This is a genomic window from Acidovorax carolinensis (assembly GCF_002157145.1).
Lineage (GTDB): Bacteria > Pseudomonadota > Gammaproteobacteria > Burkholderiales > Burkholderiaceae_C > Acidovorax > Acidovorax carolinensis.
On sequence record NZ_CP021361.1, the window covers coordinates 3,676,586 to 3,731,549 of the forward strand.

61 protein-coding genes, 1 tRNA gene, 2 pseudogenes and 1 riboswitch (2 of these 65 cut by a window edge) are annotated in these 54,964 nt (G+C 64.3%); of the genes and pseudogenes, 24 read left to right on the forward strand and 40 right to left on the reverse strand.

Features of this window, described 5'->3' with window-relative positions:
* Positions 1–789 (forward strand): annotated as a pseudogene (gene priA, locus CBP34_RS17275) (replication restart helicase PriA) (it extends 1,346 nt beyond the left edge of the window).
* Positions 790–911: 122 nt separating this feature from the next.
* Here the strand turns inward: priA and CBP34_RS17280 are convergent.
* Positions 912–1,523: a DVUA0089 family protein gene (locus tag CBP34_RS17280; protein WP_157896509.1), complete on the reverse strand. Its 612-nt coding sequence runs from the start codon at positions 1,521–1,523 to the stop codon at positions 912–914.
* 769 nt (positions 1,524–2,292) lie between these two features.
* Between CBP34_RS17280 and CBP34_RS17285 the strand changes: the two genes are divergently transcribed.
* A complete protein-coding gene (locus tag CBP34_RS17285) occupies positions 2,293–3,486 on the forward strand; it encodes a glycosyltransferase (protein ID WP_094098756.1) in 1,194 nt (397 codons plus the stop codon).
* 76 nt (positions 3,487–3,562) lie between these two features.
* Entirely contained in the window at positions 3,563–4,744 is a 1,182-nt protein-coding gene (locus CBP34_RS17290; protein ID WP_094098757.1) for a glycosyltransferase family 4 protein, read from the forward strand.
* Between the two features lie 77 nt (positions 4,745–4,821).
* Here the strand turns inward: CBP34_RS17290 and CBP34_RS17295 are convergent, their stop codons facing one another.
* Complete coding sequence (locus CBP34_RS17295; protein WP_094099248.1) at positions 4,822–5,775, reverse strand: AEC family transporter; 954 nt, start codon at positions 5,773–5,775, stop codon at positions 4,822–4,824.
* A 149-nt stretch (positions 5,776–5,924) separates the two neighbouring features.
* On the opposite strand from CBP34_RS17295, the gene CBP34_RS17300 reads away from it, so the two are divergent.
* From CBP34_RS17300 to CBP34_RS17315, 4 genes are all read left to right on the forward strand, one after another.
* Positions 5,925–8,006, forward strand: a complete 2,082-nt coding sequence (locus CBP34_RS17300) for an ATP-dependent helicase (protein WP_094098758.1) — start codon at positions 5,925–5,927, stop codon at positions 8,004–8,006.
* Between the two features lie 143 nt (positions 8,007–8,149).
* The gene (locus CBP34_RS17305) at positions 8,150–8,503 is read left to right on the forward strand and encodes a hypothetical protein (protein ID WP_236748451.1); all 354 of its coding nucleotides are present in this window, start codon (positions 8,150–8,152) and stop codon (positions 8,501–8,503) included.
* Positions 8,500–9,717 carry a phospholipase A gene (locus tag CBP34_RS17310; RefSeq protein WP_094098760.1) on the forward strand — a complete coding sequence of 406 codons (1,218 nt, stop codon included), beginning with the start codon at positions 8,500–8,502 and terminating at the stop codon, positions 9,715–9,717. The genes CBP34_RS17305 and CBP34_RS17310 overlap by 4 nt, the downstream gene beginning before the upstream one ends.
* A gap of 390 nt (positions 9,718–10,107) precedes the next feature.
* Positions 10,108–10,494, forward strand: coding sequence for a hypothetical protein (locus CBP34_RS17315; RefSeq protein WP_024813899.1), 387 nt, complete (start codon positions 10,108–10,110; stop codon positions 10,492–10,494).
* A gap of 74 nt (positions 10,495–10,568) precedes the next feature.
* Here CBP34_RS17315 and CBP34_RS17320 read toward each other — a convergent pair whose 3' ends face one another.
* Entirely contained in the window at positions 10,569–11,054 is a 486-nt protein-coding gene (locus CBP34_RS17320; RefSeq protein ID WP_094098761.1) for a universal stress protein, read from the reverse strand.
* A gap of 103 nt (positions 11,055–11,157) precedes the next feature.
* Between CBP34_RS17320 and tgt the strand changes: the two genes are divergently transcribed.
* A complete protein-coding gene (gene tgt, locus CBP34_RS17325; protein WP_086928240.1) occupies positions 11,158–12,330 on the forward strand; it encodes a tRNA guanosine(34) transglycosylase Tgt in 1,173 nt (390 codons plus the stop codon).
* A 116-nt stretch (positions 12,331–12,446) separates the two neighbouring features.
* The gene (locus tag CBP34_RS17330; RefSeq protein ID WP_236748452.1) at positions 12,447–12,920 is read left to right on the forward strand and encodes a hypothetical protein; all 474 of its coding nucleotides are present in this window, start codon (positions 12,447–12,449) and stop codon (positions 12,918–12,920) included.
* A 147-nt stretch (positions 12,921–13,067) separates the two neighbouring features.
* Here CBP34_RS17330 and CBP34_RS17335 read toward each other — a convergent pair whose 3' ends face one another.
* Both CBP34_RS17335 and CBP34_RS17340 read right to left on the reverse strand, forming a co-directional pair.
* Complete coding sequence (locus CBP34_RS17335) at positions 13,068–13,448, reverse strand: DUF3597 domain-containing protein (protein ID WP_094098762.1); 381 nt, start codon at positions 13,446–13,448, stop codon at positions 13,068–13,070.
* A gap of 79 nt (positions 13,449–13,527) precedes the next feature.
* Positions 13,528–14,610, reverse strand: coding sequence for a zinc ribbon domain-containing protein (locus tag CBP34_RS17340; protein ID WP_094098763.1), 1,083 nt, complete (start codon positions 14,608–14,610; stop codon positions 13,528–13,530).
* Positions 14,611–14,824: 214 nt separating this feature from the next.
* Here CBP34_RS17340 and CBP34_RS17345 point away from each other — a divergent pair, with 214 nt between their 5' ends.
* On the forward strand, positions 14,825–15,253 hold the full coding sequence (locus CBP34_RS17345; protein ID WP_094098764.1) for a hypothetical protein: 429 nt from the start codon (positions 14,825–14,827) through the stop codon (positions 15,251–15,253).
* Positions 15,254–15,326: 73 nt separating this feature from the next.
* The gene (locus CBP34_RS17350; protein WP_094099250.1) at positions 15,327–15,839 is read left to right on the forward strand and encodes a YMGG-like glycine zipper-containing protein; all 513 of its coding nucleotides are present in this window, start codon (positions 15,327–15,329) and stop codon (positions 15,837–15,839) included.
* Positions 15,840–15,845: 6 nt separating this feature from the next.
* Here the strand turns inward: CBP34_RS17350 and CBP34_RS17355 are convergent, their stop codons facing one another.
* On the reverse strand, positions 15,846–17,792 hold the full coding sequence (locus CBP34_RS17355) for an MFS transporter (RefSeq protein ID WP_094099251.1): 1,947 nt from the start codon (positions 17,790–17,792) through the stop codon (positions 15,846–15,848).
* Positions 17,793–17,847: 55 nt separating this feature from the next.
* Positions 17,848–18,729, reverse strand: coding sequence for a hypothetical protein (locus CBP34_RS17360; protein ID WP_086928244.1), 882 nt, complete (start codon positions 18,727–18,729; stop codon positions 17,848–17,850).
* Between the two features lie 118 nt (positions 18,730–18,847).
* On the opposite strand from CBP34_RS17360, the gene CBP34_RS17365 reads away from it, so the two are divergent.
* Entirely contained in the window at positions 18,848–19,579 is a 732-nt protein-coding gene (locus tag CBP34_RS17365; protein ID WP_086928245.1) for a helix-turn-helix domain-containing protein, read from the forward strand.
* Positions 19,580–19,815: 236 nt separating this feature from the next.
* Complete coding sequence (locus CBP34_RS17370; protein WP_086928246.1) at positions 19,816–20,268, forward strand: thrombospondin type 3 repeat-containing protein; 453 nt, start codon at positions 19,816–19,818, stop codon at positions 20,266–20,268.
* Between the two features lie 35 nt (positions 20,269–20,303).
* Here the strand turns inward: CBP34_RS17370 and CBP34_RS17375 are convergent, their stop codons facing one another.
* Positions 20,304–20,825 (reverse strand): fumarylacetoacetate hydrolase family protein, encoded by a 522-nt coding sequence (locus tag CBP34_RS17375; RefSeq protein ID WP_236748453.1) that lies wholly within the window; start codon positions 20,823–20,825, stop codon positions 20,304–20,306.
* Between the two features lie 21 nt (positions 20,826–20,846).
* Positions 20,847–21,086, reverse strand: coding sequence for a hypothetical protein (locus CBP34_RS20155; protein WP_236748454.1), 240 nt, complete (start codon positions 21,084–21,086; stop codon positions 20,847–20,849).
* A gap of 203 nt (positions 21,087–21,289) precedes the next feature.
* On the opposite strand from CBP34_RS20155, the gene CBP34_RS17380 reads away from it, so the two are divergent.
* The 4 genes from CBP34_RS17380 (at position 21,290) to CBP34_RS17395 (ending at position 26,622) form a co-directional block, all read left to right on the forward strand.
* On the forward strand, positions 21,290–22,297 hold the full coding sequence (locus CBP34_RS17380) for a Bug family tripartite tricarboxylate transporter substrate binding protein (RefSeq protein ID WP_086928247.1): 1,008 nt from the start codon (positions 21,290–21,292) through the stop codon (positions 22,295–22,297).
* A gap of 9 nt (positions 22,298–22,306) precedes the next feature.
* Complete coding sequence (locus tag CBP34_RS17385) at positions 22,307–23,827, forward strand: NAD(P)-binding domain-containing protein (protein ID WP_086928248.1); 1,521 nt, start codon at positions 22,307–22,309, stop codon at positions 23,825–23,827.
* Entirely contained in the window at positions 23,824–24,936 is a 1,113-nt protein-coding gene (locus tag CBP34_RS17390; protein ID WP_086928249.1) for a peroxidase-related enzyme, read from the forward strand. The genes CBP34_RS17385 and CBP34_RS17390 overlap by 4 nt, the downstream gene beginning before the upstream one ends.
* Positions 24,937–25,096: 160 nt before the next feature.
* Positions 25,097–25,205, forward strand: a riboswitch (glycine riboswitch).
* A gap of 94 nt (positions 25,206–25,299) precedes the next feature.
* A complete protein-coding gene (locus CBP34_RS17395; RefSeq protein WP_086928250.1) occupies positions 25,300–26,622 on the forward strand; it encodes a D-amino acid dehydrogenase in 1,323 nt (440 codons plus the stop codon).
* A gap of 61 nt (positions 26,623–26,683) precedes the next feature.
* Here CBP34_RS17395 and CBP34_RS17400 read toward each other — a convergent pair.
* The 6 genes and pseudogenes from CBP34_RS17400 to CBP34_RS17425 all read right to left on the reverse strand — a co-directional run bounded on the left by CBP34_RS17400 (position 26,684) and on the right by CBP34_RS17425 (position 32,783).
* Positions 26,684–27,978, reverse strand: a pseudogene (locus CBP34_RS17400) (FIST signal transduction protein).
* A 56-nt stretch (positions 27,979–28,034) separates the two neighbouring features.
* Positions 28,035–28,853: a PhaM family polyhydroxyalkanoate granule multifunctional regulatory protein gene (locus CBP34_RS17405; RefSeq protein ID WP_086928252.1), complete on the reverse strand. Its 819-nt coding sequence runs from the start codon at positions 28,851–28,853 to the stop codon at positions 28,035–28,037.
* 68 nt (positions 28,854–28,921) lie between these two features.
* A complete protein-coding gene (locus tag CBP34_RS17410) occupies positions 28,922–29,425 on the reverse strand; it encodes a copper chaperone PCu(A)C (protein ID WP_086928253.1) in 504 nt (167 codons plus the stop codon).
* A 38-nt stretch (positions 29,426–29,463) separates the two neighbouring features.
* A complete protein-coding gene (locus CBP34_RS17415) occupies positions 29,464–30,012 on the reverse strand; it encodes a YcnI family copper-binding membrane protein (RefSeq protein ID WP_086928254.1) in 549 nt (182 codons plus the stop codon).
* A gap of 27 nt (positions 30,013–30,039) precedes the next feature.
* The gene (locus CBP34_RS17420; protein WP_086928255.1) at positions 30,040–32,346 is read right to left on the reverse strand and encodes a TonB-dependent receptor; all 2,307 of its coding nucleotides are present in this window, start codon (positions 32,344–32,346) and stop codon (positions 30,040–30,042) included.
* Between the two features lie 80 nt (positions 32,347–32,426).
* Positions 32,427–32,783, reverse strand: coding sequence for a DUF2946 family protein (locus CBP34_RS17425; protein ID WP_418134688.1), 357 nt, complete (start codon positions 32,781–32,783; stop codon positions 32,427–32,429).
* Positions 32,784–32,921: 138 nt separating this feature from the next.
* Here CBP34_RS17425 and CBP34_RS17430 point away from each other — a divergent pair, with 138 nt between their 5' ends.
* From CBP34_RS17430 to CBP34_RS17450, 5 genes are all read left to right on the forward strand, one after another.
* Positions 32,922–33,569, forward strand: a complete 648-nt coding sequence (locus tag CBP34_RS17430; RefSeq protein WP_086928256.1) for a glutathione S-transferase — start codon at positions 32,922–32,924, stop codon at positions 33,567–33,569.
* Between the two features lie 152 nt (positions 33,570–33,721).
* Complete coding sequence (locus CBP34_RS17435; protein ID WP_086928257.1) at positions 33,722–34,093, forward strand: TraR/DksA family transcriptional regulator; 372 nt, start codon at positions 33,722–33,724, stop codon at positions 34,091–34,093.
* A gap of 251 nt (positions 34,094–34,344) precedes the next feature.
* On the forward strand, positions 34,345–34,512 hold the full coding sequence (locus tag CBP34_RS20160) for a hypothetical protein (protein WP_236748455.1): 168 nt from the start codon (positions 34,345–34,347) through the stop codon (positions 34,510–34,512).
* 59 nt (positions 34,513–34,571) lie between these two features.
* Entirely contained in the window at positions 34,572–34,985 is a 414-nt protein-coding gene (locus tag CBP34_RS17445; protein ID WP_086913510.1) for a VOC family protein, read from the forward strand.
* The gene (locus CBP34_RS17450) at positions 34,982–35,575 is read left to right on the forward strand and encodes a MarC family protein (RefSeq protein WP_086913511.1); all 594 of its coding nucleotides are present in this window, start codon (positions 34,982–34,984) and stop codon (positions 35,573–35,575) included. The genes CBP34_RS17445 and CBP34_RS17450 overlap by 4 nt, the downstream gene beginning before the upstream one ends.
* Positions 35,576–35,712: 137 nt before the next feature.
* Here CBP34_RS17450 and CBP34_RS17455 read toward each other — a convergent pair whose 3' ends face one another.
* Positions 35,713–36,183 (reverse strand): Rrf2 family transcriptional regulator, encoded by a 471-nt coding sequence (locus tag CBP34_RS17455; RefSeq protein WP_236748456.1) that lies wholly within the window; start codon positions 36,181–36,183, stop codon positions 35,713–35,715.
* A gap of 151 nt (positions 36,184–36,334) precedes the next feature.
* On the opposite strand from CBP34_RS17455, the gene nhaR reads away from it, so the two are divergent.
* Together nhaR and CBP34_RS17465 are read left to right on the forward strand one after the other, a co-directional pair.
* Positions 36,335–37,231: a transcriptional activator NhaR gene (gene nhaR, locus CBP34_RS17460; protein WP_094098765.1), complete on the forward strand. Its 897-nt coding sequence runs from the start codon at positions 36,335–36,337 to the stop codon at positions 37,229–37,231.
* Positions 37,232–37,507: 276 nt separating this feature from the next.
* A complete protein-coding gene (locus CBP34_RS17465) occupies positions 37,508–38,617 on the forward strand; it encodes an acyl-CoA dehydrogenase family protein (protein ID WP_418134689.1) in 1,110 nt (369 codons plus the stop codon).
* A gap of 137 nt (positions 38,618–38,754) precedes the next feature.
* Here CBP34_RS17465 and CBP34_RS17470 read toward each other — a convergent pair whose 3' ends face one another.
* The 24 genes from CBP34_RS17470 to CBP34_RS17585 form a co-directional block, all read right to left on the reverse strand.
* Entirely contained in the window at positions 38,755–39,360 is a 606-nt protein-coding gene (locus CBP34_RS17470; RefSeq protein ID WP_094098766.1) for a DUF2894 domain-containing protein, read from the reverse strand.
* A complete protein-coding gene (locus CBP34_RS17475) occupies positions 39,353–40,012 on the reverse strand; it encodes an OmpA family protein (RefSeq protein WP_086928262.1) in 660 nt (219 codons plus the stop codon). The genes CBP34_RS17470 and CBP34_RS17475 overlap by 8 nt, the downstream gene beginning before the upstream one ends.
* The gene (locus CBP34_RS17480) at positions 40,009–42,432 is read right to left on the reverse strand and encodes a DUF802 domain-containing protein (protein ID WP_094098767.1); all 2,424 of its coding nucleotides are present in this window, start codon (positions 42,430–42,432) and stop codon (positions 40,009–40,011) included. Before CBP34_RS17480 ends, CBP34_RS17475 begins: the two co-directional genes overlap by 4 nt.
* Positions 42,429–43,199, reverse strand: coding sequence for a DUF3348 family protein (locus CBP34_RS17485; RefSeq protein WP_086928264.1), 771 nt, complete (start codon positions 43,197–43,199; stop codon positions 42,429–42,431). Before CBP34_RS17485 ends, CBP34_RS17480 begins: the two co-directional genes overlap by 4 nt.
* Positions 43,200–43,530: 331 nt before the next feature.
* Positions 43,531–43,607 (reverse strand) — tRNA-Met (locus CBP34_RS17490).
* Positions 43,608–43,629: 22 nt separating this feature from the next.
* Positions 43,630–44,022, reverse strand: a complete 393-nt coding sequence (gene rplQ, locus CBP34_RS17495; protein WP_086928265.1) for a 50S ribosomal protein L17 — start codon at positions 44,020–44,022, stop codon at positions 43,630–43,632.
* A gap of 89 nt (positions 44,023–44,111) precedes the next feature.
* The gene (locus CBP34_RS17500) at positions 44,112–45,104 is read right to left on the reverse strand and encodes a DNA-directed RNA polymerase subunit alpha (RefSeq protein ID WP_005793666.1); all 993 of its coding nucleotides are present in this window, start codon (positions 45,102–45,104) and stop codon (positions 44,112–44,114) included.
* Between the two features lie 110 nt (positions 45,105–45,214).
* Positions 45,215–45,838: a 30S ribosomal protein S4 gene (gene rpsD, locus CBP34_RS17505; RefSeq protein ID WP_086928266.1), complete on the reverse strand. Its 624-nt coding sequence runs from the start codon at positions 45,836–45,838 to the stop codon at positions 45,215–45,217.
* 90 nt (positions 45,839–45,928) lie between these two features.
* Positions 45,929–46,333, reverse strand: a complete 405-nt coding sequence (rpsK, locus tag CBP34_RS17510; RefSeq protein ID WP_005793662.1) for a 30S ribosomal protein S11 — start codon at positions 46,331–46,333, stop codon at positions 45,929–45,931.
* 18 nt (positions 46,334–46,351) lie between these two features.
* Entirely contained in the window at positions 46,352–46,717 is a 366-nt protein-coding gene (rpsM, locus tag CBP34_RS17515) for a 30S ribosomal protein S13 (RefSeq protein WP_005793659.1), read from the reverse strand.
* A 23-nt stretch (positions 46,718–46,740) separates the two neighbouring features.
* Entirely contained in the window at positions 46,741–46,854 is a 114-nt protein-coding gene (gene rpmJ / locus CBP34_RS17520) for a 50S ribosomal protein L36 (RefSeq protein WP_005793651.1), read from the reverse strand.
* 146 nt (positions 46,855–47,000) lie between these two features.
* The gene (gene secY, locus CBP34_RS17525) at positions 47,001–48,320 is read right to left on the reverse strand and encodes a preprotein translocase subunit SecY (RefSeq protein WP_086928267.1); all 1,320 of its coding nucleotides are present in this window, start codon (positions 48,318–48,320) and stop codon (positions 47,001–47,003) included.
* Positions 48,321–48,344: 24 nt separating this feature from the next.
* Positions 48,345–48,776 carry a 50S ribosomal protein L15 gene (rplO, locus tag CBP34_RS17530; protein ID WP_086913545.1) on the reverse strand — a complete coding sequence of 144 codons (432 nt, stop codon included), beginning with the start codon at positions 48,774–48,776 and terminating at the stop codon, positions 48,345–48,347.
* Between the two features lie 10 nt (positions 48,777–48,786).
* Complete coding sequence (rpmD, locus tag CBP34_RS17535; RefSeq protein ID WP_007861725.1) at positions 48,787–48,969, reverse strand: 50S ribosomal protein L30; 183 nt, start codon at positions 48,967–48,969, stop codon at positions 48,787–48,789.
* 14 nt (positions 48,970–48,983) lie between these two features.
* On the reverse strand, positions 48,984–49,502 hold the full coding sequence (gene rpsE / locus CBP34_RS17540) for a 30S ribosomal protein S5 (RefSeq protein WP_035240898.1): 519 nt from the start codon (positions 49,500–49,502) through the stop codon (positions 48,984–48,986).
* Between the two features lie 17 nt (positions 49,503–49,519).
* A complete protein-coding gene (gene rplR / locus CBP34_RS17545; RefSeq protein WP_035240896.1) occupies positions 49,520–49,885 on the reverse strand; it encodes a 50S ribosomal protein L18 in 366 nt (121 codons plus the stop codon).
* An 11-nt stretch (positions 49,886–49,896) separates the two neighbouring features.
* Complete coding sequence (rplF, locus tag CBP34_RS17550; RefSeq protein ID WP_094098768.1) at positions 49,897–50,430, reverse strand: 50S ribosomal protein L6; 534 nt, start codon at positions 50,428–50,430, stop codon at positions 49,897–49,899.
* 25 nt (positions 50,431–50,455) lie between these two features.
* Entirely contained in the window at positions 50,456–50,851 is a 396-nt protein-coding gene (rpsH, locus tag CBP34_RS17555; RefSeq protein WP_086913549.1) for a 30S ribosomal protein S8, read from the reverse strand.
* A 20-nt stretch (positions 50,852–50,871) separates the two neighbouring features.
* Positions 50,872–51,177, reverse strand: a complete 306-nt coding sequence (gene rpsN, locus CBP34_RS17560; protein ID WP_007861712.1) for a 30S ribosomal protein S14 — start codon at positions 51,175–51,177, stop codon at positions 50,872–50,874.
* Positions 51,178–51,185: 8 nt separating this feature from the next.
* A complete protein-coding gene (rplE, locus tag CBP34_RS17565) occupies positions 51,186–51,725 on the reverse strand; it encodes a 50S ribosomal protein L5 (RefSeq protein WP_024813854.1) in 540 nt (179 codons plus the stop codon).
* Positions 51,726–51,734: 9 nt separating this feature from the next.
* The gene (gene rplX, locus CBP34_RS17570; protein ID WP_086913550.1) at positions 51,735–52,055 is read right to left on the reverse strand and encodes a 50S ribosomal protein L24; all 321 of its coding nucleotides are present in this window, start codon (positions 52,053–52,055) and stop codon (positions 51,735–51,737) included.
* Positions 52,056–52,064: 9 nt separating this feature from the next.
* Positions 52,065–52,433: a 50S ribosomal protein L14 gene (gene rplN / locus CBP34_RS17575; protein ID WP_007861702.1), complete on the reverse strand. Its 369-nt coding sequence runs from the start codon at positions 52,431–52,433 to the stop codon at positions 52,065–52,067.
* 194 nt (positions 52,434–52,627) lie between these two features.
* Positions 52,628–54,220, reverse strand: a complete 1,593-nt coding sequence (locus tag CBP34_RS17580) for a glycerol-3-phosphate dehydrogenase/oxidase (RefSeq protein ID WP_094099253.1) — start codon at positions 54,218–54,220, stop codon at positions 52,628–52,630.
* 185 nt (positions 54,221–54,405) lie between these two features.
* Positions 54,406–54,964, reverse strand: the 3' portion of a protein-coding gene (locus CBP34_RS17585) for an ABC transporter substrate-binding protein (RefSeq protein ID WP_094098769.1). 1,175 nt of this gene lie beyond the right edge of the window; only the last 559 of its 1,734 coding nucleotides appear in the window; the start codon falls outside the window, past its right edge; its stop codon occupies positions 54,406–54,408.

Genomic DNA, 54,964 nt, shown 5'->3' on the forward strand with positions numbered 1-54,964 from the left:
ACCGAGCAGCTCGAAGAACAACTGGGCGCCCTGCTGCGCAACGTGCAGCGCCCCGACGGCGACCCCGCCCGCATCGCACGCATCGACGCCGACACCACCAAGGCCAAGGGCGCGCTGGAGGAGCAACTGGCACAGGTGCACTCGGGCGAGGTGGATGTGCTGGTGGGCACGCAAATGATTGCCAAGGGCCATGACTTTCGCCGCATTACGCTGGTGGCCGCCGTGCAGCCCGACGGCGCCCTGTTCAGCAGCGACTTTCGCGCGCCCGAGCGGCTGTTTGCGCTGCTCATGCAGGCGGCCGGCCGCGCGGGCCGCGACGCCGCCTACATGGCCGCGCAGGGCACGCAATGCGAGATGTGGGTGCAGAGCTTTCACCCCCAGCACGCCGTGTTCGAGGCCCTGCGCACGCACAACTACGAGGCTTTTGCCGCCCAGCAACTCAAGGAGCGCGAAGAGGCCGCCATGCCACCCTTCTCATACCAGGCCCTGGTGCGGGCCGACGCGCGCACGCAGGAGGTGGCGCAGGGTTTTCTGAGTGCCGCCACCGCCGCGGCCCATGCAGCCGGCCTGCCGGGGATTGACCTGGTAACCCTGTTTCCCCCCGTGCCGCTCACCATCCAGCGCGTGGCCAATGTGGAGCGCGCCCAGATGCTCATGGAAAGCCCCAGCCGCGCCGCACTGCAGCGCTTTCTGGCCGCGTGGCAGCCGGTGCTGCAAACCACCCGCAGCCAGCCCGAGCACAAGGGCTTGATTCGCTGGCTGGTGGATGTGGATCCGCTGGCGATTTGAGGTCGCTTGAGGTGGCTTGAGGGGTTTTAGGGCCCCAGCGCTTGCGAATCAAGCGCCTAAAGCTATCAGAAATGAAGCACTCCGCAGAGTCGCCGGAGATTGCGCTCTGACCCTATCGTTGCTCAGCGCACATTCGAGCGGCGCGACGCCACGCCCAGACCGACCAGCGCCAGGCCCATCAAGGCCATCGTGCCTGGTTCTGGCACCTGGTTCGCCGACACATTCATCACATAGGTGGCGCTGGCGCCAAGCGCGCCGCCGCTCACGGCAAAAGCGTTCCCAAAGCTGCAACTGAAACGGCATACCCCGATGAAGTAGTTACCCGCAGCCACATTGAAGTTGACAATGGCGGCATCCAAAACAGAACCACCAGAGTCGTAGTTGTCGTCGTCGTTCGCCGCCAACAAAATGCCCGCAGCGTTCCACAGGCCAACTTCCATGTCCGTGTTGTCATTGTTGACTCTGTCGAAATCAATCGTGACGGGGCCACCGGATGTGCCAAAGGTGTAGAAGTCATACGCAGTCCTCAACCCGTTCGGCCGTGTGACCTCGACATGGGGCTGCGTGGTCGAGTTGGTCACGGTAGAAACAAAGTTGGTCGAAAACAGGCTTGCTCCAAGAACTTGCGCGGTGGCGGCACTGCCAGCGCCGATGGACGCCACAGGCAAGGCATGGGCGGAGAACCCGGCAACACTGATGGCAGCGGCAAGCGCTATTTTGGAGAAGATGGTCATGGGACTTCCTGTTTCTTCGGGAGGGGTAAATGGAGTCCCGTTGGTTCGTTCAGCACGATTGCCTTGGGTCCGCGACCTCATAAGCACATTTCGCGCCACAAACGAATTTTTTTGCTAGATTCGTTACAAATCAAATACTTACAAATGTTGCAGCGTGCGACCTCGATCCAGAAGGGCCGAGAGTGTAAAGCGGGCCGACACTGCGCCCGGAAGAACGGACCTGCTGTGGGCTGGACATATCGGTAAGGGCGCGCAGTCCCCATGTTGACCGCCGATGACGGCCATGGTTGTTGATCAGGTGCTGGTGGTGACAGGCTGCCAGCGGTGGGGCAGCAGCAGTTCCTGCACGCGGCCGGCCTTGTGCGTGGCAGCCGCGTCAGCACATCCTTGAGGTAGGCGTGGGGCCATGCCCGTTCATGCGGGTCGACTGGATCGGGCCCATGACGGCAACCGCAAGCGGGCCTGCGCGGAAGTTACCAGCGAAACTCCGTCAACCCTGGCACTCTACTTTTGCAGTCGCTATGGCTTGGGCTGTGTGCGACTTGCGTCCACGCCGAATCATTCCCAACTCGCTGATTGGTGGTCAGATTGCAGCTTTGGATCACCGGGCCGGAAGTCCGTTTTGGGCCGGCACCGGCCTTTCGAGGCATTTCGCCGCATCCGCACGCAGCGGATGGCTTTCCACGGCAGTCGGGCGGCGCAGCCCGACTGCGCGAACCCAAGCCATTTACCGATGGCCTTTTTTCACAGACCGTCATAGAGTGCAACAATGCACGTCCCACCCTGTCATGTCACCCACCTTGTCTATCGGCTTGCCACCGGTGGCATGGAAAACGTGGTGGTGCAACTCATCCGGCACTTGCCGCGCACATCGTTTCGGCACACCGTCATAGCGCTCTGTGACATCGACCCCGAGTTTGCCCGCCGTCTTGACGGAACGGCGGTAGAACTGATCGCGCTCAACAAGCCGCCGGGGCAGCCCTATGCCCTGTATCCCACGGTCTATCGACTGTTGCGTCACCTGCGGCCCGACGTGCTGCACAGCTGCAACCTGGCAGCGCTGGAGTTCGTGCCCGTGGCGGCACTTGCGCAGGTTCCGCTGCGTGTGCATGTAGAGCACGGACTGGACTTGCTTGAAATCAATGGCAAAGCGGCGCGCTACCGCCTGCTCAGACGGCTCTACCGCCCGTTTGTGAACCAATATGTAGCCGTGTCGGTGGACCAGGCGCGCCAGTGTGCGCAGTTAGGAGCGGCAGCCGAGCGCGTGCATCTGATCCCCAATGGCGTGGACACACGCGTGTTTCGTCCGCGCACCAGCGGCGATCCCTTGCCAGTGGGCTTTCCGTTCCAGCGCGAACAGCACTGGGTCATTGGCACGGTGGGGCGCCAGGCGGATATCAAGAACCCCTTGCTGCTGGTGGACGCCTTTGTCCAGCTGGCGCATTCGGGCGCTCCCGGCTCGGAACGCCTCAGGCTGGCCATGGTCGGGGACGGGCCATTGCACCGCGAGATTGCGCAGCGCCTGCACAACGCAGGGTTGAGCGACCGCGCCTGGCTGCCGGGCGCGCGTTCGGACATTGCCGACATCCTGAGAGCCTTCGACTGTTTCGTCCTCCCTTCGCTTTCCGAAGCGACGTCTTGCGCCCTCCAGGAGGCCATGGCCACGGGCCTGGCCATTGTGGCCACCGACGTGGGCGGAAACGCGGACGTCCTGGACCAGGGCCGGTGCGGCAGCCTGGTGCCCTCGGGCGACGTCACCGCACTGGCGACCGAACTGCAGCGGCTTAGCCAATCGGGCCAACCGAACGCCCAGGCGCAAGAAGCGCTCACATCGGTGCAGCGCCGATACAGCCTTGAGACGGTGATCCAGCGCTATGGCGACCTCTTCCTGAACGCGCCCGCCCATGCCCCCCGTGACGCATGGGCGCAGCAGCCCGCACCCCCTCAAGACAGCTTGCATTGACCCCCATGCAAAGAAGCTGATTCACAAACCGTATCGCCCCCTCTTTGCGTCCGAACGTCACCATTTTTCTATCGCCATGAAAATACTTACGTTCTCTACCCTCTACCCCAATGCCGTCAAACAGCACCACGGGATCTTCACGGAAACTGCGCTGAAGAAGGTCATGGAGACGGGCACGATCGAAACGGTGGTGGTGGCCCCGGTGCCGTGGTTTCCGTTCAAGCACAAGATGTTCGGCGACTATGCAGGTTTTGCGAAAGTGCCCAAAGAGGAAATGCGCATGGGCGTGCGCGTGTTGCACCCCCGGTACTTTCTGCCCCCCAAGATGGGCATGCATGTTGCGCCGTTTCTGATGGCCCTGGCGTCCAGGCCCGCGATAGCCAGACTGATGGACGAAGGCTTCGATTTTGACGTCATCGATGCGCATTACTTTTACCCCGATGGGGTCGCAGCAACGCTGCTGGGGCGCTATTTCAACAAGCCGGTTGTCATCAGCGCCCTCGGAACCGACATCAACCTGATCCCCAAGTTTTACCTGCCGCGGAAAATGATCCTCTGGGCAGGAAAAAATGCTGCGGCCGTCGTGACGGTCTGTGAAGCGCTGAAGACTGAACTGAAAAAGATTGGCTTGGCGCGCGAAGACATCATGCCGCTGCGCAACGGTGTCGATCTGGAATTGTTCCAGCCAGTCGACAGGCTCGTCACGCGGTCAGAGCTGGGAATCAGCGGCTTTACCTTGCTGTCGGTGGGTTACCTGGTGGCACGCAAAGGGCATCACCGCGCCATTGCTGCGCTTCAGTTGATGCCCGACGTCACCCTTGCCATCGCAGGCGGCGGCCCCGACGAATACAAACTCAAAAAACTGGCCATGGATCTCGGTGTTCAGAACCGCGTCAAGTTTCTGGGTGTGCTGTCGCAAAAAGAGCTTTGCCGGTACTACGGTGCGTGCGACGCCCTGGTTTTGGCCTCGAGCCGGGAAGGCTGGGCCAACGTGCTCCTGGAGTCGATGGCATGCGGCACCCCCGTGGTCGCCAGCAACATATGGGGAACACCCGAGGTCATTACCTCACCAGAGGCCGGTGTGCTGATGCCCAGCAATACGCCGGCCGGCATTGCCCAGGCGGTGGCGCACCTGCGCAGCAACTACCCTTTGCACACAACCACCCGCGCCTATGCCGAACGATTCAGCTGGTCCGACACCACGGCGAAAAAAGTAGGGATCTACAGCCGCGTGCGCCAGCAATCAGCATCCGTGTAGTGAGTTTTTATAGGGCAGCCGGACTGGCAATCGCCCGTGTTTGACGACGCACGCCCCCGCCATCCACCCCATAGCACTCAGGTCAACAGCGCCACCGCCCCCGAAAAGCTCAAGAACGCCAGCGCCGTGGACACCAGAATGATGCGCGCGATGCGCCCGTTGTGGGCGCCGAAGCGCTCGGCCAGCAGCGACACATTGCTGGCGCTGGGCAGGGCGGCCAGCAGCACCAGCACCGTGAGCGCAAATGGCGCAAGCGGCACACCCACGGCGATGGCTGCCGTACCCACGGCCCACACCAGCAGCGGGTGCAACAGCAGTTTGGCCAGGGCAATGGGCACGTAGTCGCGCACCAGCACGCGTTCGTGCTGGTTCATCTGCGAGCGCGCCAGCACGGCACCGATGGTGAACAGCGCCACGGGCGAGGCGGCGTCGGCCAGCATGCCCACGGTCTTGTCGGCCGGGCCGGGCAGGGTGAACTGCAGTGCCGAGGCCAGCGCCCCCAGCGCAATCGACCAGGGCATGGGGTTGGTGGCCATGCCCCGCAAGGCACTCTTCAGCGCCACCGCCACGCCATGCGTGCCAGCGCCGTCCAGGCGCGACAGGGCAATGCACAGCGACGTGGTGATCACCATATCCAGCACGATGGTGAGGATGACTGGCCCCGCGCTCTGCGCACCCAGCAACGCCACCAACAGCGGCACACCCATGAAGCCGGTGTTGGGAAAGGCGGCCACCAGCGCGCCAAAGGCGGCGTCGTTCCAGCCGATGCGCGCATTGCGTGTGAGGGCCACCGTGCCGCCCACCATGACCAGTGCGCACAGCAGGTACACGCCGGCCACGGCCGGGTCGAGCAGCTGCCCGATGGGGGTGCTGGCGCCAAAGCGGTACAGCATGCAGGGCAGCGCAAAGTACAGCACGAAAGCGTTCAGGCCCGGAATGGCCGGTTGCGGCAACACGCCGCTGCGCGCGGCCAGGTAGCCGCAGAGCACGAGCGCGAAGAAAGGAAAGGTAACAACCAGAACAGACAGCACGGCGGGCATTCTCGCAGGCCGGGGCTGCGCGGGCGCCGCTTCGCCATGTGAAATTTTTTACGCCTGCGATGGGCGCAGCCGCTCGACCCGGCTCTGTATCATTGCGCGCTCTGTCGTCCCCCGCTTCGCGCTCTCGCTCCCTCCTCCCCATGTCCGCCGGTCTCAACCTCGCCCAGCTCCAGGCTGTCCATTACACCGACGGTGCCTGCCTGGTGCTGGCCGGTGCCGGCTCGGGCAAGACGCGGGTGATCACGCACAAGATCGCACACATGATCGAGCGCGGCATGGAGCCCAAGCGCATCGCCGCCATCACCTTCACCAACAAGGCCGCCGCCGAAATGCGCGAGCGCGCCAAGGGCCTGATCGGGCGCCGTGCCAAGGATGTGCTGGTGTGCACCTTCCACGCCCTGGGCGTGCGCATGGTGCGCGAAGACGGCGCGGTGCTAGGCCTCAAACCCCAGTTCAGCATCATGGATGCCGATGACGTGGCCGGCATTTTGAAAGACGCAGCCGGCGGCACCACCGACCTGGCCACGGCGCGCCAGTGGCAGTGGACCATCAGCAAGTGGAAGAACATGGGCCTGACCTCCGGGCAGGCGCTGGCCCAGGCGACGGATGACAATGAGCGCAGCATTGCCGTGGTGATGGCGCGCTACGAAGAGCGCCTGGCGGCCTACCAGAGCGTGGATTTTGACGACCTCATCGGCATGCCGCTCAAGCTGCTGCGCGACTTTCCCGAGGTGCGCGCCAAATGGCAGGCGGCCCTGGCCCATGTGCTGGTCGATGAATACCAGGACACCAATGCCACCCAGTACGAACTGCTCAAGCTGCTGGTGGGCGAGCGCGGCCACTTCACCGCCGTGGGCGACGATGACCAGTCCATCTATGGCTGGCGCGGCGCCACGCTCGACAACCTCAAGAAGCTGCCGCTGGACTACCCCGCGCTCAAGGTCATCAAGCTGGAGCAGAACTACCGCTCCACCAGCGCCATCCTGCGCGCGGCCAACAACGTGATCGGGCCCAACCCCAAGCTGTTTCCCAAGACGCTGTTCAGCGAACTGGGCGAGGGCGATCCGGTGCGCGTGGTCGATGCCGATACCGAAGAGCACGAGGCCGACCGCGCCGTGGCCCGCATCCAGAGCCTGCGCGCTGCCGCCAACCCGCCGCCTGCGTGGAAGGACTTCGCCATCCTGTACCGCGCCAACCACCAGGCCAAGCCGTTCGAGAAGGCGCTGCGCAGGGCGAACATTCCGTACAAGGTGTCGGGCGGCACCAGCTTTTTCGACCGCGCCGAAATCAAGGACCTGTGCGCCTGGTTTCGCCTGTGGATCAACAACGACGACGACCCGGCATTTTTGCGCGCCATCGGCAGCCCCAAACGTGGCATCGGCCACACCACGCTGGCCGCTTTAGGCGCGTTTGCCACGCAGCACAAGCAAAGCATGTTTGGCGCGCTGTTCAACGGCATGCTGCCCGCGGCCGTGCCCAAACGCGCGCTCGATGGCCTGCACGAGTTTGGCCGCTACATCAACGACCTGGAGCACCGCGCCCGCCACACGCATGGCGCCGAAGCTTCGCGCGCCTTTCTGGCCGACTGGCTCAAGGAAATCGGCTACGAGCAGCACCTGTACGACGGTGAAGACAGCGAAAAAGTGGCCGCCGCCCGCTGGACCAACGTGCTGGAGTTTTGCGACTGGATGGCCCAGCGCGCCGGCGGCCAGATCGACGACACCGCAGGCGCCGTGGTGGCCAAGGAGACCAAGAGCCTGCTGGAGGTGTCGCAGACCATTGCGCTGCTCTCCACCATCAGCGAGCGCGAGCAGGAGCAGGACATGGTCACGCTCTCCACGCTGCACGCCAGCAAGGGGCTGGAATGGCCGCATGTCATTTTGGTGGGCGTCACCGAGGGCATGCTGCCCTTCAAGCTCGACGACGACGAAGGCCGCCAGCTCAAGGTGGCCGACGACACCCTGCAGCGCCTGCAGGAAGAGCGCCGCCTCATGTATGTAGGCATCACCCGCGCCCAGCGCACGCTGGCCGTGAGCTGGACCAAAAAGCGCAAGAAGGGTCGCGAAATGGTGGCCGCGCGGCCCAGCCGCTTCATTGCCGAGATGGGCCTGGACAAGGCCACCACGCGCGAAGACCCGCGCGAAAAACTCAAGGCTCTGCGCGCCGAATTTGCCGCCAAGGCCCAGGCCGCCAGCGCCGCCAATGCGGCCCCCACGGCATGAAGCGACCGCCTGAAAGACCGATGCTTCAGCCCTCCATCCGGCCCACGATTGCTTTTATTTTGATAGCTATCAGCGCTTGTCCTACAAGCGTCATAGGCCAAAATGACCCAAAATCCACGGCAGCTTGCCCGGCGGCGGCCGACATGACGCACCAGCACCTGCAGGGCCGATGGCACGCCACGCTGCAGCCCGCCACACCCGGTGTGGTGCCCCAACCCGCCACGACGGCCGTGCTGCAACTGGGCCCCCATCCCGAGCTGGCCGAAAGTGTGCGCGGCACCCTACAGCGCGGCGAAACCCGTGCGCAACTGAGCGGCGATGTGGATGCAGGCGAGCTGACCCTGGAAGAATCAATCAACGGCACCAACATCAGCGCCACCTGGACAGGCCAGGTGGTCGACGGAAGTTGTGGCAAGGAAATACACGGAACATGGACCAACGCCCACCCCACCACCACCCTGCCTTTCATACTGCGCAAGCAGGCGGGCTGGCAATGAGCGCGCGCCATGGCGCCGCCCTGGCGCTGGCGCTGCTGGCACCGGCCGGCGCCGCCCTGGCCCAGCAGACGCCGGCCGCCGGCAACGCAACAACCACCTCGGCGCCCACCAGCGCCGACACCGCATGGCGCCGGTGCGCAGCCCTGGGCGACGACAACCAGGCACGCCTGGCCTGTTTCGACCAGTGGGCTGGCCAGCAGGCCTGGCAGGCGCCCGGGGCTTCGGCCAAAGCAGGTGCAGCGGGCGCAGCGGGTGCAGCCGTCCAGCAGGGCGCCGACGCCTCGGCGGTTGCGCTGCCGGTGGACACCCGGCTGCCGGCCACCCGCATCATCGATGTGTCGAGCACCGCAGGTTGCCGGGACACGCAGTACAGCGACATCTCGCGCTTTTGGGAGCTGGAATCGGGCAGTGACTGCGGCACGTTCAGCTTTCGCGGCTACCGGCCCATCACCGTGTCGGTGGTCGCATCGAGCAGCGTGAACCGCCAGCCCAGCTCGGACGCCGAGGGGCGAACCGCCACCGAAGCCACGCCCTACCGGCGCACCGAGAACCGCATCCAGCTGTCGGTGCGCACGAAAATCGCCCAGGGCATGCTTACCCGGGGCCACCCCACACTCAAGGATTCGCTGTGGTTTGGCTACACGCAGCAGTCGCACTGGCAGCTGTTCAGCTCCAATATATCGCGCCCCTTCCGCACCACGGATCACGAGCCCGAGGTGATTTACGTGTATCCCACCGATGCGCAACTGCCCTTTGGATGGCGCTGGCGCTACAGCGGCGCCGGGCTGGTGCACCAGTCCAACGGCCAGAGCAACCCCTTGTCGCGCAGCTGGAACCGCGTCTATCTCATGACTGGCATGGAGCTGGACAACCGCTGGAACGTGCGTGCACGCGTCTGGAAGCGTCTGTCCGAAAACAGCACCAACGACGACAACCCCCGCATCAGTGACTACATCGGCCGCGGCGAGGTGCAGGTGTTCTGGAACATGGACAAGGACAACACCCTGGGCGCCACGGTGCGCCACTCGCTGTCCAGCACCGGGCGCGGCTCGGCCCGGCTGGAATGGCTGCAAACCCTGGGCACCGGCCTGGGCGGCGGCAAAAGCAACCTGCGCCTGCACACCCAGCTGTTCAGCGGCTACGGCGACAGCATGATCGACTACAACCACAAGCGCACCGTGTTCAGCCTGGGGTTGAGCCTGGTGGATTTTTAGCGTACATCCCCCTGAGGCGCTTGCGCGCCTTCCCCCTTCTCTCGAATTGCTGCGCAATCCGGGAAGGGGGACGACGCCCTCGCTGCGGGGCGGCCCTTGCTCGGCGTCCCGCGCCTGGGGCGCGCCAGTATCGTGCGCCGCTGCCCCTTGCGCGCTGTGGAGAGTCCGGAGCAAAGGCCATCAGCGCACAAGGCCCCAAACTCACTCACAACTCGTTACGACATCGTCCTCAGGTTTTGCGCACTCCTGCCGACGCGCCGCCACAATGGCACGCGCACAGACGCCGGCATGGCCCCTGCGGAAGGCTCCCGAAAAGAGCTGTTTTCCCGCCCTTTACCCGCCTTTGCCTGCGCCGTGCGCCCTCGACAATGCCGCTAAAGAGGAACTCCCATGGACATGCAATACCAGCTCAAGGCAGGCAGCTACTACCTGTACGACATGCGTGACACCCCCAGCGCTGTCACGGGCGAGCGCCGGTTCAAGCTGAAAACCGACACGGTGGCGATTGCATTCGATGTGCACACAGGCGAGGTGCACCAGCACGGCAGCCCCACGCGCATCCAGTCGTGGGCCAACAACACGCGGCGGCGCCTGCGCGCAGCGGGCGCCCAAGATGTGGCCAACGACATCGTGGTGGTGTCGGGCCCGCTGCCGGTGGACGAGCTCAACAAATGCCTGTGGGTGAACGGCTATGTGCGGCGCATGTTCAAGCGCCTTGCCAGCCTGCCGCACGGCAAGCTGCAGCGCACGGCGGAACCGTTTCGCAAGGCCGCCTGAAGCCGCCCAAGCCTTTACTCTCCTCTCTTCCAACGCCAAGGGCCGCTGTCAGCGGCCCTTGGCGCATCTGCGGCTCAGGCTGCCACGTCTGCGGCACCTTGCTCCACATCGTCCTCCTGCTCCGGCACCTCGGGGTGCTTCACGATGGTCACCGGCACCGGGCTGGAATGCGCCAGCTCTTGCGACACCGATCCCAGCAACGCACTGCTGATGGCGCCCTGGCCGCGCGCACCGATGATGACCATGTCGCAGCCTGAGCTTTCGATGATGTCCACCAGCACATGCGCCGGGTCGCCCACGCCCACGGCGGTTTCGCAGCTCAAGCCGGCCGCCTGCAGCAGCACGCGGGCCGGGGCCATCAAGTGCTCACCCGCCTCCACGCTGGCAGCGGCGATCAGGTCGGGGTCGCGCGACACCACCAGTTCATACAGCGACGCGGGTTCTTGCACATTGGCCAGCACCACGCTGGCGCGCAGGCCGTCCTGCACCAGCCGCAGCACATGGTGCACGGCGTCGAGCGAGAGGGCCGAGCCATCCACGGCGATGAGTATCTTGATCATGGCAACAACTCCTTTTATTGAACGGTTCGAACCAGTGTAGCGGCGCGTTGGCAGCGCGCGGGCCAGCGGCAGGTAGATGGCCCCATCTGGGACAATCGCGCCCATGCTCCAGTTTGACCTTCTCACCACCGACCCCACCAGCCACGCCCGCCGTGGCACGCTCACGCTCAACCACGGCGTGGTGCAAACCCCCATCTTCATGCCCGTGGGCACCTACGGCACCGTCAAGGGCGTCATGCCGCAAAGCCTGCACGACATGGGCGCGCAGATCATCCTGGGCAACACCTTTCACCTGTGGATGCGCCCCGGCCAGGAGGTCATGCAAAGCTTTGGCGGCCTGCATGGCTTTGAAAAGTGGGACAAGCCCATCCTCACCGACTCTGGCGGTTTTCAGGTCTGGAGCCTGGGCGCCATGCGCAAGATCACCGAAGAGGGCGTGCACTTTGCGTCTCCCGTCAACGGCGACAAGCTGTTCATGTCGCCGGAGGTGAGCATGCAGATCCAGACCACGCTCAACTCCGACATCGTGATGCAGCTCGACGAGTGCACCCCCTATGAAACCAAGGGGCACCTGACCACCGAGCGCGAAGCACGCCAGTCGATGGAGATGAGCCTGCGCTGGGCCCAGCGCAGCAAGGACGAGTTTGCGCGGCTTGAAAACCCCAACGCCCTCTTTGGCATCGTGCAAGGCGGCATGTTTGAGAACCTGCGCGCCGAGTCGCTGGAGCGCCTGGTCGCCATGGACTTCCCCGGCTATGCCGTGGGCGGCGTGAGCGTGGGCGAGCCCAAGGACGAAATGCTGCGCATCATGGCGCACACGCCGCACCGGCTGCCCGCCCACAAGCCGCGCTACCTGATGGGCGTGGGCACGCCCGAAGACCTGGTCGAAGGCGTGGCGCAGGGCGTGGACATGTTCGACTGCGTCATGCCCACGCGCAATGCGCGCAACGGCACGCTGTTCACGCGCTTTGGCGACCTCAAAATCCGCAACGCCCGCCACAAGACCGACCACCAGCCGCTCGACACCACCTGCAGCTGCCACGCCTGCGCCGGCAGCGCGGGCGTGCCGTGGAGCGAAGGCGGGCGGGGTGGCTTCAGCCGCGCCTACCTGCACCACCTCGACCGCTGCGGCGAAATGCTGGGGCCCATGCTCACCACCATCCACAACCTGCACTACTACCTGAACCTCATGCGCGAGGTGCGCGAGGCGCTGGATGCGGGGCAGTTTGCGCAGTTCCGGGCGCAGTTCAAGGCAGACCGGGCGCGCGGGGTGTAACCATCAGGTGATGGTGTCGCCTTTCGCTATTTATTTGATAGCTACAAGCGCCTGTCACGCAAGCGCAAGGGGCCAAAACCATTCATAAACTGCTGCACCATCTGCTGCGCTGGCCCGTGCGTGCGCTGACCGGCCTGGGCAGCGGATTGCTGGCGTTGGCCATCCTGTTCGAGGAATGGGGCTGGGAGCCGCTGCAGCGGCTGCTGGCGCGCATTGGCCGCTGGCCCGGCCTGCGGTGGGTCGAGGCGCTGGTGCGCGGCCTGCCGCCCTGGGCAGCGGTGGCGGTGTTTCTCTTGCCCACGGCCCTGCTGCTGCCGGTCAAGCTGCTGGCCCTGTGGGCGGTGGGGCGCGGGCAGGTGCTGCTGGGCATGGCGGTGATCGTGCTGGCCAAGGTGGTGGGCACCGCCGTGGTGGCGCGGCTGTTCACGCTGACCCAGCCGGCGCTCATGCAACTGGGCTGGTTTGCCTTCACCTACGCCCACTGGATGCACTTGAAGCACACCGTGCTGTCGCGCGCGCGGGCATCGTGGGCCTGGCGCGTAGCGCGGGTCATCAAGCGCCAGTGGCAGCAGCGGTGGCGCAGGCGCTGACGCAGAAGCGAAAACCCCGCCCGCGCACAGCAATGCCATGGCGGTATGGGCCCAACGCTGGGTTTGCGTCACCAACACGGCAACCGAAAAAAAGGCACCTACCATGCGTGATGGCAGGTGCCCCTTCGGTCGCGACGGCGCCGCAGATCAGTCGCGCAGATCGGCCGGCAGCGTGCCGCCGTTGGCGGCGATGCTGCGCATCACCTGCTTGTGCAGCCAGATGTTCCAGGCGGCCGAGCCGGGTTCGTCGTTGCCGCTGTAAAGCAGTTCGCCAGCCAGCTCCTTGCGTGCGGCCAGGCTGCTATCGAGGCCCAGCAACTTGAGCAGGTCGACGATGGAGGTGCGCCAGTTCAGGCCACTCGCGCCGGGCATGGCGTCCAGAATGGGCGCCACGTCACCCAGCGGGATGGATGCCGGGGCCGCAGGGGCGGCCGGGGCGCCTGCGGCCGCCGGTGGCGCGGCCACGACGACTTCGGCCGCGTTGGCTGACGGGAAAATCTTGGAAAAAATCTTGGAGAAAAAGCCCATAAGTGCTCCCGGAGTGACGTTGAGGTTGCTGTGACACGCGGCACGCGGGGGCAAGCCCTGAGCGCCGCCTGCCTTTGTATCACGCGGACGTGGCAGGCGGGGTTGCAGGTGCAGGTGCGGTTGCTACGGGCTGGCTCGACGTGCCGCAGGCGTGGCAAAACCGGGCAAACGCGCTCTTGCGCGTGCTGCAGTGTCCGCATTGGTCAAACAGGCCGATGCCGCAGTGCGGGCAAAAATCGATCTTGTCGTTTTTCAGGTCAACCGGGCGCTCGCAGCCGGGGCACACACTTTTGGCCAGGCGCGCCAGGGCCACGTCGTAGCCCAGCTCTTTGCGGCGCTGCTGGTCGGGCAGCGACTCGGCCTGCTTTTGCCGCTCCAGGTAGCGGTTGAGCGCCACGATGGCGTAGCGCCCCACCAGCGCCGTGATGGCTATGCCCACCACATAGCGCACATAGCCGCCGTAGCTCGGCAAATAGGGAACCAGTTCGACGAAGAAGGCGAATAGCGCAAAGAAGATGAAGCCCCACACAAACGGCCACCAGGTGCCCTTGCGCTTCTTGACAAAAAGCCAGCCCGCAATGGCAAGCAGGGGCAGCGTGAGCGCCAGGCGATACAGGAACACGCGCAGCTCGACCTTGCGGCGCTCGGCGTTGAGCTTTTCATAGCCGGCGGCTTCGAGCTGGCCCAGGCGCGCCTGAGCGGCCGCTGCGGCCTGGCGGGCATCGAGCGCGGCCTGCTGCTGCGCCTCGACGGCCTGCTGGGTCGTGCGCTCGGACTGCTTGAGCGCATCGAGGGCCTGTGTGCGGGCCAGCACCTCGGGGTCGTGCTCGGCGCGCTGGGTCACGCTGCGCGTGGCCAGCCAGTTGTTGAAGGTTTCGCGCTCGGCCTGGCTTTCGCTGCGCGCCTTGCTGCGCTGCAGCTGGGCCTGCTCCAGCGCGGTCTGCGCCTCTTGCTCGGCCTGGCGGGCATCGCGCACCTGATTGCGCAGGGCCTGGGCTGCCGCCTTGTCGAGAAAGTCGTCCACCCGCAGCGGGGCTTCCACCTTGGGCAAGTCGCCCACGATGGTGCTGCCCAGGCCGATGAGAAAGCTGGCGAATACCAGTGCCACCAGCCACAGCCCCCGGCGGAACCATTTTTCGGAAAGTCGCAGTGATTTGCTCATGATTTTTTCTCTTTGGTTGCTATTTATTTAATAGCTGCTTGCGCTTGTAAATAAAGCGTTGCAGCCTGTTTGTACCATTATTCGACCCGCATGATGCCGGCCGGATCGACGCTTCGCATCCCTGGTCTTACACGCGCATCGCGGCAGCGTGGGGCGGAACTTTTCCCCATGCGCCGAGCCCCAACCATTTCCTACAGATCACCAGGGCGAAATCATGATGTGGCGAAATCTGCGGCCTATCGCGGTGGCATTGGCGGGCGTCACCGCGCTGGCGGCCAGCAGCATGGCCTGGGCCGACCGGGACGGGCGCGGCCATGGACACCGGGGGGGTGCGCGGGTCGGCATCGGCCTTTACCTGGGCCCGGGTTTCGGCTATCCCGCTTATCCCGTTTACCGCCCCGTCTACCCTTCTTACTACTACGCCGATCCTTACGGGTGGGCGCCGCCGGTGGTTGCAGTGCCGGCCGAGCCGCCCGTGTACATCGAGCGCGGCAGCGATGCCCCAGGCTACAGCGGGGGCGCCAACGGGCAGCCGCCACAGGGCTACTGGTACCGCTGCAACCAGCCGGATGGCTATTACCCGTATGTAACCCAGTGCCCTGGCGGGTGGCTGCAGGTGCCGGCCCAGCCACCGGCCAACTGACGCACATGCCGGCCACTGACTGCAATCGCCATCTCGCTTGGCCGTTGCCCCATCTCCTACCTGAGGAAGCATGATGAAAGCCCTTTCCCTCGCAACCGTGCCGCTGCTGGCACTGGCCTTGACCGGCTGCACGATGATGCCCACCGGCCCCAGCGTGACGGTGCTGCCCGGCAGCACCAAGAGCTTTGAGCAGTTCAGGTACGACGACGTCAACTGCCGCCAATACGCGCACATGCAGGTGGGTGGCTCCAACGATGCCATCAACCAGAACGCGGTCGGCAGCGCGGTGGTGGGCACGACCATCGGCGCCCTGGCGGGTGCCGCGCTGGGCGGCAACCACGAGGGTGCGGCGGTGGGCGCCGGCATGGGCCTGCTGATGGGCTCGTCGGTGGGCTCCAGCAATGCCCAGTCCGCCGGTTACGGCAGCCAGCGCGGCTACGACAGCGCCTACGTGCAATGCATGTACGCGCGCGGCCACCAGATTCCCGTGTACGGCCGCATGATGAGCAGTCCGGGCTCGCAAGGGCCGGGCTACGCCACGCCAATGGCGCCGCCACCGCCCCCGCCCGGCTACTGGCGCAGATAGCATCCTTCAGGCCCCCAGCAGGCGAGCCACCCGCTCGCGCAGCAGCGCGGGCTGCACCTCGCGCGATGCCAGTGGTTGGCCCACGTTCAGCCCCACACGGTTGAACATGCCGCGCCGCAGCGGCCGCACCATGGCAGTGCCGCGCTCGATGCGGCTGAAAAATGAGCCCCACAGGTTGGTCAGCGCCATCGGAATCACGGGCGCCTCGACACCCTCTTGCTGTGCGCGCTCGATGATCTTCATGATGCCGCCCCTGAACTCTTGCAGTTGCCCATCCTTGGTGATACCGCCTTCGGGAAAGATCGCCAGCAGATCGCCTTCGCGCAGCACCTGGGCCGCGCGCTCGAAGGCTTCGGCATACACGCGCGGGTCCTCCTTTTGCGGCGCAATCGGAATCGCCTTGGCCAGGCGGAACAATGCGCCCAGCACCGGCACCCGGAAAATGCGGTGGTCCATCACAAAGTAGATGGGGCGCGGGCTGGCGGCCATGAGCAGCACGGCATCGACAAAGCTCACATGGTTGCAGGCCAGGATGGCGGCGCCGCTGGTGGGCAGGTGCTCGTCGCCCCGCACCTTGAAGCGGTAGACACAGCGCGAGAGCACCCAGGCCACGAAGCGCAGCAGGTATTCGGGCACCAGCATGAAGATGTAGAACGCCACCACCGCGTTCGCAATGCCCGTGAACAAAAAGATCTGCGGCACGGTGAAGCCCGCGCCCAGCAACGCGCCCGCAATGACCGAGCTGCCGATCATGAACAGCGCGTTCAGGATGTTGTTGGCCGCGATGATGCGCGCACGGTGCGTCGGCTGGCTGCGCATCTGGATCAGTGCATACATGGGCACGCTGTACAGGCCGGCAAACAGGCTCAGCAGCGCCAGGTCGGCCATCACGCGCCAGTGTGCGGGCTGCGCCACAAAGGCGGCCAGGCCCATCACATCAGAAGGCGGCAGGCCGCGCGCGGCAAAGTAAAGGTCGATGGCAAACACACTCATGCCAATGGCGCCCAGCGGCACCAGGCCGATCTCGACATGGCGGCGCGAAAGCACCTCGCACAGCAGCGAGCCGGTGCCAATGCCGATGGAAAAAACCACCAGCAGCAGCGAGGCCACCTGCTCGTTGCCGTGCAGCACCTCTTTGGCAAAACTGGGGAACTGGCTGAGGAACACCGCGCCAAAAAACCACATCCAGCTGATGCCCAGCAGCGAGCGGAACACCACGATGTTCTGGTGCGCCAGCTTCAGGTTGCGCCAGGTCTCGGTAAAGGGGTTCCAGTTGATGGTGAGGTGCGGGTCGGTGGCGGGCACCGCAGGAATGAACTGCGCCACGGCCCGCCCGAGCAACGCCAGCACCACACAGGCCACGGCCACGGTGGTGTGGCCGCCAATCAATCCATTCTCGGGCAGCGCCACCAGCAGGCCACCGGCCACGTTGCCCAGCAGGATGGCCACGAAGGTGCCCATTTCCACCATGCCGTTGCCGCCCGTAAGCTCGCGCTCGCTGAGCACCTGCGGCATGTAGGCAAACTTGACCGGGCCAAACAGCGTGGAATGCACGCCCATCAAAAAGGTGCACAGCAGCAGCACCGGCACGTTGCCCGCGATGAACCCGCCCGCCGCCACCAGCATGATGGCGATCTCCAGGTTCTTCACGAAACGGATCATGCGCGTCTTGTCGAACTTGTCGGTCAGCTGCCCCGAGGTGGCCGAGAACAGCAGGAACGGCAGGATGAACAGCGCACCAATCACCAGCCCCGCCATGGCGGGCGGCAGCCACGACACGCTGAGCTGGTAGGTCACCATCACGGTGAAGGCGAACTTGAACAGGTTGTCGTTGGCCGCACCCGAGAACTGCGTCCAGAAGAACGGCGCAAAGCGGCGCTGGCGCAGCAGGGCGAACTGGTTGGGGTCCTCATGCGTTGGTGCAACGCGGGTGGAGGCGGTTTTGGGGTGCATGGGTTTTTTATCCTCGTTTTCGACGGGTGTGTTGTGTGTTGGTATGCCCCGCACATCAGGCGCGCGGCCCGCGTGCGGCACCCACGGCGTGGGCGCCATTCTGCCCAAACGCCGTGACGCGCCGCAGGTGCGCCGCACTGCTGTGGCGCAGCGCCGCAAGGGCCGCCAACACCTGCAACGCCGCACCGGCCGCCAGCACATGCTTGAGGCTGTGGCCCGACACCAGCTGCCCCGTGGCCTCGAACACCGGGTGGTCCGCCGCTTCGAAGAGCTTGGCCAGGGCATACAGCGCCATCACGGCGCCCAGGTGCAGCGCCAGTGCGCCATCGCGGCGCGGCAGACAGGCCAGGGCCAGCACCACCAGCACGCCACCCAACTGCACCACGGCCCAGGCCAGCAGGTTGCCGCTGTGCGACCACCACAGCACAGCCAGCGGCCCGACCAGCAACACGGCGCCTGCCGTCGCCGCACCGGCCCGCGCGCTCACGCGGCTGGCCGCAGCCAGCCCCAGCAGGCCGGCAAACGGCAACACCATGCACAGGCGGTCCCACAGCAGGCCCGCGTCCTGCGGCTTCCAGTGGTACAGCGCGGAGCCCGCGGCCGTGCACACCAGCCCCGCAAAGAAGAGGGTGGCCAGCGCGCGCGATGGGGCATCGAGCATGCCCGGCGCCACGCGCCGCAATGCCACCAGCCCCCACAGGCCCGCGATGGCAAACGGCAGGTTGCTCAGCACATCCAGCGCGCAGGGAATGCCCCACAGCGCCCGCTGGTCGGCCAACGCATGCTGGTGAGCGCTGGCAGGCAGCATTGGCCCGAACAGCGCCAGCGCCAGCAACGCGGCCATGCCGAGCAGCAGGCCGGCTTCAGCGCGGGACAGGTTCGGGCGCAGCGGGGGGCGCGGGGCGCGCGGGTCAGAGGGGTGTGCAGAGAGGGTCATGGTCGTTGCATCCGAGGGTGGTCGATGCCGCGCAGTGTGTTCAGTGCGCCGTCTTTTTCGGTCAAAAAGTTGCCTGAGCTGCCACCCAATCCACCGCAGGTATCAATAATTGATACCCATGAGCACCACCGCCGACCTCGTTGCCGCCCTCAAGAAGGAACTCAAAACCGCCCAGATGACCTACGCCGACCTGGCGCAAGCCCTGGGCATGGCCGAATCGAGCGTGAAGCGCATGCTGGCCAGGGGCGACATGCCGCTGTCGCGCATCGACGCCATCTGCCGCGCCCTGGCGCTGGACTTTGCCGACCTGGCCCGGCGCGTGGCCGATGCGCAGCCCTTGCTCAAAGAGCTGACGCAAGAGCAGGAAAAAGCCGTGGTGGCCGACAAAAAGCTGCTGCTGATGGCGATTTGCGTGCTGAGCCAGTGGACGCTGGAACAGGTGACCACCACCTACCGCCTGACCGAGGCCGAGGGCATCCAATACCTCGCGCAGCTCGACCGCATCGGCATCATCGAGCTGCGCCCGTTCAACCGCTACCGCCTCAAGCTCGCCAAGACCTTCCGCTGGCGCCCGCATGGCCCGGTGATGAACTACTTTCGCGAGCACGCCCTGCTCGACTACTTTGCGGGTGGCTTCGATGGCCCGGGCGAAGGCGTGCTGCTGGTGCACGGCGCCATCAGCCGCAGCCTGGCCCCGGCCTTCATGGAACGCATGCAGCGCGTGGCGCACGACTTTGCCCAGCAGCATCTGGCCGACCAGAAGCTGCCCGAAAGCGAACGCGAGGGCTACACGCTGCTGCTGGCCCTGCGCAGCTGGGAGTTTGAGGCGTTTGCGGGCATGCGGCGTTAACCAAAGTTGCTCGCCACCATTCATTCAATTTTGATAGCACATGGCGCATACCTGTAGGGCGCTACAGGCCAAAATGGCTTGAAAACTGCGCAGTCACCGGGTTGCAGGGTGCGTGCGTGCCGGCGCCCTGAAACACAACTTCACAACACTTCGCACAGCGCCTACATGCGCTTGACGCAGCGCCCCCACGATCAAGGCTCCCGGTTCCACACGGAATCACATCTGAGGAGAACACCATGGCACGCATTGCCCTCGCCGCCGCTTCCATCGCCCTGCTGTCGCTGAGCGCCCTCACGGCGGCGCACGCACAGGTCGGCGCCACCGTCGTCATCCAGTCGGGCAGCCCCCATTACCAGCGCCCCGCCCCGGTGATGGCGCAATACCAGGCCCCACCGCCCCCACGCTATGAAGCAGTGCCTCGCCACCGGCGCGGCATGGCCTGGGTGCCGGGCCATTGGGAATGGCGTGGCCACCGCCATGTGTGGATGCAGGGCTACTGGGTGAAAGCCCGCCCCGGCTACCACTACCGCGAACCCCGCTGGGTGGAGCATGACGGGCGCTGGGACATGCAGCGCGGCGGCTGGGACCGCGACCGGGATGGCGTGGCCAACCGCTACGACCGGGATCGCGATGGCGATGGCGTGCCCAACCGCCATGACCGCCAGCCCGACAACCCGCGCCGCAACTGACGCCAGCACCCGTCGCCCGCGCGTCGCGCTGCAGTTCAGCCCAGTTGAAGTTCGGCGCGGCCCAGGCCTGGAAAGTCGGCCACCACCACCGCGCCCGGCGCCACCAGCACGGTGCCGGTGCACGAGCCCGTGGTTACCCACTGGCCCGCGCGCAGCCCGCCCAGGCTGCGCGCGCCTTCGTTGGCCAGCCAGGCCAGCAGCCGCAACGGGTCGCCCGCCGGGTTGCCCCAAGCGGCGTGCTGCACGGCCACCGCACCGTTCACCGACAGGGTCACGCCTTGTGCCAGGGGCTGCACCGCAGCCACATCGGTCGTGCCCGAACCCACGATGAGTGCACCATGGCAGGCCTGATCGGCCAGGCGGCTCCACTCGCCCTGCTGCGCCCAGGCGGCATAGCGTGTGTCGCACACCTCGATGGCGGCACGCACCGAAACCGTGGCCGCCAGCACCTCGGCCGCGCTGTAGGGCGTGGCGCGCTCGGGCAGGTCAGCGCCCAGCTCGTACACCAGCTCGGCCTCGACCCCCATCACGGCAAAGCCGGCGGCAGGCAGGCGCACGGGCTGCCCGGCCGGCGCAATTCACACCGAGTCATGCGTGAGTGCCGCGCGCGCGGGCAGCGCCTGGGGCGACGCAGCGCCTACCTTCCAGCCCACGATCTCGCCACGCTCGCGCACCACGACGTCCTGCACGGCATAGGCCTGGGCCGCATCCATCGGGCGCAGCGCTGCGGGCAAATCCAGCGGCCGGGGCATGCGCCCCTGGCGCGCCATGGTGAGCAAGGCCGCGCTGGCAAAGGGATCGAAAGCGGTGTCGGGCATGGGGTTTCCTCTTCAAGCAATACGGCAGGGTGGCAACGATGGCCGTCGCCGGATTATGGGCAGCAGACCGGCGCAAGCCCCCGCGCACAGCGGTGTTGGCAGAGCCCGCGCGGCACAAACCATATATGCATATACGGCGGTGCACATGATGACTTTCCGACAATGGCGCATCCCACCCAACACCCCACCCTCAAGGATTTCCCATGCGTGCTTTGCTCTCCACCCGCTGGCTCCCCGCCGTTGCGCTCGCCTGCTCGTCCTGGCTGGCCGCCACAGGCGTTCAGGCGGCCGATCCCGTCGCCTGGCCCCAGCAACCGGTCACCTTGATCCTGGGCTTTCCGGCGGGCTCGGGCGTTGACGTGATAGCCCGCGCCGTGCAGGAGCCCCTGGCCCAGCGCCTGGGCCAGCCGGTGATCATTGATTACAAGTCGGGCGCCGCCGGCAACATCGCCAGCGAATACGTGGCCCGCGCCAAGCCCGATGGCTACACGCTGGCCTTCGGCACGGCGGCCACGCATGGCAGCAATGCGGCGCTCTACAAGAAACTGCCGTTCGATGTGGAAGACGACTTCGTGCCCGTGGCGCCGCTGATCGATGTCTCCAACGTGCTGACCATCAACCCCGCCGTCATCGACGTGAAGACGCTCAAGGAGTTCGTGGAACTGGTCAAGGCCAACCCGGGCAAGTACAACTTTGCCTCCACCGGCAACGGCGCCGGCACCCACATGGCCTTTGCCGAGTTCAATGCCCGCTTGGGCCTGAACATGGTGCATGTGCCCTACAAGGGCGGCCCCGAGGCCATTGCATCGGTGCTGCGCGGCGAAACCTGCTGCATCATGAACCAGGTGCAGACCGTGCTGGCGCACTACAAGGCCGACAAGGTGCGGCTGCTCGGCGTCACCACCGCCAAGCCGGTGAACGCGGTCAAGGAGGTGCCCACCATCGCCTCCAGCGGCCTGCCGGGCACCAAGGGTTTTGACAGCTCGATCTGGTTCGGCATCTTTGCGCCCAAGGGCACGGATGCAGCCATTGTGAAAAAGCTCAACACCGCCCTGCGCGAAGTGCTGGAACTGCCCGAGGTGCGCACGCGCTTCGAATCCAATGGCAACACCGTGCGCCTGGAAACGCCCGAGCAGTTTCGCAAGACGGTGCACACCGACCGCGCCAAGTGGACCCAGGTGGTGAAGGACGCCAAAATCAGCATCGACTGACGCGGCACCATGTCCACCACCCAATCGCACACACCCACCGGTCTGGCCGCGCTGGAGCAGCGCCTGGAGCACGACCTGCTCACGCTCAACTGGCGCGCCCGCGCCTGGGTTGCGCCGCGCAGCCACGCGGGCCAGCCGGTGCACGATGTGCTCATCATCGGCGCCGGGCAGGCAGGCCTGGCAGCCAGCATGGCGCTGGCGCAGCAGGGCATTGCCGCCGTGCTGCTCGACCGCGCAGCGCGCGACCTGGAAGGCCCCTGGGCCACCACCGCGCGCATGGAAACCCTGCGCTCACCCAAGGAGCTGACCGGCCCTGCCCTGGGCCTGCCCTCGCTCACCTTCCGTGCCTGGTTCGAGGCGCAATGGGGCGATGCGGCCTGGGAGGCACTGGACAAGATTCCGCGCCTGCAGTGGATGGACTACCTGCGCTGGTACCGCCGCGTCACGCAGGCCGATGTGCGCAACGGCCATGCCGTGACGGCCGTGCGCCCGCGCGGCGATGGCCAGGTCGAGGTGGATGTATCGGTTTCCGGCGCGCCCGGCACCACCTGGTTGGCCCGCCGCGTGGTGCTGGCCACGGGCCGCGACGGTCTGGGCGGCCCGCAGATTCCGGCCTTCATGCAGGGCGTGGAGCGCAGCCGCTGGGCGCATTCGTCCGACATGCTGGACTACGAGCGCCTGCGCGGCCTGCGCGTGGGTGTGATCGGCGTGGGCTCGTCGGCCATGGACAGCGCGGGCACGGCGCTGGAGTGCGGCGCCGCCAGCGTGGACCTGATCGCGCGGCGCAGCGAAATGCCACGCATCAACAAGTCCAAGGGCTCGGGCGTGCCCGGCCTCACCCAGGGCCATGCCGACCTGCCCGATGCCTGGAAATGGCGCATCCGCCACTACATCAATGCGCAGCAGGTGCCGCCGCCGCAAGGCAGCACGCTGCGCGTGTCGCGCCACCCCAACGCGTTCTTTCACTTCGACTGCGCCGTGCAGTCGGTGCGCGCACAGGGCGCGGGCCTGCAGGTGGCCACCACGCAAGGCGTTTTCGCGTTCGACTTCCTCATTCTGGCCACGGGCTTTGAGATCAACTGGGCGCGCAAGCCCGAATTCGCCGCCTTTGCGGGCCAGGTGCGCACCTGGGGCCAGCGCTACCAGCCGCCACTGGGCGATGAAGACCGCGAGCTGAGCGACTCGCCCGACCTGGGGCCGGTGTTCGAGTTCCAGCCCACCGCGCCCGGCGCCTGCCCGGGGCTGGAGCGCATCCACTGCTTTTGCTACCCGGCAGCGCTGTCGCACGGCACGGTGTCGGGCGACATCCCGGCCATCAGCGATGGCGCGCGCCGTCTGGCCACCGGTCTGGCCAGCCTGTTCTACCGCGACGATGTGGAACACCACTTTGCCACCCTGCAGGCCTACGCCGAGCCCGAACTGACGGGCGAGGAATGGACGCCCGCCCACACGCCCAGCCGCGTGCTGCCAGGCACCGGGCCCCACACCACCACCCCGGGTGCTGCAACCCACCCACAAGAAAACACATGACCACCGACACCATCGCCACCCTCATCCCGGCAACGGCGCATGTGCAGGCCGCGCGTGTGCAGCGCGCCAAGGCCATCACCGCCACACAGATTTGCGAAGACCTGCTGCTGACGCCCGCATTGCCGGACACCGGCCTGACTCTGGCCGAGCGCGTGGGCGTGGCGCAGGCCGTGGCGCGGGTCAGCGGCCTGCCCGCGCTGGCAGCGCACTACGCCGCCCGCGCGCAGCACCCTGCGGCACCCGCCGAGACTGCGCGCTGGCAAGCCATCGCGCACTTCACGCAGCTTCTGGCCACCAACCCCGCAGCGGCCGACCGCCAGGCCTTGCAGGCGCTGCAGCAGGCGGGCCTGCCCACGGGCGATGTGGTGCTGCTGGCGCAGCTGATCGGCTTTGCGGCCTACCAGGCCCGCGTGCTGGCCGGTGTGGGTGCGCTGGCGGCGCTGGGCGCAGCAGGCGGCGCACCCGCGCAAGCGGCCTCGCCTGCAGCGCCCGAGGCACCCTTCGTTCACCCGGCCAACCTGCCCGCCCCCGGCGAGCCGCTGCGCCTGAACGGCTACACCAGCGAAACCCTGGGCTGGAGCGCCTGGTTGCCCGTGCTGGACCCGGCCACCGCCACGCCCGAACAAAACGCCGTGCTGGACGCCAGCCACCCCAAGGCCCGCAGTTCGGACTTCTACCTGCTGCTGGCGCACCAGCCGCGCGTACTGGCCGAGCGCTCCGAGGCCTTCAACGCCATCATGTACGCGCCCGGCGGCCTGCCGCGGGCCGAGCGCGAGATCGCCACCACCGTGGTCTCGCGCATCAACGGCTGTGTGTACTGCGCGTCCGTCCACGCCCAGCGCTTTGAGCAACTGGCCAAGCGCAACGATGTGATTGCGCAGATCTTCACCGACCCCGACACCGCCGGCACCAACGCGCGCGAGCGCGCCATTGCGCACGCCAGCGCCGTCCTCACGCGCGCGCCCGGCGCCGTGGGAGCAGCGGATCTGGCGCCGCTGCGTGCAGCCGGCCTGTCCGACCTGGAGATCCTCGACACCGTGCACGCGGCGGCGCTTTTTGCCTGGGCCAACCGGCTGATGCTGAACCTCGGCGAAGCCGTGCATCCGTAACCCGGGTTCCATTAGCAGGGATCACCATCCATAAGCGCACCGCGGGCGCGGCAGCGGCGCGAGAATGACTCCCGCAGGAGAGCACGGCGGCCCGCAAGGGCGCCGCTGCACCGAAGGCGCAAACTCCCATACACGCTCAGGTCCCGTACTGCACCATTCATCAAAGCCGTCTGGAGAGCCGCCACCACCGTGGCGCACCGAAGGAGCAAACCGCGCGCCAGTTGGGCGGCGCGGTGAATCTCTCAGGTACCAAGGACAGGGGGAGCGGCAGCTTGGCGGACGCGCGCCATTCGATTGCTATTTAAAAAATAGCTATCAACGCACGTTCATTAAGCGCCAGAGCCCAGAAAGGCTTTAGAAATCATGCGCGTGATCGTTTTGGGCGCCGGCTTGCTCGGCGTGACTTCGGCTTATTTCCTGCAACAGCTTGGCCATGAGGTCACCGTCATCGACCGCCAGGGCGCGCCCGGCGCCGAAACCAGCTTTGCCAACGGCGGGCAGATTTCGGTGAGCCACGCCGAGCCCTGGGCCAACCCCAGCGCGCCGCTGAAGGTGCTGCAGTGGCTGGGCCAGGAAGATGCGCCACTGCTGTTTCGCATCCGCGCCGACATGCGCCAGTGGCTGTGGGGTCTGTCGTTCCTGCGCAACTGCACCCCGGCGCGCACGCGCCACAACATCGAGCAGATCGTGCGCCTGGGCACCTACAGCCGCGACACGTTGCAGCAGCTGCGCGCGGCCACCGGCATTGCATACGACCAGCGCACGCAGGGCATCCTGCACTTCTATACCAACGCCAAGGAGTTCGACGGCGCCCTGACCCCCGCGGAGCAGATGCGCGCGCTGGGCTGCGAGCGCCAGGTGATCAGCGCCGACGAAGCCGTGCGCATCGAGCCCGCCCTCGCCCACATCCGCCCGCAGCTGGCCGGCGCTACCTTTACGGCCGAAGACGAATCGGGTGATGCCAACCAGTTCACCCGCGAGCTGGCCAAGCTCTGCGAGGCAGCCGGCGTACAGTTCCGCATGGGGCACCACATCACGGCGCTGCGCGAGGTGGGTGATGCCATCGACCATGTAGAGGTGACCAACGCCGAGGGCCGCTTCGAGCGCGTGCGTGGCGATGCCTTCGTGCTGGCCATGGGCTCGTTCAGCCCGCTGCTGGCGCAGCCGCTGGGCATTCGCCTGCCCATCTATCCGGCCAAGGGCTATTCGGTGACCATGCCGGTCAAGGACGCCCGCATGGCGCACCAGGTGAGCCTGACGGACGACGAGTTCAAGCTCGTGTTCTCGCGCTACACCAGCGAGCGTGGCGGGGACCGTTTGCGCATCGCCGGTACGGCCGAACTCAACGGCTACGACCGCAACCTCAACCAGGTGCGCTGCGACGCCATCGTGCGCCGCGTGGAGCAGCTCTTCCCCGGCGCGGGCGACGCGAGCCAGGCCCAGTTCTGGACCGGCCTGCGCCCGGCCACGCCCAGCAACGTGCCGCTGATCGGCAAAACCAAAGTGGGCAACCTGTTCCTCAACACCGGCCACGGCACGCTGGGCTGGACACACGCCTGCGGCTCGGGTAAATCGATTGCGCGCATCGTGAGCGGCCTGGCGCCCGAGCTGGACTTTGCGTTCACCGGCATGCCGCGCCACACGCCATCCGGATTGCTGCCCGTCGCCAGCACGCACAAGGCCTGAACAGCAGGGCCCAGGCGGGCGCCGCCGCGCGGCCCGCCCCACGCCGCGCGGCCGCCTGCGTTCAGATGAACACCGTCAGCACGCCGGTATAGCCGTACAGGTGGTGGTGCGCGATTTCGCCGCCCGCGAAAAATCCCACCAAAGGCACATCACCCAGCGCATGCCGCACGATTTGCAGCTCGGCACTCGGCCCGCCAAAGTGCGGGCCGCCACGGCCGGAGCAGCTCACGTAGATGGCGCCCCGGATGGGCCGGGCCGGTGTGCTGCCGCCGGCAGCCCCACGCTACCAGGCGCCGGGCGCCGATCCCCCTGCGCTGCGCTGGCCAGCGGTGCCGGCTCCAGCGCTTCGGGCGACAGTTCTTCGCGGATTTCGGCGCAGATGCGCATCAGGTCGGCGCGGGCTGCAGCCACGTTGCGCTGGCAAAACGCCAGGTGCATGCCTGGCTCGACATGGTCGGCCAGCGCCACACCCCGGCGCGCGCCATCGAGACCCACGATATGGCGGACACGCGTGTCGGTACCAAAGTGGCCGGTGCGCTGCGCCCCCTGGGGCTGTTCGCCGGCATCCACCAGGCCCGCCAGCGTGGCCCGCACCTTGCGCAGCGCCGCCTGCGCATCGCCGTCCAGCGATACATCGAGCGTGGACAACAGCACGTCGAGCGCGGGTTCGCCATCGAGCTGCAGCACCACGTTCTCGTGCGCGGCGGTGACGGTGTGCAGGCGTCCCACCGGCTGGCATCCCTGCGTGACCCGTGACAGCAGCGCCACGCCGGGCCCAAATGCCACGCCCGACAGGCCACCGTCAAACACACCACCCGCCGCCCCGTGACCCGCGATGTTGCCATTGCCGCCCACGGCAAACTGCACGCTGGCACCGCGGCTGGCGCTGAGCCCGCCAAACAGGTAACCCGTGGTGGTGCGCGCGGCCATTTCCTCCAGTAGCTCCGCCAGTTCGGCGGTGTGGCCATCGGCGTGCACGAGTGCGGTGTAGGCCTCGAACCCACTGGCCGGGTTGCGCGGCAACGGTGCCACGCCCGAGAACACGCGGTACTGGTCGGCCGGGATGTCCAGCAGCATCAGCGACAGCGCGGGCTCGTCAAAATACTCGGCGTTGTTGGCCGATACGCCCACGCCCACGGTGCCGCTCCAGTCGGTCACTTCGGGCAGCTCGCCGCTCAGGTAGTCGAACAGCGCCTGCGCCTCGCCCGCGTAGTGGTCGGTGATGTAGAGCAGGCCCAGCGTGGGAGCGGACGCGTACTCGGGCAGCGCCATCTGGGCGCGCAACTGCGCCAGTACCAGAGCGGCGGCCATGCGCCATTGGGGGTGGGTGGCATGGCCGGTGGGAAATAGTTTCATGGTGTGATCTCACAGGCTGTGGCGGACGCAGGTTGCAGCACCGCCAGGCCAGACCCTCAGCCTGCTGGCTTGCGCGGTGCGCGGCGGACCGTGGCTTTCTTGGCGGCAGGCTTGGCCGCAGATTTGGTGGACGCCTTCTTGGCGGCAGGCTTTTTGGCAGCGGCTGTCTTGGCCGCGCCGGCGGCGGTGCGCTGAGCTCCCTGCACCGCCTGCATGCCCTTGGCGGCAAACTGGCTGGCCATGTCGGTAGCCGTCTTGATGGCCTCGGTGGCCATGGTCTTGGTGGTGTCGATGGCAGCGGTCTGCTTGGCGGCGTCTTTCAGCGCGTTGGCCGCGATCTGCTGGAACTGGCTGGTCAGCGCGCCCCACCATTGCATGGGGTCCACCACGCTGGCTTCGGGCGCCTTGGGGGCCTGGTCGCCGTCGGCCGCCGCGGGCTTGGCCGGTTCTGCGGGTTGCGGCGCAGCGGCAGCCGGCGCGGGGGTGGCTGGTGCGGTTGCCGCAGACCGGCCGGCAAAGCTTTCAGCCGCCTTGTCCAGGCTGCTCTTGACGGTGTCGGCCGCCTTGAGCTTGAAAGCGTTGGCCACGTCACCCATGCTGAAGTTCATGCCCTTGAGCGTGGCCAGCGTCATCTTCTGCACCTCCAGCGCCTGAACGGTGGCGGTCAGGGCGCGCGAGTTCTGCTCCAGCCAGAACTGCACGGCCTTGAGTTCGTCGATGCGCTTTTCCAGCTCTTCGACACTGAGGGTGGGCGCCACCCAGTTCGACAGGCTCGGCAACTGGGGAATGCTGCTGGAGGCCCCTTTGGCCAGGCTTTGCAGAAAGTCAAAGCCGGGGACGAATTTGCCGAAACCGAAGTTGGATGTGTCGCTCATGGCCGCTCCGCAAAAGGTGGATCACGCAGCTTACTCCAATGTCTTGCGTCCCGGGAAGCCCCCGGCGCTCAGTGTTTTTGCCCGTGCGCGGCGCCGTGGCCCATGTCTGCGGCCGCTGCGCCGGGCGCCTGCGTGCTCACCGGCAGTTGCAGCGGCAGCTGCGTTTCGGCGCCCTTGGCGTCCTGGAACACCAGGGTCAGGGGCACGCTAGAGCCCTTGGCCAGCGGCGCCTTCAGGTCCAGCAGCATGACGTGGTAGCCACCGGGCTTGAGCTCCACGGTCTTGCCGGCGGGCAGGTCAAGCCCCGGCACGGCGCGCATCTTCATGATGTCGCCTTCCATCTTCATCTCATGCACTTCGGCCACGCCTGCGGCGGGCGACTCGACGCGCACCAGGCGCGCGCCCTCCTTGGCCGTGAGGCGCATGAAGGCGCCCGTGGCCTTCTGGCCTTGCACGCTGGCGCGCGCCCAGGCGCCCTCCACCGCCACGGGGGCGGTGGCCTGGGCATGGGCCTGTCCGGCAAGCAGGGCAAGGGCGAAGAGTGCGGAACGGGTGATGCGGTGCAGTGTCATGGAGTTCTCCTGGGGTTAAAAAATGAACAAGTGAGGGATCAATGCGCGTGGCCGCCGGCCGCTGGCATCAGCTCCAGCACGGGTGCGGGAAATTTCAGGTCGTCCGGCTTGCGGCTGGCGCCAGGCAGCTCGGCCCAGTCCACCCGGCCTTGCTCGCAGACCTGCGCCACCGGCCAGTAGAGGACACCGGCCTGCGCGGGCAGGCGCGCCTGCAGCACAAATTCATCGTAAGGGGCGTTGGGCAGCGCATCGGCCGGGGTGTTGGCCGTCCAGCGGATGCGGCGCACTTCGTCGGTGATGCGCTTGCCGTGGTCGGTGCGCGGCGCGGCGAGCGCCTCGCGCTCGATGGCGATGGTCCACCCGGCCTTGGGCATGGGCTTGGCGCCCTGCACGCCGGACGGCAGGGTCACGGCGATCTCGCGCGTGGGCGACTCGCCACAGCCGTGGCCTACGCGGAACGTGGCCTTGTAGCCACTGCCCGCGTTGGCCACCTGGTACTCCAGCGTGACGTGGGCGTTTGCAGTATTAAACAGGCCGGTAGCGCTTGTCAATAAAGCGCAAACAGCTATTGTTTTGATAGTTTTCATGGCGATGTGGGGTGGTTGGTTGCCAGGTCAGGGGGCCCACTTCAGCTCGGCCATGTAGGTTCGCTGTGGGTAGGGGTGGAAATTCCAGAACTGGTAGTTGTTGAGGTTGTCGATGCCCACCGCCGCGCTGACCTGCTTGCTGATCTGGTAGCGCACGCGCACATCGGTGGTGAAGTAGCGGCTGGCGCCCTGGTAGGCAAAGCCATTGGGGTCGCTGTTGTCCAGCGTGCTGTACTGCTTGCCGCTGTAGCGCGCGCCCAGGGTGTAGGACCATGTGGCATCGGGCCGGTAGGTGGCCACGGCGCTGGCGCGCCACTCGGGGACGCGCGGCTGCCATCGGCCCACGCTGGCAGGGAACTTGTCGTTCGTCGTGATCCTGGAATGGGTCCAGGTCAGGCTGCTGCCCAGCTCCAGCCCGCGCACAAAGACGTTGGCGGCCAGGTAGGCCAGCTCGATGCCATGGGTGCGGATGGCGTCCACGTTCTGCACGTTGGTGACGTTGGGCGTGACGAGCACATTGGTCTGCGAATACAGCGCGTCCTTGGTGCGTTCGAAAAACGCAGTCAGGCGCAGCAGCCCATTGCCCATGTCCCGCTCGGCCGTCAGTTCGGTGGTCCAGCTCTTTTCGGGTTTCAGGTTCGGGTCGTTGTTGATGAGCGTGCCGCTGCCGCTGATGCCGCCCTGGTACAGCTCGGCCACGGTGGGCATGCGCACCGCGCGGCCGGTGGAGGCCTTGAGCACCCACAGTTCGCTGGCCTGGTAGGCCACGGCGGCCTTGGGCGAGAGGTAGGTTTCGTTGCGCTCGGGGTGGCTCAGCGTGGTGGTGGCGTTGCCGGTCTGGCCGTTGCTGGCGCTCCAGCGCTCGGCGCGGGCGCCGAGCGCGGCTTTCCACTTTGGCGCGAACTTCCAGGTGTCTTGCGCCCACAGGCCCAGTAGTTGTGTGTCGCCCTTGAAGGCCTGGTTGCGCGCTCCCGCCGCGCCGTTGATCCAGTTACTGGTGGCGTTCTCCACCGTGCGCAGCTGGTAGCTGTCGCGCTGCAGGCCAAAGTCCACGATGTGCGCGCCATTCACCCCATCCGGCCGCCAGGTGCCTTTGGCGGCCAGCGTGTTCCAGCCCGTGCCTTTGCTGTTGACTATGCGGCCCGCGTCGCCACTCAAAGCGGCGGGCATCGCCACCGTGGCGGCACGCAGGGTGTCGGTCTGGTAGTCGTACAGGCTGGCGGCCACCTCCCAGTCGAACACACCTAGTGTGTGGCTCTTGACCGAGAGCCCGTGCATGAAATGCGTGAGGTTCTCGTTGGACCCATTGAAATCGGTGGGCGCCAGAGCAAACGAGCGGCCGTTGATGTTCACCGTGCCGCCGTAGACCGCATTGCCATGGGCATCGCGCAGGTAGCTGGCGGGGCGCCCCTCGGATGCGTTGTGCCACCAGCCCAAGGTGTAGGCCGCGCGCAAGGTGGGCGAAAAGTCGTAAGCGAGCTTGGCCTTGATGTGGTCTTGCTGCGTGTGGTACTGCGTGGCCGTGCCCAACAGGTACCAGGGCTGGTTGCTGCGGTTGTTGCCCGGCACCGCGCCCGTGACTGGCGTGCCAGCGTTGCCCACGGTGCCGGCGGACACCAGGCGCGTGGGGAAAGTGAGCGGCTGGCCTTCGCTGTAGGTCTTATTGAAGTTGAGGAACCACGACAAGTCACCCTGCTTGTTGCCCACGGATGCACTCACCTGCTTGCCCCCGTAGGTGGCGTTGGTGTCGTACAGGTCAAACGGCTGGTGCTGGACGCTGACCTGCCCATGGGCTTCAAACTTGGTCGGCATGCGCGTGACGTAGTCCACCACTGCGCCCACCGAGTTGCCCGCGTACGCGGCCGAAAACGGGCCGTAGAGCACATCCACGCGCTCGATCTCTTCGGGCGTGACCAGCATCCAGCGCGGCGCGTTGGTGGGGCCGTTGCCCAGGTAGTTGCTCAGCAAAATGCCATCGGCAAACACCATGGAGCGCGCCGGGTTGCCCGTGCCCGAGGCGCGCGTGGACAACACGGCGTGGTTGTAGTCGCCGATGTAGCGCTTGCGCACCAGCAGGCTGGGCAGGTATTTGAGGGCGTCTTCGCTGTCGGTGGCGTTGATCGCATGCTCGATCTGCTCGCGCGTAACACCCTCGATGGTGGTGGGGATCTGCGTGGGCAGCGAGGTGGGCTGGCCGCCGCTGATGGTGACCACGCCCAACTCCTTGACGGGGGCGTTGGCGATGTCGGCGGTCTGGGCGTACGCGGAAACACCCGTGCAGAGTGCGAGGGGAAAGGCACTGGCCACGGCCAGCGCCCTGCGGCTTTTGCGCATGGGAACTCCTGAATTTCAAGCCAGAAAGGCCACTAGCGCTTATCCACAAAGCGCCAACAGCTATCAAACAAATAGCGAATTCAGGAGAATGCAGGCGGCCCGCGCGGTGGCAGCGGAGCGGCGGTGCGCGCAGCAATGTGCGCGGCAGGAATGGGGCGCAGGGCATGCGCAAGGGGGTGGACCACAGGCAGCTGGGCCAGCGACACGGGAGGCGGAGCGCCCACCTGCGCGCAAAGCGGGCAGTCCAGCGTGTGGCTGGGCATTTCCTTGGCGCCATCGTCGGTCTTGACCACCAGCTTGATGGCGCCCGAGCCCGAGCAGATCAGCTCCATGGCCTGCGGGTTGACCAGGGGCGACGCCACTGCCACGCCGATGGACAACACAAACCACGCCAGCACGAGGCGGGCAAGCCAGCGAAAGTGGCGAAGGGTTTGCATGGCGGTCGGCATGAAGGCGCTGATTGTAGGCCGCCATCCCGCCATGCCCTTGACCACCGTCATCTGCGCGACGGTGCTTTGCCCTGGCACCCTCTTACGATGTGCACTTTGCCAGCCCACAACAACGGAGACATCCCCATGCTGACACTCTGCGGCTTTTCAGCCAGCAACTACTACAACAAGGTCAAGCTCGCCCTGCTCGAAAAAGGCCTGCCTTTCACCGAAGAAACGGCCTGGGTGGGCGAGACCGACCCCAGCGCCACGCCGCTCGGAAAGGTGCCCTACCTGCGCACGCCCCAGGGCACGCTGTGCGAGTCGGCGGTGATGGTTGACTACATCGAAGCCGCCCATCCCCTGCCACCCTTGCTGCCAGCCGACCCGTTTGCCGCCGCCAAGGTGCGCGAGCTGATCACCTTTCTGGAACTGCACCTGGAGCTGGTGGCGCGCAACCTGTACCCCCAGGCCTTCTTTGGCGGCACGGTGAGCGAATCGACCCGCGAGAAGGTGGGCACGCAGCTGGAGAAGAACATCGCCGCCTTCGGTCAGCTGGCCCAATTCAGCCCCTATGTGGCGGGCGACAGCTTCACCCTGGCCGACTGCGCCGCCATCGTGCACCTGCCGCTCATCAGTTCGGCCACCAAAATCATTTATGGCCGCGACTTCCTGGCCAACCTGCCGGTGCGCGAGTACCTCACGCGCATGGGCGAGCGCCCCCATGTGCAGCGCGTGAACGCAGACCGCAAGGCCAGCACCGCCGAAATGCTGGCGCGCCGACCCAAGCGCTGAACGGGCGGCGTTCTGCCAAAGGGCCCATCGGAACCAAAGCCAGGGGCGGCCGGCAGGTACGGCCGCGCCACCACTCTTTGACTTTGGTCAACGCAGGGCCAACCCCTCGGGCGCAACATGAAAGTGTTCAATCAGCCCCAAGGAAACATCGCATGGACATGACCCAAGCCGCCCCCTTCCGCCAGCAACTGCTCGCACAGAAATCCGCACTGCTGGAACAGTTGGCCGAGCAGCGCGGTGGCGTCATCGGCCGGGCCGAGGCGGCCGCAGACCATTTTGGCCAGCCGGAAGATCCGCGCGCCCAACTGGCCACCGAACGCGAGCTGGAGTTTGCGCTGGACGAGCGTGAAACAGCCCATCTCGCCGCCGTCGACGCAGCTCTGGCACGCATTGAGGCCGGCACCTATGGCGAGTGCACGGACTGCGGCACCCACATTGCCGCAGCCCGGCTGCACGCCACCCCCGAGGCTGCGCGCTGCGTGCACTGCCAGGAAAAGGCCGAGCAACACCGCCGGGTGGCCTGAGCGATCTTTGTTTTTCCATATTTTCAACCCCAAGAAAGCCTTCTGATGAGCACTTTTCACGCCGTTGTCTGGTTGGACCAGTCTGAAGCCCACGTAGTGATGTTCGACCGCGAACATACCGAAGCCCAGCGCATCAAATCCCGCAGCCACCACAAGCACCAGGGCAAGGCAGAAGACCTGGGCCCGTTCTTTACCGATATCGCACAGGCGCTGTCGAACACGCGCGAAGTGCTGCTGGCAGGCCCGGCCTGGTGCGCAACCAGTTCCGCGACTGGTGCGCCAAGCACCATGCCGCCGTGGCCGACGCAGTGGTGGACTCGGTGGCCGCAGACCACCCCACGGACGCACAGCTGGTGGCGATGGCACGCCAGTACTTCAAGAAGTTTGACAACATGGCGGCCGATCCATCCATGGCCTGACCGCTGCGGGCTCCCATCGGCCTGCCCAGGCGGGGCCCTTGGCTGCTATCCTTTGTGGCATGCGCAGCCTCTTTCACCTCGCCTTTCACGTCACCGACCTGGATGCCGCCCGCCGCTTCTATGGCGGCGTGCTGGGATGCCAAGAAGGCCGAAGCACCGACACCTGGGTGGACTTCGACTTCTTCGGCCACCAGATCTCCTTGCACCTGGGCACGCCGTTTGCCAGTGCCCGCACCGGGCATGTGGGCGACCACCTGGTGCCCATGCCGCATTTCGGCGCCATTCTGGAGTTACCCGACTGGCAGGCGCTGGCTGCGCGCCTCAAGGCTGCGGGCACCGCCTTTGTGCTCGAGCCCCAGGTGCGCTTTGAAGGCCAGCCCGGCGAGCAGTGGACGATGTTCTTTCATGACCCGAGCGGCAACCCGATAGAGATCAAGGGCTTTCGCTCGCTGGACACGGTGTACGCGGCGTGAGCTACACCTTTGCGTCCGCCACCATCCTGCTGCTGCTGATCACCGATCCGCTGGGCAACATCCCCATCTTTGCCAACGCCCTGCGCGGCGTGGCGCCCGAGCGCCGGGCGCGGGTGATCCTGCGCGAGGTGCTGATCGCCTTTGCGCTGCTGTTGGTATTTCTGTTCTTTGGCGCGCAGTTTTTGCAGGTGATGAACCTGAGCGATCTGTCGCTGCAGATAGCGGGTGCGGTCGTGTTGTTTCTGATCGCGCTGCGCATGATCTTTCCGCCCGACTCCGGGCCTCAGACCGAACTGCCGGGTGAGCCGCTGATCGTGCCCCTGGCCATCCCCGCGCTGGCGGGCCCCTCGGCCATGGCCACCGTGATGCTGCTGGTTGCCCAGGCGCCCGAGCGGCGACTGGAATGGGTGGCCGCACTGTGCGTGACCATGGCGGTGTGCGCCGTGGTGCTGCTGCTGGCCGAACGCATCCAGCGCCTGGTAGGCGAGCGCGTGGTGATGGCTTTTGAGCGCCTGATGGGGCTGATCCTGGTTGCCATCTCGGTGGAGATGCTGATCCGCGGCATCAAGCAGCTCGCCCGGCAGTTGTAGGCCACACGCCCTGGGGCCGGCCTCTGGGCTTTCAGCCGGCAGGCGGCGACCAGGTCGCCGCACACAGTTTCATTTGCGGGCCAGGGCCGGCATGGCACCCAACGCAAAGACCGAATTGGGCACGCCAGCACGTGCCATCAGCGGCGCAGGACGGCGCGCCAGTTTTGCCCGCGCCACCACCGGCGACTCGACCCGCACGCCCGTGCCTGCTGCTCGGCCACGAGATCGCGCAGCGTAACGGACTGGAGGTATTCCAGCACCCGCGCATTGAACGCCGTCCAGAGCGATCCGGTCATGGACACCATCTGCGACGATACGTGCGCGGCTGGCGCGGCCTCCTCGCCAGGCTTGTGGTTTTCTACCGCCACCACGATGTCGGCTACAGACACCTGCTCGGGCTTGTGGGCCAGGGCATAACCGCCCCCGGGGCCGCGTGTGCTGTCAACCAGCCCGGCCCGCTTGAGGGCGCTGAAAAGCTGTTCGAGATAAGACAGCGATGTGCCCTGGCGAGCGCTGATCGTGGAAAGCGCAACGGGGCCTGTGTTCTGGCGCATTGCCAGATCGGTCATCGCAGAAACGGCCAGTTGGCCTCTGGTGGTAATTCGCATCTTCACTCCTTGTGAACATTGATACCTCCGAGCCCCGGAAAATCCCTGAGAGCTCGGTCCATCAAGCCAATGTAGCGGATCAAACACTTCGCGTATATTCGTTTTATTATTAAAAACATTGCGGTTTTTTCGAACCGTTGCGTACCCTCCGATGAACTTCAAGCATCTCAAATACTTCTGGACGGTGGCCAAGGCCGGCGGGATAGTACGCGCAGGCGAGCAGCTGCACACCACGCCCCAGACCCTGTCAGGACAAATCAAGCAGCTGGAGCAATGGCTGGGGCACGACCTCTTTCGCAAGCGCGGCCGGGGGCTGGAGCTGACCAGCGAAGGACGGGTTGCGCTGGGGTATGCCGAGCAGATATTTGCCCTGGGCGATGAGCTGGAAAAATCCGTGCGCCTGTCACGCGGTCAGGCCAAGCCGCTGGAATTTCGCGTGGGCATCGCCGATTCGGTGGCCAAGTCCGTCGCCTACCACTTGCTGGAACCCGCACTGGGCCTGCCGGATCGCGTGCACATGATCTGCCACGAAGGCAAGTTTCCGGAGCTGCTGGCGCAACTCACCCTGCACCGCCTGGATCTGGTGCTGGCCGACGAACCGGTGTCCCGCAAGGTGGGGGTGAAGGCCTTCAACCATGCACTCGGAACCAGCGCCATGAGTTTCTTCTGCGCCCCGTCGCTCGCGAAGCAGCTGCAAGGCCCCTTTCCCCAATGCCTGCACGGCGCACCCATGCTGATCCAGGGCCCGCTGTCTTCCGTGCGCCAGCAACTCGATCACTGGTTCAACAAATACCAGCTGCAGCCGCACATCGTGGGAGAGTTCGATGACAGCGCCCTCATGAATGCGTTCGGGCGCGAAGGACGCGGCGTGTTCACCTCGCCCAACGTACTGGAGGACGAAACCATGGTGCAGTTTGGCGTGGAGGTGGTGGGCCGGACGTCGGAGCTGGTGGAGGAATTTTTTGCCATCTCCGTCGAGCGCCGCATCACCCACCCCTGTGTTTCCGCCATCACGCGGGCGGCCAGGGCGGAGTTGTTTGCGTTATGAGTGCTGCCCCCAGTCGGCCCAGTAAGACTCTTTAGCCATCGCTGTGTCGGCAGGTGGCATCATTTGCGGCGCATATGGTGCCGTTGCATCCTTGGACCTCAATGCCATCATGGATGCCGCAGGCGAAGGCGCATCGGTCGTGGATGCCCTGGTGGAGCGAGCCAGTGCGCCCGGCGATATCCGATAAAAATTCGAAGGAAACAACCGCATGGACTTCAACCATTCCCCGAAATCCGGGAACTGCGCGACAGGACGCGCCAGTTCATTGCCGAGCAGGTGATTCCGCTCGAAAACGACGAACGCCAATCGTCCCACGGCCCCAGCGAGGCGCTGCGCCGCGAACTGGTCGCCCGCGCCCGCACCGCCGGCCTGCTCACGCCCCACGCCTCCCGCGAGATGGGCGGCCTGGGCCTGAGCCATGTGGCCAAGGCCGCGGTGTTCGAGGAGGCTGGTTACTCCTGGCTCGGCCCGACGGCGCTGAACATCCATGCGCCCGACGAAGGCAACATCCACCTCATGGAAGAAGTGGCAACGTTGGCGCACAAGGAGCGCTGGCTGCGCCCCCAGGTGGCCGGTCACATCCGCTCGTGTTTTGCCATGACCGAGCCCTCGCCCGGCGCGGGTGCCGACCCCTCCATGCTGGCCACCACGGCGGTACGCGACGGCGATGACTACCTCATCAATGGCCTCAAGTGGTTCATCACCGGTGCCGAGGGCGCGGACTACGCCATCGTGATGGCGCGCATGGAAGACGGCTCGGCCACCATGTTCCTGACCGACATGGACCGCCCCGGCATCACGCTCGAGCGCAGCATGGATGCCATGGACAGCTGCTTTACCGGTGGGCATGGCGTGCTGCGCTTTGACAACCTGCGCATCCCCGCCACCGACGTGCTGGGCGAGATCGGCAAGGGATTTCGTTACGCCCAGGTGCGCCTGGCCCCTGCACGCCTGACGCACTGCATGCGCTGGCTGGGCCAGGCACGCCGCGCCCACGATGCGGCCCTGGCCTACACACGCCGCCGCCAGGCCTTTGGCAAACCGCTGGCCGAACACGAAGGCGTGGGCTTCATGCTGGCAGACAACGACATGGACCTGCACACGGCCCGCCTGCACATCTGGCACACCGCATGGCTGTTGGACCAGGGTGAGAAATGCAACTTTGAATCGAGCCGCGCCAAGGTGGTGTGCTCGGAGGCCGAGTGGCGCGTGGTCGACCGCAGCGTGCAGATGCTCGGTGGTTCGGGGGTTACGTCTGAATCTCCCGTGATGCGCATCTTTACCGACATGCGGGCCTTTCGCATCTACGACGGCCCCAGCGAAGTGCACCGCTGGAGCATGGCGCGCAAGCTGGTGCACCTGGCAGAGAAGGCGGAGGCGGCGTAATGAGCCACGCCTTGAGTCATCACTTTTGGCACGGACTGGCATTTCCTATCCACACTGTGGCGCAACGTTGGCAGCCTGGATGTGGCAGTATTCGGCATACCCGATGAATCCGGGTAACAGTCAACCCGCCGGGAGGCTCATGGCCTGGGCCGACTCTTGCGCCCCGGTTTGGCCCTAGCGCTCACTGGCTTCGCGCTCGCCTGCTCCAGCCACAGCAGGGAATCCACCTGCGACAGAAAGCGCCGCAGGTAGTCGGGCGACAGGGACTGCATCAGGCTGAGCGATCGCAGCATGAGCCTGTGCGAATTGAGCGGGCCGGCGTTTTCGGGCCCGCGATCCAGGGCCTGTGCCACCTGCCGTTGCGCAGAAATCTTGGACCAGACCTCGCTGAACTGGCGCACGCTCTTCATGCCAGACAGGCTGGCACCGTCGCCCGCGCGCGCCAGGTCTGCATCGGCCTGTGCGCGCTCGCTCAGGTCACGGTTCAGTTGTACCAGCAGGGAGCTTGCCGCAGGGCTTGCAGGCCGAACCACCTGCGGGACCTCTTCCGAACTCGACCGGACTCGCTCCGCATAGGCCGCTACAGCGGCGCGCAGGCGGACGGCGAGCACCTGCCGCACAGCCGGTGGCTGGCCCGACAGGCGCCGGGCCAGCACCTCCAGGTAGCGAAAGCGCGCCGGATCGTGGCGGTCGGCGCCATCGGCCCGCAAGGACTCCAGCGTGGGCTCGCTCGGCTCACTCATTGCGGGCGGGCTTGGCATTGGAGGCCTTGGGCACCGGTGCCATTTCCACACGGCGGTTTTGTGCGCGGCCTTTTTCATCGGCGTTGTCGGCCACAGGCTGCTCGGCACCAAAGGCGGCGGCAAACACCTGCGATGAGGGCATGCCTTCGTCGATCAGGGCCCGTGCCACGGTGAGGGCCCGCTGGGCCGACAGCTCCAGGTTGTCCGCAAAACGCTGCTGGGGCCCTCGCAGCAGCGTGGTGTTGTCGGTGAAGCCGCTGACCATCAGCATTTCGTCGCGTTCGCGCAAGTACACCAGCAGGGGCTGCACCAGGCTCTTGAGGAGCTGGCGGCCTTCGGAGCGCAGTTCGTCGGAGCCGGTGGCAAAAAGCACGCTGCCGCTGATGCCGATGCGGCCGTTGTGCACGGTGACCCGGCCGCTGGCCAGGGGAATGGCCAGCGCTTTCTCCAGCGCCATGCGGCGCTGCTCTTCCATCTGGCGTTTTTCCACCTCCTGCTTGAGGCTGGCCACCAGGTCGATCTGTACCACGAGCACACCCACCAGAATCAACACAAACGCGCCCAGCAGGCCCGCCATGAGGTCGCCGAACACGGCCCACACGGGGGCCGTCTGCTCGGTAGCATCGTCCAGGGTGTCGTCCACGCCCATCACGCGGCAACTCCTTGTGCCGAGGCGGCCTTGCCATGCAGCCGACGCAGGTCTTCCACAATGCCCTGCTGTGCGCTGATGCTCAGGTCGATCACCTCACGGGCCTGGGCCACGTAGTAGGCAAGTTGCTCATCGCTACGGCTCATCGACTGGCTGATCGCACCTTCAATGCCCTGCAGGTTTTCCATGAGTTTTTCGTTGCTGGCGCTGAACAGGCCCACACCGTGGCTGAACGATTCACCCAGACTGGCCAGTTCCACCGCGCTGGCAGCCACATGCGCAGCCACTTCGTCCACCTTGCCGGCCTGTGCGCTGAGCGACTGGGCAAACTGCAGGCCCGCCTGCTCCAGAACCTGGGCGGCCGACCCCATCAGGGCGTCGATGGCGGCGCGCTGCTGCACGGCCGCTTCGTTCACCGACTGCAGCAGCGTGCGCACCTGCTCCATCATGTCCGTGCGTTCTGCCAGGGCGACGTTGTCGCGCTCGCTCAGGCGCGTCATTTCATGGCGCAGTTGGGTGATGACCTGGGCCGCCGCCTGAGGCACATCCGAAGCGGTCTGCAGCAGGCGCGTGAGCGGGGCCTCCAGGGCCGCACCGAGGGTGGCCAGGTGCTGCGCCACGGCAGCCTGCAGGGTATCAAGTCGGTCCACGGCCGCCTGGCCGCGCTGGGCCTCGGCATCACGCAAGGCCACGAGCTCGGTACGCCACACACCGGCGAGTTCGTCCATGCGCTGGCGCTGGGCTTGCACCCACTGTGCCTCGGCCTCCATGCGGGTGCGCAGCAGTGCGTCCGACTGGTCCAGCAACGTGGCAGCACCGCCCAGTGTGCGTGCCACCTGCTCGGTCATGCGTTCGGTGATTTGCGTGGCGGCGGTCTCCAGGGCCTGACATACGCCCTGCTGTTGCGCCACCGTCTGCGCGCCCACACGCTGCCATTCAGCGCTCAGCGTGCTGGCCATGGCTTCCATGGAGCGAGTCCAGTCTTCCTGGCGCTGTTGATCGGCCGCCGCCTGGGCGGTGTGCGATTGTGCGACGGTGTCCTGCAGCGTTGTCAGCAAGCTTTCGGAGCGCTGGTCAAACGCTTGCGCGGCCGTCTGCAGACTGTGGTCGAGCTGCTGAACTGCCCCCTCCAGGGCCTTGCCGACGCGCTGCTGCTGTTCCAGCATCTGCGTGCCTGCACGTTGCCACTCGGCGCCGAGTGTTCCGGCCATGCCTTCCATGGCCCGATTCCAACCGTCCAGACGCTGCTGGTCGGCAATCGCCTGGGCTGCGTGCGCTTGCACGGATGATGCCTGCAGCGAGTCCACCAGTGCGATGGATCGCTGGTCAAACGCTTGTGTGACCGACTGAAGGGCGCCGTCGAGCCGTGCCACCAGGGTGCCCTGGGTCTGGGTATGGCTGTGCAGTGCCGACGTCCATGTGTCGGCCACCTGGTGGGCCGTACCCTCCCATTGCGCCGAGAGCGCCCGCAGCTGTGCATCGGTAGCTTCGCGCAGTCGTTCGTGCGAGCGCTGGGTCTCGTGGGCCAGCGTGGCCATTGCCTGCTCGACCACGGGACGAATCGCCTCTCCCGCCTGGCGGGCGCTGACGTTCAGGCTCTCCTGCAGGGATGTCCCGACGGTGCTGGCCAGTTGGGTGTAAGCCGAGGCAGCTTCGCGGTGAAACCCCTGCTGCTGTGTCAGCAGCTGCTCACCCAGTTGTCCATGGCGGTGCTCAAGCCCTTCCATCAAACGCTGAAGGTGCTCGGCAATTAACGGCAGGGCCTGGGCCTGTGTCTGCAGGGCCAGGAGCACTTCCTCGCGCCGGTGGGCCGACGAGAATGGCCGGAACAACGTGGGAATGTGTGCATCAAGCTGGCGCACCGCCTCCAGCCGCTCGCGGCGGCTCATGGCAGACAGAAGACCCAGCATGGCCGAAGTTGCCACCCCGGCGACCGATGTGCCGAACGACAGGCCAAGGCCTTTGATGGGGGCCGCCAGCGCCGAACGGATCGACTCCAGGTTGGATGAGGCCTCCAGCGCAAACACCGCGCCATTGAATGTGACGACCATGCCCAGGAAGGTACCCAGCATGCCCAGCATGACCAGCAGACCCACCAGGTAGGGCGTAAGCGCAGGGCCGGGCAGCGCCACCCGTTCGCCCTCAATGCGCTGGCGCACGGAGTTGCGCAGCGAAGGGGCGAGGCGACCCAGCCACCCGCCCAGGTCCGCCAGTGGTTCCGCGGGACTACCCGCCAGTGCCGTGACCAGGGACGCCGTGGCTGCGCGAAACTGCAGCAGTTCATAGGCGCCCAACACGTAGACCCCGCCAATCACAGCCGTCATTGCCAACGCCAGCGGGCTAGACCCCACAAAACCCCAGCCCACCCAGCCCACGACCGCAAGGCCCACGGCGAAGATCGCGACCATCACACTCTTGTTCATTCCCGTTGTCCTGTTGTCTCGTTGTGGGCGGCTTCCAGCAGCCCCATGATCGGCTGAAGGCGTACCTGCATTTCTGCGAGCAGCAACGCCTGTGAATCCTGCTCAAACTCGCACAGCCAACCACCGGGCTGGCGCGAATTTTGGGGCGCATCGTCCGGGCCACTGGTCTGCAGCGCCTGCTGGTGCTGCTGGCGCCGGTGCGCCATGCGCCGCTCCAAGTAACCCGGTAGCGAGGCCCAAATCCGCTGCTCATGCGCACCCAGCATCCGCTCCATCACACCGTCTAAAGCCGCCAGCTGCCGCAAGGCCGGCGTACCTCTAGACAGCTGTTGCCGCATCTGTGCACGCAAGGCAGCCAGCTTTACGTCCATCTGCTTTTGCTGGCCAAGGTATCGCTGTATGAGAGCAGCGAAATCTTCTGGCGCATGGAGATACGAGTCATAGACGGGCGTGTGATGTGCCCGCCCACGCGTTGCCCTCGCTGGAGCGATATGTGCCGTGATGAGCGCCATGACATCGGCTTTTGCGGATTGGAAGGCAGCGTCCAACGCGCGCATATCCACCGCTGGCCCGAACCGCTCCGTCTCGGATGGCATTGACTGAATTGCGTGCAGCGCCCTGCTGAGTTGGATCGCATCCACCGCACGCAGCCACTGGCTCAGATGTAGCGCCACGTCCTGCTGCGACTCGCCCTTGTGCTCCACGCCTGTCCATTGTTGCAGGAGGACAAGGAGACTAGAACTGGTAAATCGGTGGTGCAGATACATTCCATAGAACCTAGTCACTGCGCAAGCACTGCCAGCAAAGAACCGGCGGCATCGGGGGGCATAACCCGCGCTGGACAAAGCCGTTTAATTTCGCGGTAACTCACGCTGGTGCGACTCGTCGCCATATCGGCGTCGCAGTTTGAGGACCTGCGCACCATCGTGTGCCCCCCCCGAGAGGACGAGACGCGTAGGCCATGATGTTGATTACAAGGGGATGTGCCCAGTGTCAAAGCACCCATGACTATGAATCCCGGTATCCAAACATACCTAAGTACAAACAAAAACGCCCACTTGGAAGTGGGCGTTTTTTGTAAGCGTTGGCCGCTTTTTTTGGTTGCGCGAGAAGGATTTGAACCTCCGACCTTTGGGTTATGAGCCCAACGAGCTACCAGACTGCTCCATCGCGCGGTAAGAGATAAATTATACCCTATTATTCTGCAGCTGCCGAATTATTTTCGCTTTCCGCAGCGCGATCGACCAATTCCACCAGCGCCATGGGCGCGTTGTCACCAACGCGGAAACCCATCTTCAGGATACGGGTGTAACCACCAGGACGCACTTTGAAGCGGGGGCCCAGGTCATTGAAGAGCTTGGTCACGCTGTCACGGTCGCGCAGGCGATTAAATGCCAAGCGACGGTTAGCAACCGAGTCTTCCTTGGCCAGGGTGATCATGGGTTCGATCACGCGGCGCAATTCCTTGGCCTTGGGCACGGTGGTCTTGATGGCTTCATGCTCGATGAGTGAATTCATCATGTTCTGAAGCATCGCAAGGCGGTGCGAGCTGGTGCGGTTGAGTTTACGAAGGCCGTGTCCGTGGCGCATGGTGCTTTCCTTTTACTTGATTAAATCCGGCAGCCGTATCAGGTACTGCCCGAGGCACTGTCCCCCAGAAGGGAACGGAAAATTATAACTTAACGCTTGTCCAAACCGGCTGGAGGCCAGTTCTCAAGCTTCATCCCAAGGGTGAGACCGCGCGAAGCAAGCACTTCCTTGATCTCATTGAGCGACTTGCGACCCAAATTGGGGGTCTTGAGCAACTCGTTCTCGGTGCGCTGGATCAGGTCACCGATGTAGTAGATGTTCTCAGCCTTCAGGCAGTTGGCAGAGCGAACGGTCAACTCCAGCTCATCCACAGGACGCAGCAGGATCGGATCGAACGTCGCATTGCCGCGTGGGCCTGCAGGTGCATCAAATGCAGCCAGCTCTCCCCCTTCGAGCTGTGCGAACACAGCCAGCTGCTCCACCAAGATCTTGGCCGAGGCGCGCACAGCGTCTTCGGCAGTGATAGCACCATTGGTTTCGATCTCGACGACCAGCTTGTCCAGGTCAGTACGTTGCTCGACACGGGCGCTTTCCACGGTATAGCTGACGCGCTTCACAGGGGAGAAAGACGCATCCAGCACGATTCGGCCAATTGACTTGGTCGACTCGTCTGCATAGCGACGCAGGTTGCCTGGCACGTAGCCTCGACCCTTCTCGACCTTGATCTGCATGTCCAGCTTGCCACCTGCGGACAGGTTGGCGATAACATGGTCAGGGTTGACGATTTCCACGTCATGCGGTGTCTGAATATCCCGCGCAGTGACAACGCCTTCACCATCCTTGCGCAGGCTCAGCGTCACCTCGTCACGGTTGTGCAGCTTGAACACAACGCCCTTGAGGTTCAGAAGAATGTTGACCACGTCCTCCTGAACACCGTCGATGGACGAGTACTCGTGCAGAACGCCCGCAATGGTGACTTCCGTCGCTGCGTAACCCACCATGGACGACAGCAGGACACGCCGGATGGCGTTCCCCAATGTGTGGCCGTAGCCACGCTCGAACGGCTCAAGCGCCACCTTGGCACGGTTGTGACCAAGCTGTTCGACATTAATCGCCTTGGGTTTCAGCAAATTCGTTTGCATGCAACTTCCTCTCAATACCCCCAGCTCGTTACACCGGTAAGGCTGGTGAAGCGCCTAAACCGCGATGCCTCGCGGTTTAGGGACGGTTTTCTCGAAATACGTACGAGCGATTAGCGCGAGTACAACTCAACGATCAGGGATTCGTTGATGTCGGCACCAAACTCATCACGGTCAGGCACCTTCTTGAAGATACCTTCAGCCTTTTCGGCGTTGACATCCACCCATGCAGGCATGCCCACTTGAGCAGCCAGTTGAAGGGCTTCGACAATGCGGTTTTGCTTTTTGGACTTTTCGCGCACAGCCACCACGTCGCCCGTTTTCACAAGGTAAGAAGCGATGTTCACGGACTTGCCGTTCACCGTGATTGCCTTATGGGAAACCAGCTGACGCGCTTCAGCGCGGGTCGAACCGAAGCCCATGCGATACACCACGTTGTCGAGACGCGATTCCAGCAGGAACAGCAGGTTGGCGCCGGTGTTGCCCTTGCGGCTGTCAGCAGCTTCGAAGTAGCGGCGGAACTGCTTTTCCAGCACGCCGTACATGCGCTTGACCTTTTGCTTTTCACGCAGCTGCAGACCATAGTCAGAGGTACGCGCACCGGAGGTGCGACCGTGCTGACCAGGCTTGGAGTCGAACTTGGACTTGTCCGCGATCGAGCGACGTGCGCTCTTCAGGAACAGGTCTGTGCCTTCACGGCGGGAGAGTTTGGCCTTGGGGCCGAGGTAACGTGCCACTTGAGCTTCCTTTGTGTCATCTACCGCAAACCATTGCGGGAGCCGCCTGAGGCGCTTGCGCGTTCACAGGCGGCGGTGGGCTTAGAGAGATTAGATACGACGACGCTTTTGAGGGCGGCAGCCGTTGTGAGGCACAGGGGTCACATCGGAAATCGACGTGATCCGGATGCCCAGTGCGCCCAATGCGCGCACTGACGATTCACGGCCAGGACCTGGACCCTTGATTTCAACGTCAAGGTTCTTGATACCTTGATCGATAGCTGCGCGGCCGGCCACTTCCGAAGCCACTTGGGCTGCGAAGGGGGTGGACTTGCGCGAGCCCTTGAAACCTTGGCCACCGGACGAAGCCCACGACAGAGCATTGCCCTGGCGATCGGTGATCGTGATGATGGTGTTGTTGAACGAAGCATGCACGTGTGCAATGCCGTCCGACACGTTCTTGCGAACCTTCTTGCGAACGCGCTGAGCTGCGTTATTGGCAGGAGACTTAGCCATGATGATCTTTCAATCTCTTTATTTCTTCAGTGCAGCTGCACCCTTGCGCGGACCCTTGCGAGTGCGTGCATTGGTACGGGTGCGCTGACCACGCATTGGCAGGCCGCGGCGATGGCGAAAGCCACGATAGCAGCCGATGTCCATCAAGCGCTTGATGTTCATCGTGGTTTCGCGGCGCAGGTCACCTTCAATGGTGAATTGCTCAATTTGCTCGCGAATTTTTTCCAGATCGCTGTCAGAAAGATCTTTGATCTTCTTGCTGTAAGCGATACCAGTTGCTTCGCAAATCTTGCGAGCGCGGGTGCGACCAATGCCAAAGATAGCGGTCAGACCGATTTCCGCGTGCTTGTGCGGCGGAATGTTAATGCCAGCGATACGTGCCATATGCGTCCTCTAATACTTTCCAATCAACCTTGGCGCTGCTTGTGACGCAGATCCGTGCAGATCACGCGCACCACACCCTTGCGGCGGATGATCTTGCAGTTGCGGCAGATTTTTTTGACCGAAGCCGAAACTCTCATTGCATTCTCCTAAAACTTTTCCATCCGTCCCGGCTGTTTCGCACGGAACACAATTTGTGCCCGCGAAAAATTCGTGGGGCGCCAACTCAACCGATATCCAACTCTCTACCGGCAAGGCTGCAAAGCAACCGCTGCCGTCCCATTCATCAACCGCCCGTGTTGCCCTTGAAATTGGCTTTCTTGAGCAGCGATTCATACTGTTGCGACATCATGTAGTTCTGAACCTGGGCCATGAAGTCCATGGTCACCACCACGATGATCAGCAGCGATGTGCCACCGAAGTAAAACGGAACGTTGTACTTCAAGATCAGAAACTCTGGCAGCAAACACACGAAGGTGATGTAGACAGCGCCCGCCAAGGTCAACCGAACCAGAATCTTGTCGATATAACGTGCCGTTTGCTCACCTGGACGAATGCCTGGAATGAACGCACCACTCTTCTTCAGGTTGTCTGCAGTTTCACGGCTGTTGAACACCAACGCTGTGTAAAAGAAACAAAAGAAGATGATCGCCGTGGCGTAAAACATCACATAGATGGGCTGACCTGGGGTCAACGCACCTGATATGTCCTTCAACCACCGCATTGACTCACCAGCGCTGAACCAGTTCACCACCGTTGCTGGCAACAGAATGATCGACGAGGCAAAGATCGGAGGAATCACACCAGCCATGTTCAGCTTCAGGGGCAAGTGCGACGACTGACCGCCGTAGACCTTGTTGCCCACCTGTCGCCGAGCGTAATTCACCAGAATCTTCCGCTGACCACGCTCGACAAACACCACGAAGTAAGTCACGAGACCCACCACAATGACGATGAAGATGGCAGCCAGAATGCTCATGGCACCCGTACGAACCAGTTCCAGAAGACCACCGATGGAGCTCGGCAATCCTGCAGCAATGCCAGCGAAGATCAGGATCGATATCCCGTTACCCAAGCCACGCTCGGTGATTTGCTCGCCCAGCCACATAAGGAACATTGTTCCGGCTGTCAGGCTGACAACCGCTGTCATGCGGAACCCGAAACCAGGGTTGAGTACCAGCCCGGCCGAGCTTTCCAGCGCGACAGCAATACCCAGCGATTGAAACAGGGCCAAGCCCAACGTGCCGTAACGGGTGTACTGCGTGATCTTGCGGCGACCGGCCTCACCTTCCTTCTTCAACTGCTCGAACGTGGGAACCACGTACGTCATCAGCTGCATGATGATCGACGCCGAAATGTACGGCATGATCCCCAGAGCGAAAACCGTGAAGCGCGAAAGCGCACCACCGGAGAACATGTTGAACAGGTTCAGGATACCGCCTTGCTGGCCACTGAACAGCTGCTGGAGTTGGGCTGGATCGATGCCTGGCACGGGGATATGGGCCCCGACCCGGTACACGACCAGCGCAAGCAACAGAAAAACCAGACGACGACGCAGGTCGCCGAATTTACCGGTCTTTGCAATTTGAGCCGCGCTAGTAGCCACAGATGTCTTCCTTCAGAGCCACATTCAGGCGATGCTGCCGCCAGCAGCTTCGATAGCTGCCTTGGCACCAGCCGTCGCGCCCACACCGTTCAGCTTGACAGCCTTGGTGAGCGAGCCACTCTTGATGACCTTGACCACCTTGGCCAGCTCGCCCACCAGGCCAGCTTGCTTGAGCGCAAGGACATCCACTTCGGCCAGACCGAGCTGATCCAGAGCAGTCAGCGTCACTTCTGCATTGAACTTGAGCAGATGCGACTTGAAACCGCGCTTGGGCAGACGGCGTTGCAAAGGCATTTGACCGCCTTCGAAACCCACCTTGTGGTAGCCACCCGAACGCGACTTCTGACCCTTGTGACCACGACCAGCGGTCTTGCCCAGACCGGAGCCGATACCACGGCCTACGCGGCGCTTGGCATGCTTGGCGCCGTCTGCGGGCTTGATGCTATTGAGTTCCATGATCGATCTCTCAGAGGACTTTGACCAGATAGCTGATCTTGTTAATCATGCCGCGCACTTCAGGCGAGTCCTGCAATTCGCTGACACTGTTCAGCTTGCGCAGACCCAAGCCACGGACAGTGGCGCGGTGCGATTCCTTGGTGCCAATGGGGCTGCGCACCAGTTGAATCTTGACGGTTTGTTGCGTTGTCATATTCAAGCTCCGGTTCAGGCGAAGATGTCTTCGACTGTCTTGCCGCGCTTGGCTGCCACATTCGACGGAGTGGTCGAATTGACGAGCGCGTCGAACGTTGCACGGACCATGTTGTAGGGGTTCGACGAACCATGGCTCTTGGCCACGATGTCGGTGATGCCCACAACTTCAAAAACAGCGCGCATGGGGCCGCCAGCGATGATGCCGGTACCCTTGGGTGCGGGGTGGAGTTCCACCGATGCTGCACCGTGATGACCCTTCACCGAGTGGTGAATGGTTCCGCTCTTGAGCGCAACCTTCACCAAGTTGCGACGGCATTCTTCCATCGCCTTTTGCACAGCAGCGGGCACTTCCTTGGATTTGCCCTTGCCCATGCCAACGCGGCCATCGCCGTCGCCAACCACCGTCAGTGCAGCGAAACCGAGAATACGGCCACCCTTCACGACTTTGGTCACGCGATTCACCGCGATCATTTTTTCGCGCAGACCGTCGTCCTGGCCTTCGCTCTGCACCTTGGGTTGAAATTTAGCCATTTTTAATTCCGTTCCGCTTAGAACTGCAGACCTGCTTCACGGGCCGCATCGGCCAAAGCCTTGACGCGACCGTGGTAAGCAAAACCTGCACGATCAAATGCAACCTTCTCGACTCCAGCAGCCTTTGCTTTTTCAGCAATGCGCTTGCCGATTGCCTGGGCTGCAGCGGCATTGCCACCCTTGCCCGAACCGCCCAGCGACTTGCGAACATCGGCCTCGGCCGTGGACGCGCTGGCCAGCACCTTGCTGCCGTCGCCGGAAATCACACTGGCGTAGATATGGAGGTTCGTACGATTCACGGTCAGACGTGCCACGCCTTGCTGTGCAATGCGGATACGCGTCTGACGCGAACGACGAAGACGCTGCTCTTTCTTTGTCAACATGTTGCAGCTCCTTATTTCTTCTTGGTCTCTTTGATCGTGATCTTTTCGTCCGCATAGCGGATACCCTTACCCTTGTAGGGCTCGGGCGGACGAACAGCACGAATCTCAGCAGCAATCTGACCCACGCGCTGGCGGTCTGCGCCCTTCACAACCACTTCCGTGGGCGTTGGGGTTGCAACCGTGATGCCTGCGGGCATGTCGAAATTGACAGGGTGTGAATAACCAACCGTCAGGTTCAGCTTCGAACCCGTGGCAGCAGCCTTGTAGCCCACGCCAACCAGGTTCAGCTTCTTTTCGAAGCCCTTGCTGACGCCGATTACCATGTTGTTGACCAACTGGCGAATCGTTCCGCTCATGGCGTTTGCTTCGCGGGATTCATTCGCAGGCTCAAAGCTGAGCTTGCCGTCGCTGCTCGACACCTTCACCAGCACATTTTGTGCAAGCGACAGTGCGCCACCAGAGCCCTTGACAGAGATCTGGTCATCTTTCACGGACACATCCACGCCAGCGGGGATGGTCACGGGCATTTTTCCTACTCGGGACATTTCAGTTTCTCCTCAATGCCGCGGGTTAGGCCACGTAGCAGAGCACTTCGCCACCGACACCGGTAGCGCGCGCCTTGCGATCAGTCATCACGCCCTTGGGGGTCGTGACGATTGCCACACCCAGACCGTTCATGACTTGTGGAATGGAATCACGGCCTTTGTAGACACGCAGTCCGGGGCGGCTGACGCGCTCGATGCGCTCAATCACGGGACGGCCTGCGTAGTACTTCAGGGCGATTTCAAGTTCGGACTTGCCAGCTTCGGTTTTCACCTGGAAGCCGTCGATATAACCCTCGTCCTTCAACACTTGGGCGATGGCGACCTTCACTTTGGAAGAAGGCACCAGCACCGTGGCCTTGGCGACCATTTGTGCGTTACGAATGCGGGTCAGCAAGTCAGCGATAGGATCACTCATGCTCATGTTGTATCTCTCCTGCCTGCTTACCAGCTGGCCTTGGTGACACCGGGGATGTCGCCTGCAAATGCCAGTTCGCGAATCTTGGCGCGGGCCAGACCGAATTGACGGAATGTTCCGCGTGGACGACCGGTGATTTCGCAACGGTTACGCTGACGCGTGGGATTTGCATTGCGCGGGAGCTTCTGCAGGCCCAGACGGGCCGCATCACGCTCTTCATCGCTGCGCTTGGCATCGCCAGCAATCGCTTTCAGCTCCGCATACTTAGTTGCGTACTTGGCTGCCAATTTTTCGCGCTTCAGTTCGCGCTGGATCAAAGCTACTTTAGCCATGCTTCGCCTCAGTTCTTGAACGGGAAACGGAAACCAGCGAGGAGAGCCTTGGCTTCTTCGTCGGACTTGGCCGTCGTGGTGATGCTGATATTGAGACCGCGCAAGGCATCCACCTTGTCGTATTCAATTTCAGGGAAAATGATCTGCTCCTTGACGCCGATGTTGTAGTTGCCACGGCCGTCAAAAGCGCGACCGGAGATACCACGGAAGTCACGGACGCGGGGCAGAGCCACGGTCACGAAACGATCCAGGAACTCATACATCTGCACGCCACGCAGTGTGACCATGCAACCGATGGCCTGGCCTTCGCGAATCTTGAAACCCGCGATAGCCTTCTTGGCCTTGGTCACCACGGGCTTCTGACCAGCAATCTTGGTCAGATCCGCTACAGCGTTGTCCATCACCTTCTTGTCCGAGACCGCCTCGCTCACACCCATGTTGAGCGTGATCTTGGTCAGACGCGGAACCTGCATCGGCGAGGTGTAACCGAACTGCTTCATCAGCTCGGGAGCGACTTTGTCGCGGTAAATTTCTTGCAGTCGTGCCATGTTTACCCCTTAGGCCGCCTTGATTTCAGCGCCGCTGGACTTGAACACGCGAACGCGTGCACCGTCAGCCTGCACCTTGATGCCTACGCGATCAGCCTTGCCGGTGGCAGCATTGAAGATGGCCACGTTGGACTGATGGATGGGCATGGATTTTTCCACGATGCCGCCCGTCGTACCCTTCATGGGGTTTGGCTTGGCGTGCTTCTTGACGAGGTTGATGCCGTCGATGACGAGATAGGAATCATCCTTGCGCAGCGACACAGTGCCACGCTTGCCCTTATCGCGCCCGGTCAGCACGATGACTTCGTCGCCCTTGCGAATCTTGTTCATGGCGCGTCCTTAGAGAACTTCAGGAGCCAGGGACACGATCTTCATGAACTTCTCGGTACGCAGTTCACGCGTCACGGGTCCAAAGATGCGGGTGCCGATGGGCTCCAACTTTGCATTCAGCAACACCGCAGCGTTGCCATCGAATTTAACGAGCGAACCATCGCCACGACGAATACCCTTCGCCGTACGAACCACCACCGCGCTGTAGACCTCGCCTTTTTTGACGCGACCACGCGGAGCAGCTTCTTTGATGCTCACCTTGATGATGTCGCCAACGCTTGCATAGCGACGCTTCGAGCCACCCAGCACCTTGATGCAAAGGACGGACTTGGCGCCGGTATTGTCGGCAACCTCTAACCGAGATTCTGTCTGGATCATTTCAATATTCCCAACTTGCACCAGAAGACCACGGCCCCAGAGAACTTCTCAAGGGCTGCAAATCAGCCAGTCAGTCTTGGGCCCGTCGTCCGCACCGCAAACCATTTGCAGCACTTCCCGCTGGGCAGAAACTTCACGCAATAAACGCGAAGCCTTTGATTATTGCAAAGCCGTGCAGGGAAGTCAAGCGCCTGTTAGCGAGGAATGTGCAAATACTGTTGCGCCAACGCCAGAAAGGCCTCCAGATGCGGATCAGCGCCCAACTCTTGGCGCAGGATGTCCGCAACAACAGGCGCCAGCTCTATGGCCTTGCGAGCGTCCAGAAACAGCAATCTTGAGCGGCGGGCCAGCACATCCTCCACCTTACAGGCGTATTCGTAGCGCGCCGCAAAACGCACCATTCCCTCTGTCAGCCCGCCATCAAGATGGGTCTGCGCCCCGACGATAGCCCCGACAAGCGACGCCTCGCTGCCATATGAATGGAGCCCTTGGGCATCACTGATGCGATGCCGAACGGCTTCCCGGGGCGCTCCCACCAAGGGCAGATGGTTGGTCAGGCCTGCCGGTTTTTCCATGAGCAGGCCGGTGGCGAAGCATTTTTGCAACACATCCTCCGCCATGGCACGGTAAGTGGTCCATTTCCCGCCCGTCACGGTAATCAGGCCGCTGCGGCTGGCCAACACGGTGTGCTCCCGGCTGATCTTCTTAGTATTGTCGCCATCGTCGTCCTGCGGTTTCACCAGTGGCCGCAGGCCCACCCAGATACTCCGGATGTCCTCCACCTGGGGCGCACGGGTGAGGTAGCGCGCCGATTCTTCCAGGATGAACCGGACTTCTTCCTGGAACGGCTCCGGCTCACGCACGATGTCCTGGCGCGGGCTGTCTGTCGTTCCCAGAATCAGCTTGCCGAGCCACGGCACCGCAAAAAGCACCCGACCATCGGCCGTCTTGGGCACCATCAGGGCGTGATCCGACGGTAGAAACTCCCGGTCCACAACAATATGCACACCTTGGCTGGGTGCGACGATGGGCTTGACCGGGCGATCGATGGCCTCGCCGTCCAGCTGGCGCAGCGTGTCCACCCAAACGCCTGTGGCATTCACGACAGCGCGTGCGCGCACGGTGAACTGCTGGCCACTGTCGGTGTCTTCACACACGAAGCCTGCCACCTTGCCGCCCTCATGAATCAGCGAACGCGCCGGGCAGTAATTGACCACCAAGGCGCCCAGGCTGGCTGCCGTCCGTGCCAAGGCCAAGGCCAGACGGGCATCGTCGAATTGTCCGTCCCAGTATTTGACGCCACCCTTGAGCCCCTCGGCGCGGGCCGTGGGCAGGCATGCCAGCGTGCGCGCACGTCCCATGAATTCGGTAGCGCCCAAACCGGCCTTGCCCGCTAAAGCGTCGTACATCTTGAGTCCGATGCCGTAAAACGGCGTCTCCCAGAACCGGTACGAGGGCATCACGAACGGCAAGGGTTGCGCCAGATGGGGTGCGTTGTGCAAGAGGGTCGTGCGCTCATGCAGCGCTTCGCGCACCAGCGCGATGTTTCCCTGCGCCAGATAACGGACACCGCCGTGCACCAGCTTCGTGGAGCGCGACGAAGTCCCTTTGGCGAAGTCGTGCGAGTCGACAAGAACCACGCTGAAACCACGCGCTGCCGCATCCAGCGCAACCCCCAACCCCGTCGCCCCGCCGCCAATCACAGCAAGGTCATATTGGTGCGGCTGGGCCAGGCGGGCCAGCAGGTCGGCGCGTCGCGTAGGAAGAGGGTCTGCGGCATGGGTCATGGGGTGATTGTCCATGGGCGGGGTAAAAATTAAGGGTTTACCCTTGAATTTCTGACGCATCCGAGGTGAGAACCGCCTTCGAATGAGAGTCTTCCAACGACGGCTCGGAGTGAAAAGGACAGCCAGGAGCCTTGTGAGCCCTGGCAGCCATGACGTAGACGTCAGGAAACGGCGCAGTCAGGCCATCAACGCGCCTTGCCGTCCTTCCATGCCTGCAACAACGTGTCGTACGCAATCGTCTGGCCCTTGGGCTTCTCGTTGGCAAGCTTGGCCCACGGCGCCTGCTTGTCGCTCAGCCACTTGGCGTTGTCGCTCTTCGGATTGAGCTTGGGTGCGCAATGTGCCATGCCAGCCCGTTCGAGGCGCGCCATCACCTGGTCCATTTCGTCGGCCAGCGTGTCCATCGCGCCCTGGGGCGTCTTCTCACCCGTCACGGCCTGGGCCACGTTTTTCCACCACAGCTGGGCCAGCTTGGGGTAGTCGGGCACATTGGTGCCGGTGGGCGACCATGCCACGCGGGCAGGGCTGCGGTAGAACTCCACCAGGCCACCGAGCTTGGGCGCCATGTCGGTCATGGCCTTGGACTGGATGTCGCTCTCGCGGATCGGCGTCAGTCCCACGATGGTCTTCTTGAGCGACGTGGTCTTTGCCGTCACGAATTGCGCGTAAAGCCAGGCGGCGGCCGTCTTGTTGGCGTCATGGCCTTTGAAAAACGACCACGAACCCACGTCCTGGTAGCCGTTC

Coding starts and splice junctions, on each gene's coding strand:
- CBP34_RS17280 (WP_157896509.1), bottom strand. CDS start 1,523: ATGACCATCTTCTCCAAAATAGCGCTTGCCGCTGCCATCAGTGTTGCC.
- CBP34_RS17285 (WP_094098756.1), top strand. CDS start 2,293: ATGCACGTCCCACCCTGTCATGTCACCCACCTTGTCTATCGGCTTGCC.
- CBP34_RS17290 (WP_094098757.1), top strand. CDS start 3,563: ATGAAAATACTTACGTTCTCTACCCTCTACCCCAATGCCGTCAAACAG.
- CBP34_RS17300 (WP_094098758.1), top strand. CDS start 5,925: ATGTCCGCCGGTCTCAACCTCGCCCAGCTCCAGGCTGTCCATTACACC.
- CBP34_RS17305 (WP_236748451.1), top strand. CDS start 8,150: ATGACGCACCAGCACCTGCAGGGCCGATGGCACGCCACGCTGCAGCCC.
- CBP34_RS17310 (WP_094098760.1), top strand. CDS start 8,500: ATGAGCGCGCGCCATGGCGCCGCCCTGGCGCTGGCGCTGCTGGCACCG.
- CBP34_RS17315 (WP_024813899.1), top strand. CDS start 10,108: ATGGACATGCAATACCAGCTCAAGGCAGGCAGCTACTACCTGTACGAC.
- CBP34_RS17320 (WP_094098761.1), bottom strand. CDS start 11,054: ATGATCAAGATACTCATCGCCGTGGATGGCTCGGCCCTCTCGCTCGAC.
- tgt (WP_086928240.1), top strand. CDS start 11,158: ATGCTCCAGTTTGACCTTCTCACCACCGACCCCACCAGCCACGCCCGC.
- CBP34_RS17335 (WP_094098762.1), bottom strand. CDS start 13,448: ATGGGCTTTTTCTCCAAGATTTTTTCCAAGATTTTCCCGTCAGCCAAC.
- CBP34_RS17340 (WP_094098763.1), bottom strand. CDS start 14,610: ATGAGCAAATCACTGCGACTTTCCGAAAAATGGTTCCGCCGGGGGCTG.
- CBP34_RS17345 (WP_094098764.1), top strand. CDS start 14,825: ATGATGTGGCGAAATCTGCGGCCTATCGCGGTGGCATTGGCGGGCGTC.
- CBP34_RS17350 (WP_094099250.1), top strand. CDS start 15,327: ATGAAAGCCCTTTCCCTCGCAACCGTGCCGCTGCTGGCACTGGCCTTG.
- CBP34_RS17355 (WP_094099251.1), bottom strand. CDS start 17,792: ATGCACCCCAAAACCGCCTCCACCCGCGTTGCACCAACGCATGAGGAC.
- CBP34_RS17360 (WP_086928244.1), bottom strand. CDS start 18,729: ATGACCCTCTCTGCACACCCCTCTGACCCGCGCGCCCCGCGCCCCCCG.
- CBP34_RS17365 (WP_086928245.1), top strand. CDS start 18,848: ATGAGCACCACCGCCGACCTCGTTGCCGCCCTCAAGAAGGAACTCAAA.
- CBP34_RS17370 (WP_086928246.1), top strand. CDS start 19,816: ATGGCACGCATTGCCCTCGCCGCCGCTTCCATCGCCCTGCTGTCGCTG.
- CBP34_RS20155 (WP_236748454.1), bottom strand. CDS start 21,086: ATGCCCGACACCGCTTTCGATCCCTTTGCCAGCGCGGCCTTGCTCACC.
- CBP34_RS17380 (WP_086928247.1), top strand. CDS start 21,290: ATGCGTGCTTTGCTCTCCACCCGCTGGCTCCCCGCCGTTGCGCTCGCC.
- CBP34_RS17385 (WP_086928248.1), top strand. CDS start 22,307: ATGTCCACCACCCAATCGCACACACCCACCGGTCTGGCCGCGCTGGAG.
- CBP34_RS17390 (WP_086928249.1), top strand. CDS start 23,824: ATGACCACCGACACCATCGCCACCCTCATCCCGGCAACGGCGCATGTG.
- CBP34_RS17395 (WP_086928250.1), top strand. CDS start 25,300: ATGCGCGTGATCGTTTTGGGCGCCGGCTTGCTCGGCGTGACTTCGGCT.
- CBP34_RS17405 (WP_086928252.1), bottom strand. CDS start 28,853: ATGAGCGACACATCCAACTTCGGTTTCGGCAAATTCGTCCCCGGCTTT.
- CBP34_RS17410 (WP_086928253.1), bottom strand. CDS start 29,425: ATGACACTGCACCGCATCACCCGTTCCGCACTCTTCGCCCTTGCCCTG.
- CBP34_RS17415 (WP_086928254.1), bottom strand. CDS start 30,012: ATGAAAACTATCAAAACAATAGCTGTTTGCGCTTTATTGACAAGCGCT.
- CBP34_RS17420 (WP_086928255.1), bottom strand. CDS start 32,346: ATGCGCAAAAGCCGCAGGGCGCTGGCCGTGGCCAGTGCCTTTCCCCTC.
- CBP34_RS17425 (WP_418134688.1), bottom strand. CDS start 32,783: ATGCAAACCCTTCGCCACTTTCGCTGGCTTGCCCGCCTCGTGCTGGCG.
- CBP34_RS17430 (WP_086928256.1), top strand. CDS start 32,922: ATGCTGACACTCTGCGGCTTTTCAGCCAGCAACTACTACAACAAGGTC.
- CBP34_RS17435 (WP_086928257.1), top strand. CDS start 33,722: ATGGACATGACCCAAGCCGCCCCCTTCCGCCAGCAACTGCTCGCACAG.
- CBP34_RS17445 (WP_086913510.1), top strand. CDS start 34,572: ATGCGCAGCCTCTTTCACCTCGCCTTTCACGTCACCGACCTGGATGCC.
- CBP34_RS17455 (WP_236748456.1), bottom strand. CDS start 36,183: ATGCGAATTACCACCAGAGGCCAACTGGCCGTTTCTGCGATGACCGAT.
- nhaR (WP_094098765.1), top strand. CDS start 36,335: ATGAACTTCAAGCATCTCAAATACTTCTGGACGGTGGCCAAGGCCGGC.
- CBP34_RS17470 (WP_094098766.1), bottom strand. CDS start 39,360: ATGAGTGAGCCGAGCGAGCCCACGCTGGAGTCCTTGCGGGCCGATGGC.
- CBP34_RS17480 (WP_094098767.1), bottom strand. CDS start 42,432: ATGAACAAGAGTGTGATGGTCGCGATCTTCGCCGTGGGCCTTGCGGTC.
- CBP34_RS17485 (WP_086928264.1), bottom strand. CDS start 43,199: ATGTATCTGCACCACCGATTTACCAGTTCTAGTCTCCTTGTCCTCCTG.
- rplQ (WP_086928265.1), bottom strand. CDS start 44,022: ATGCGCCACGGACACGGCCTTCGTAAACTCAACCGCACCAGCTCGCAC.
- CBP34_RS17500 (WP_005793666.1), bottom strand. CDS start 45,104: ATGCAAACGAATTTGCTGAAACCCAAGGCGATTAATGTCGAACAGCTT.
- rpsK (WP_005793662.1), bottom strand. CDS start 46,333: ATGGCTAAGTCTCCTGCCAATAACGCAGCTCAGCGCGTTCGCAAGAAG.
- rpsM (WP_005793659.1), bottom strand. CDS start 46,717: ATGGCACGTATCGCTGGCATTAACATTCCGCCGCACAAGCACGCGGAA.
- rpmJ (WP_005793651.1), bottom strand. CDS start 46,854: ATGAGAGTTTCGGCTTCGGTCAAAAAAATCTGCCGCAACTGCAAGATC.
- rplO (WP_086913545.1), bottom strand. CDS start 48,776: ATGGAACTCAATAGCATCAAGCCCGCAGACGGCGCCAAGCATGCCAAG.
- rpmD (WP_007861725.1), bottom strand. CDS start 48,969: ATGACAACGCAACAAACCGTCAAGATTCAACTGGTGCGCAGCCCCATT.
- rpsE (WP_035240898.1), bottom strand. CDS start 49,502: ATGGCTAAATTTCAACCCAAGGTGCAGAGCGAAGGCCAGGACGACGGT.
- rplR (WP_035240896.1), bottom strand. CDS start 49,885: ATGTTGACAAAGAAAGAGCAGCGTCTTCGTCGTTCGCGTCAGACGCGT.
- rplF (WP_094098768.1), bottom strand. CDS start 50,430: ATGTCCCGAGTAGGAAAAATGCCCGTGACCATCCCCGCTGGCGTGGAT.
- rpsH (WP_086913549.1), bottom strand. CDS start 50,851: ATGAGCATGAGTGATCCTATCGCTGACTTGCTGACCCGCATTCGTAAC.
- rpsN (WP_007861712.1), bottom strand. CDS start 51,177: ATGGCTAAAGTAGCTTTGATCCAGCGCGAACTGAAGCGCGAAAAATTG.
- rplE (WP_024813854.1), bottom strand. CDS start 51,725: ATGGCACGACTGCAAGAAATTTACCGCGACAAAGTCGCTCCCGAGCTG.
- rplX (WP_086913550.1), bottom strand. CDS start 52,055: ATGAACAAGATTCGCAAGGGCGACGAAGTCATCGTGCTGACCGGGCGC.
- rplN (WP_007861702.1), bottom strand. CDS start 52,433: ATGATCCAGACAGAATCTCGGTTAGAGGTTGCCGACAATACCGGCGCC.
- CBP34_RS17580 (WP_094099253.1), bottom strand. CDS start 54,220: ATGACCCATGCCGCAGACCCTCTTCCTACGCGACGCGCCGACCTGCTG.